Annotated in this window: 45 protein-coding genes, 1 tRNA gene and 3 pseudogenes (1 of these 49 running past the window's edge); 16 read left to right on the top strand and 33 right to left on the bottom strand. The window is 39.8% G+C overall.

The genetic code is table 11. The annotated features are described in order from the left end of the window. Positions 1-951, bottom strand: partial view of a phosphate acetyltransferase gene (gene pta / locus BMX22_RS12400; protein ID WP_074742745.1) — the 5' portion only. The gene continues 66 nt to the left of window position 1, outside the view; the window shows 951 of its 1,017 coding nt (coding positions 1-951); the start codon lies at positions 949-951; the stop codon falls past the left edge of the window. A gap of 296 nt (positions 952-1,247) precedes the next feature. Between pta and BMX22_RS12395 the strand changes: the two genes are divergently transcribed. Next, a complete protein-coding gene (locus BMX22_RS12395; protein WP_074742744.1) occupies positions 1,248-4,043 on the top strand; it encodes a leucine-rich repeat protein in 2,796 nt (931 codons plus the stop codon). Between the two features lie 373 nt (positions 4,044-4,416). Here BMX22_RS12395 and BMX22_RS12390 read toward each other — a convergent pair. Continuing rightward, positions 4,417-4,503 (bottom strand) — tRNA-Leu (locus BMX22_RS12390). A gap of 300 nt (positions 4,504-4,803) precedes the next feature. Next, positions 4,804-5,619, bottom strand: a complete 816-nt coding sequence (locus BMX22_RS12385; RefSeq protein WP_074742743.1) for an amidohydrolase family protein — start codon at positions 5,617-5,619, stop codon at positions 4,804-4,806. Between the two features lie 309 nt (positions 5,620-5,928). Between BMX22_RS12385 and BMX22_RS12380 the strand changes: the two genes are divergently transcribed. The 3 genes from BMX22_RS12380 (at position 5,929) to BMX22_RS12370 (ending at position 10,154) form a co-directional block, all read left to right on the top strand. Further along, positions 5,929-6,267, top strand: coding sequence for a cupin domain-containing protein (locus BMX22_RS12380; protein WP_024861928.1), 339 nt, complete (start codon positions 5,929-5,931; stop codon positions 6,265-6,267). A gap of 86 nt (positions 6,268-6,353) precedes the next feature. Next, on the top strand, positions 6,354-6,812 hold the full coding sequence (locus tag BMX22_RS12375; protein ID WP_074742742.1) for a low molecular weight protein-tyrosine-phosphatase: 459 nt from the start codon (positions 6,354-6,356) through the stop codon (positions 6,810-6,812). A gap of 273 nt (positions 6,813-7,085) precedes the next feature. Beyond that, the gene (locus BMX22_RS12370; RefSeq protein ID WP_074742741.1) at positions 7,086-10,154 is read left to right on the top strand and encodes a leucine-rich repeat protein; all 3,069 of its coding nucleotides are present in this window, start codon (positions 7,086-7,088) and stop codon (positions 10,152-10,154) included. A gap of 64 nt (positions 10,155-10,218) precedes the next feature. Here BMX22_RS12370 and BMX22_RS16915 read toward each other — a convergent pair. From BMX22_RS16915 to BMX22_RS12235, 27 genes and pseudogenes are all read right to left on the bottom strand, one after another. Further along, positions 10,219-10,413: pseudogene (locus BMX22_RS16915) on the bottom strand (TrpB-like pyridoxal-phosphate dependent enzyme); the annotation flags it as partial. Positions 10,414-10,566: 153 nt separating this feature from the next. Beyond that, complete coding sequence (locus BMX22_RS12360) at positions 10,567-11,376, bottom strand: ADP-ribosylglycohydrolase family protein (RefSeq protein WP_074742740.1); 810 nt, start codon at positions 11,374-11,376, stop codon at positions 10,567-10,569. 49 nt (positions 11,377-11,425) lie between these two features. Next, entirely contained in the window at positions 11,426-12,337 is a 912-nt protein-coding gene (locus tag BMX22_RS12355) for a hypothetical protein (RefSeq protein ID WP_074742739.1), read from the bottom strand. 33 nt (positions 12,338-12,370) lie between these two features. Further along, complete coding sequence (locus BMX22_RS12350; protein ID WP_074742738.1) at positions 12,371-12,796, bottom strand: hypothetical protein; 426 nt, start codon at positions 12,794-12,796, stop codon at positions 12,371-12,373. Beyond that, positions 12,793-13,251: a LytTR family DNA-binding domain-containing protein gene (locus tag BMX22_RS12345; RefSeq protein WP_074742737.1), complete on the bottom strand. Its 459-nt coding sequence runs from the start codon at positions 13,249-13,251 to the stop codon at positions 12,793-12,795. The genes BMX22_RS12350 and BMX22_RS12345 overlap by 4 nt, the downstream gene beginning before the upstream one ends. A 10-nt stretch (positions 13,252-13,261) precedes the next feature. Further along, positions 13,262-13,960, bottom strand: coding sequence for a hypothetical protein (locus tag BMX22_RS16715; RefSeq protein ID WP_207645884.1), 699 nt, complete (start codon positions 13,958-13,960; stop codon positions 13,262-13,264). Positions 13,961-14,076: 116 nt separating this feature from the next. Then, complete coding sequence (locus tag BMX22_RS12335; RefSeq protein WP_074742736.1) at positions 14,077-14,559, bottom strand: hypothetical protein; 483 nt, start codon at positions 14,557-14,559, stop codon at positions 14,077-14,079. A 7-nt stretch (positions 14,560-14,566) separates the two neighbouring features. Continuing rightward, positions 14,567-15,187: a hypothetical protein gene (locus tag BMX22_RS12330; protein WP_074742735.1), complete on the bottom strand. Its 621-nt coding sequence runs from the start codon at positions 15,185-15,187 to the stop codon at positions 14,567-14,569. Positions 15,188-15,199: 12 nt separating this feature from the next. Then, the gene (locus BMX22_RS12325; protein WP_074742734.1) at positions 15,200-15,754 is read right to left on the bottom strand and encodes an RNA 2'-phosphotransferase; all 555 of its coding nucleotides are present in this window, start codon (positions 15,752-15,754) and stop codon (positions 15,200-15,202) included. 122 nt (positions 15,755-15,876) lie between these two features. Then, positions 15,877-16,413: pseudogene (locus tag BMX22_RS16910) on the bottom strand (macro domain-containing protein). Between the two features lie 15 nt (positions 16,414-16,428). Beyond that, positions 16,429-17,112: a metallophosphoesterase gene (locus BMX22_RS12315; RefSeq protein WP_074742733.1), complete on the bottom strand. Its 684-nt coding sequence runs from the start codon at positions 17,110-17,112 to the stop codon at positions 16,429-16,431. A gap of 65 nt (positions 17,113-17,177) precedes the next feature. Further along, positions 17,178-17,516 (bottom strand): hypothetical protein, encoded by a 339-nt coding sequence (locus tag BMX22_RS12310; RefSeq protein ID WP_074742732.1) that lies wholly within the window; start codon positions 17,514-17,516, stop codon positions 17,178-17,180. Between the two features lie 170 nt (positions 17,517-17,686). Further along, positions 17,687-17,830, bottom strand: coding sequence for a phage antirepressor KilAC domain-containing protein (locus BMX22_RS12305; RefSeq protein ID WP_081349203.1), 144 nt, complete (start codon positions 17,828-17,830; stop codon positions 17,687-17,689). Positions 17,831-18,523: 693 nt separating this feature from the next. Then, the gene (locus BMX22_RS12300) at positions 18,524-19,087 is read right to left on the bottom strand and encodes a GxxExxY protein (RefSeq protein WP_318259742.1); all 564 of its coding nucleotides are present in this window, start codon (positions 19,085-19,087) and stop codon (positions 18,524-18,526) included. Positions 19,088-19,200: 113 nt separating this feature from the next. Further along, positions 19,201-21,144: a hypothetical protein gene (locus BMX22_RS12295; protein ID WP_074742731.1), complete on the bottom strand. Its 1,944-nt coding sequence runs from the start codon at positions 21,142-21,144 to the stop codon at positions 19,201-19,203. 13 nt (positions 21,145-21,157) lie between these two features. Next, positions 21,158-25,021, bottom strand: a complete 3,864-nt coding sequence (locus BMX22_RS12290) for a hypothetical protein (protein ID WP_074742730.1) — start codon at positions 25,019-25,021, stop codon at positions 21,158-21,160. Positions 25,022-25,026: 5 nt separating this feature from the next. Continuing rightward, a complete protein-coding gene (locus tag BMX22_RS12285) occupies positions 25,027-27,738 on the bottom strand; it encodes a hypothetical protein (protein ID WP_074742729.1) in 2,712 nt (903 codons plus the stop codon). Position 27,739: 1 nt separating this feature from the next. After that, positions 27,740-29,842 (bottom strand): hypothetical protein, encoded by a 2,103-nt coding sequence (locus BMX22_RS12280; RefSeq protein ID WP_074742728.1) that lies wholly within the window; start codon positions 29,840-29,842, stop codon positions 27,740-27,742. Beyond that, positions 29,826-33,026: an AAA domain-containing protein gene (locus BMX22_RS12275; protein ID WP_143055532.1), complete on the bottom strand. Its 3,201-nt coding sequence runs from the start codon at positions 33,024-33,026 to the stop codon at positions 29,826-29,828. The genes BMX22_RS12280 and BMX22_RS12275 overlap by 17 nt, the downstream gene beginning before the upstream one ends. Before the next feature lie 119 nt (positions 33,027-33,145). Continuing rightward, positions 33,146-34,606 (bottom strand): protein kinase domain-containing protein, encoded by a 1,461-nt coding sequence (locus BMX22_RS12270; protein WP_074742726.1) that lies wholly within the window; start codon positions 34,604-34,606, stop codon positions 33,146-33,148. Then, complete coding sequence (locus BMX22_RS12265; RefSeq protein ID WP_081349201.1) at positions 34,587-35,297, bottom strand: PP2C family serine/threonine-protein phosphatase; 711 nt, start codon at positions 35,295-35,297, stop codon at positions 34,587-34,589. Before BMX22_RS12265 ends, BMX22_RS12270 begins: the two co-directional genes overlap by 20 nt. Continuing rightward, a complete protein-coding gene (locus BMX22_RS12260) occupies positions 35,294-35,761 on the bottom strand; it encodes a hypothetical protein (protein WP_074742724.1) in 468 nt (155 codons plus the stop codon). Before BMX22_RS12260 ends, BMX22_RS12265 begins: the two co-directional genes overlap by 4 nt. 108 nt (positions 35,762-35,869) lie before the next feature. Continuing rightward, the gene (locus BMX22_RS12255; RefSeq protein ID WP_074742723.1) at positions 35,870-36,634 is read right to left on the bottom strand and encodes a vWA domain-containing protein; all 765 of its coding nucleotides are present in this window, start codon (positions 36,632-36,634) and stop codon (positions 35,870-35,872) included. A 63-nt stretch (positions 36,635-36,697) separates the two neighbouring features. Next, positions 36,698-37,102 (bottom strand): hypothetical protein, encoded by a 405-nt coding sequence (locus BMX22_RS12250; protein WP_074742722.1) that lies wholly within the window; start codon positions 37,100-37,102, stop codon positions 36,698-36,700. A gap of 2 nt (positions 37,103-37,104) precedes the next feature. Continuing rightward, positions 37,105-37,998 carry a hypothetical protein gene (locus tag BMX22_RS12245; RefSeq protein ID WP_074742721.1) on the bottom strand — a complete coding sequence of 298 codons (894 nt, stop codon included), beginning with the start codon at positions 37,996-37,998 and terminating at the stop codon, positions 37,105-37,107. A 10-nt stretch (positions 37,999-38,008) separates the two neighbouring features. Next, positions 38,009-41,080 carry an ATP-binding protein gene (locus tag BMX22_RS12240; RefSeq protein WP_074742720.1) on the bottom strand — a complete coding sequence of 1,024 codons (3,072 nt, stop codon included), beginning with the start codon at positions 41,078-41,080 and terminating at the stop codon, positions 38,009-38,011. A gap of 364 nt (positions 41,081-41,444) precedes the next feature. Beyond that, on the bottom strand, positions 41,445-41,813 hold the full coding sequence (locus tag BMX22_RS12235; protein WP_318259739.1) for a PD-(D/E)XK nuclease domain-containing protein: 369 nt from the start codon (positions 41,811-41,813) through the stop codon (positions 41,445-41,447). 175 nt (positions 41,814-41,988) lie between these two features. On the opposite strand from BMX22_RS12235, the gene BMX22_RS12230 reads away from it, so the two are divergent. From BMX22_RS12230 to BMX22_RS12205, 6 genes are all read left to right on the top strand, one after another. Then, the gene (locus tag BMX22_RS12230; protein WP_074742719.1) at positions 41,989-42,717 is read left to right on the top strand and encodes a histidine phosphatase family protein; all 729 of its coding nucleotides are present in this window, start codon (positions 41,989-41,991) and stop codon (positions 42,715-42,717) included. A 644-nt stretch (positions 42,718-43,361) separates the two neighbouring features. Beyond that, positions 43,362-43,604, top strand: a complete 243-nt coding sequence (locus BMX22_RS17065; RefSeq protein WP_074742718.1) for an SPASM domain-containing protein — start codon at positions 43,362-43,364, stop codon at positions 43,602-43,604. Positions 43,605-43,686: 82 nt separating this feature from the next. After that, a complete protein-coding gene (locus BMX22_RS12220) occupies positions 43,687-44,670 on the top strand; it encodes a restriction endonuclease (protein ID WP_074742717.1) in 984 nt (327 codons plus the stop codon). Positions 44,671-44,691: 21 nt separating this feature from the next. Then, on the top strand, positions 44,692-46,368 hold the full coding sequence (locus BMX22_RS12215; protein WP_074742716.1) for an ATP-dependent nuclease: 1,677 nt from the start codon (positions 44,692-44,694) through the stop codon (positions 46,366-46,368). Between the two features lie 153 nt (positions 46,369-46,521). After that, positions 46,522-47,124 carry a hypothetical protein gene (locus BMX22_RS12210; RefSeq protein ID WP_074742715.1) on the top strand — a complete coding sequence of 201 codons (603 nt, stop codon included), beginning with the start codon at positions 46,522-46,524 and terminating at the stop codon, positions 47,122-47,124. Beyond that, the gene (locus tag BMX22_RS12205) at positions 47,124-47,927 is read left to right on the top strand and encodes a hypothetical protein (RefSeq protein WP_074742714.1); all 804 of its coding nucleotides are present in this window, start codon (positions 47,124-47,126) and stop codon (positions 47,925-47,927) included. Before BMX22_RS12210 ends, BMX22_RS12205 begins: the two co-directional genes overlap by 1 nt. Before the next feature lie 847 nt (positions 47,928-48,774). Here BMX22_RS12205 and BMX22_RS12200 read toward each other — a convergent pair. Beyond that, positions 48,775-50,661 (bottom strand): hypothetical protein, encoded by a 1,887-nt coding sequence (locus BMX22_RS12200; RefSeq protein ID WP_074742713.1) that lies wholly within the window; start codon positions 50,659-50,661, stop codon positions 48,775-48,777. A 233-nt stretch (positions 50,662-50,894) separates the two neighbouring features. On the opposite strand from BMX22_RS12200, the gene BMX22_RS12195 reads away from it, so the two are divergent. The 6 genes from BMX22_RS12195 to BMX22_RS12170 all read left to right on the top strand — a co-directional run bounded on the left by BMX22_RS12195 (position 50,895) and on the right by BMX22_RS12170 (position 55,288). After that, positions 50,895-51,110, top strand: a complete 216-nt coding sequence (locus BMX22_RS12195) for a helix-turn-helix domain-containing protein (protein ID WP_074742712.1) — start codon at positions 50,895-50,897, stop codon at positions 51,108-51,110. Then, positions 51,103-52,326 (top strand): tyrosine-type recombinase/integrase, encoded by a 1,224-nt coding sequence (locus BMX22_RS12190; RefSeq protein WP_074742711.1) that lies wholly within the window; start codon positions 51,103-51,105, stop codon positions 52,324-52,326. Before BMX22_RS12195 ends, BMX22_RS12190 begins: the two co-directional genes overlap by 8 nt. Positions 52,327-52,349: 23 nt before the next feature. After that, positions 52,350-53,723 (top strand): DNA primase family protein, encoded by a 1,374-nt coding sequence (locus tag BMX22_RS12185; protein WP_074742775.1) that lies wholly within the window; start codon positions 52,350-52,352, stop codon positions 53,721-53,723. Between the two features lie 139 nt (positions 53,724-53,862). Next, a complete protein-coding gene (locus tag BMX22_RS12180; protein ID WP_074742710.1) occupies positions 53,863-54,201 on the top strand; it encodes a hypothetical protein in 339 nt (112 codons plus the stop codon). Further along, positions 54,201-54,935: a relaxase/mobilization nuclease domain-containing protein gene (locus BMX22_RS12175; protein ID WP_074742709.1), complete on the top strand. Its 735-nt coding sequence runs from the start codon at positions 54,201-54,203 to the stop codon at positions 54,933-54,935. Before BMX22_RS12180 ends, BMX22_RS12175 begins: the two co-directional genes overlap by 1 nt. Before the next feature lie 5 nt (positions 54,936-54,940). Continuing rightward, the gene (locus BMX22_RS12170) at positions 54,941-55,288 is read left to right on the top strand and encodes a hypothetical protein (protein WP_074742708.1); all 348 of its coding nucleotides are present in this window, start codon (positions 54,941-54,943) and stop codon (positions 55,286-55,288) included. Positions 55,289-55,334: 46 nt separating this feature from the next. Here the strand turns inward: BMX22_RS12170 and BMX22_RS12165 are convergent, their stop codons facing one another. Both BMX22_RS12165 and BMX22_RS16530 read right to left on the bottom strand, forming a co-directional pair. After that, positions 55,335-56,408 carry a Fic family protein gene (locus tag BMX22_RS12165; protein WP_074742707.1) on the bottom strand — a complete coding sequence of 358 codons (1,074 nt, stop codon included), beginning with the start codon at positions 56,406-56,408 and terminating at the stop codon, positions 55,335-55,337. Between the two features lie 614 nt (positions 56,409-57,022). Then, positions 57,023-57,671 (bottom strand): annotated as a pseudogene (locus BMX22_RS16530) (type I restriction endonuclease subunit R); the annotation flags it as partial.

The raw sequence follows: 57,671 nt of genomic DNA, 5'->3' as shown, positions 1-57,671 counted from the left end.
GTCGTTGATAGGAGCGTTGAGACCCTGAAGGATAGGTCCGTATGCCTCAAAACCGCCGAGACGCTGTGCTATCTTGTAGCCGATGTTGCCTGCCTCGATGAGCGGGAATATGAATGTATTAGCCTGTCCTGCGACCTTGGAGTCGGGGCACTTTGTCTTTGCAACTTCTGCGGAAACTGCTGCGTCAAACTGGAACTCGCCGTCGATAACGAGCTCGGGAGCAAGCTTGCGAGCCTCGATAACCGCGTCGTGGCTGAGCTGGACTGTGCCGCCCTTGCCCGAACCGTATGTCGAGAAGCTGAGGACTGCGACCTTGGGGTCAATGCCGAAGAAATCTGCTGTTCTTGCTGTCTCAACAGCTACCTCTGCGAGCTGCTGTGCTGCTGTGAGGACAACGTTGCCCTCCTTGTCGAGCTTGTCGGAGTAGCTGAGATTGATTGCGCAGTCGCCCATAGCGATACGCTCCTCCTTGCCGTCCTTCTCGCGGAAGAGAATGAATGACGAGCTTACGAGGTTTGCGCCCTTCTTTGTCTTGATTATCTGGAGAGCGGGACGGACTGTGTCAGCAGTTGAATATGTTGCGCCTCCGAGGAGAGCATCAGCCTTGCCTGCCTTAACGAGCATTGTGCCGAAGTAGTTGGACTTTGAGAGAGCCGCGCGGCACTCTTCTTCTGTCATCTTGCCCTTGCGGAGCTCGAACATCTGTGCAACGAGCGAATCGAACTCGGGATATGAAGCAGGGTCGATTATCTCGGCTGCGTCGATATTGAAGCCGCCCTCGGCAGCAGCAGCCTTGACCTTATCTGCCTCACCGCAAAGTATAACGCCCATGAGACCCTCCTTGAGGAGTCTGTCGGCTGCGGAGAGGATACGTGCATCTTCGCCCTCTGTGAATACGATAGTTTTCTTGCTTGCCTTGAGATTGGCAATAAGCTTGTCAAACATTCCCATTGTTTTGACCTCCATTAAATGAATTGAGCCGTTTCGGATTCTTTCCGTCGGAACGTGCAGTTATATTATAACACATTTTACTTCGGTTTTCAATAGTGAATTGACAGAAATCGGTAAATTATTGTTTTACTGCGGAATACCTTGAAAAGCAACAAAAGATATGTTATAAGCGGCGTGTCGCCGCCTCCAGTTTCGCGGCAAAGCGAAATGGGACGAAAGATTTTCGCCGCGTACCCTTGCTATCGTGAACATTATATGTTATAATGATAAAAATTCTTCTGAGGGGAGGAATAAATATGCGTTTTAAAAAGCTGCTATCTGTTATTGTTACTGCTGCGGTGTCTGTCGGGGGTGTGAGTGCTGTTATGCCTTCTTCCGCGGAGCTCGTTGGTGCGGTCGCCGCAGATGAGGATGTCTTCGTGAGCGGTCTGTGGGAATATGTACTCGTCGATGGCGGTGTGCGCGTCGTGAAGCACGATCTGGACGAGCAGGCAGAGTTTAAGTTCGACAACATCGTCACACTTCCTGAGAAGCTCGACGGAAAGAAGGTCGTGTCGTTTGCCGAGTGCGTATTTGGCGAGGACAAATTTACCAGAATGATAAGCGTCCCCGATAACACAGTTGAATTTGACGATGACTGGCTCAGCGGTTCGCAGATATCCTACATATACTACGAGGATTTCCAGTTTTATTTATCTATAGACTCAAGGTATCTCCATCTGACGAAATGGAGCAAGAAAAAGACAAAAGCTCAGAATGCGTTTGATGACGAGCCTGTGCCTGTAGTGGTAGAGGAGACAACAAGTGCTGTACCTTTGGCTGTGGGAGATGATGTGGTATACGACCTTGTGATTCCCGAAAAGGTCGCGGGTTATACCGTGCGCGGCTTAGAGTACAACGCTCTGTCGGGAGCTGTGAATATCGGCAAGCTTACTCTGCCCGATACGATAACCTCGCTCAGCAGCAGCGACCTGATGAATACTTCCATTACATCAGTCAATATCCCCAAAGGTGTAAAATATGTGTGTGATGACTGCTTCAAGGGCTGTACTCAGCTCAGTGAAGTGAAGTTCCACGATGATATCATTGTTGTTTCTTCCAAGGCTTTCCCCGACAGCCCTGATGTTAAGATCCCGCCCGAGTACGACGACCCGTATGCAACTGCATACTCATCTTCAATGCAGTCGCACGGCACAAAGCGGGTAGGAGACTGGGTGCTCTATTTCTATGATTTCAGCGGCAAGGAGACGACGATATGCCTCAGGGAATACCTCGGCAGTGATACTGTGCTGACTGTCCCGAGCGTGGTCGGCGGGTATACTATCAACGGCGCGGAAAGGCTTGAAAAGATCCTCGCAAACAATTCCACTGTCGAGGAAGTCATATTCGATGAGGGAGTGACCAAGCTTCCGTCGCTGGGAAGCAATACCATGAAAAAGGTCACTATTCCACAAAATGTGACAGAATTACGCTGGGAGTTCGCTGACTGTACATCACTGACCTCGGTAATTGTCCCGCCAAATGTGACGGGGATAATTTACAACGCGTTTGCGGGATGTTCGAATCTGAGCGAGGTCACTATCACGGGCGACAAGATGAGGATCGGCTCCGGCAAGTCACTTGAAGACCCGTTTGGAGGTACAGCCATAGAAAAGCTTGTGCTTCCCGGAAACTGTACCGTAAATCAGGTCAGAATGCCTGCTTCTCTCAAAGAGATATCCTTCACTGCGGGAGATCTCGTCACATACAGGGGCGGAGCTTATTCGTCCACCAATCTGAAATCAATGATATTTGACCCCGACATAAAAGAGGTGGTAATCGGTTCGAGCGCGTTCAGGAATTCCAATATTGAGAAAATAGCCTTCCCGAACGGAAAAGTCACCATCGAAGCTAATGCCTTCCGAGGATGTACGAATCTGAAAGAGGTCGTATTCAACGGAGAGGTCGAGATTGCCACCAACGCTTTCAGTGAGTGCCCTCAGCTCGAAAAGGTCGTGCTCGGCGATAAATGCAAGGTAGATGACCTCGCATTCAGCGACTGTCCAAGGCTTGCTGACGTTCATTTTGACACAACTCAGGACATCTCGGCAAGAGCCTTCAACGGCTGCAGAAACCTGTTATGCATAAACGGCACTGAGGTCGTTCCCGAGGGCAGCACCGAGCCTGCCGAGGAGTTCGTGGATTACTTCTACGGGAATTGCCATACAGCCTACGATGTCGGTTTCATCGACAGATTCACGATGAACAATGTCAAGGCTGTAGTCGCCGATACGATAGATGATTCGATGAACGATATGCAGAAGATACGCGCTCTGCACGATTGGGTATGCAATAATACCGTTTATGATTCCGAGAATGAAAACTATCTCGGAAATCACGTCGATTCGGCTGTTTTTATGGATGGAACAGCTGTATGCGAGGGCTACGCGAAAGCGTACGACCTCCTGCTCCATGAGGCGGGGATAGAGAGCTGCTGCGTCAAGAATTCGTACCACGCATGGAATATTGTGAAGCTTGGCGATAACTGGTTCCATTCCGATACCACGTGGGACGACGGAGATACCGTTACATACGGCTGGTTCCTTTGTACCGACAGCGATAAGAGCGCGTCAGAGTTCGGTTTTGACAGTGTCTCTTATCTTCACGGCTCACAGCTTGACGAGCTCCCGCAATGCAGTACGATAATTGGTGACCTCGACGACAACAAACAGCTCACTTTCGACGATGCTGCCGCTATATACCTCAAAGCTGCTGCGGGGGAGGGATATGATCTTATCGCCGATATCAGCTATGACGGCAAGCTTTCAGCTTCAGACGTCGCTGCCGCACTAAAGGCTCTGCCTGATAATAAGCACGATATGGGCGATGTCAACGGCGACGGCAAAGTCGATTCCTCCGATGCGTCGCTTATCCTCGCGGAGTACTCGCGGCTTTCCACCGACGGTGAGAATTTGCTCACTCGGGAGCAGGTCATTTCTGCCGACCTGAATTCCGATGGAAAGACCGATTCCTCGGACGCATCCAAGATACTCGGATATTACAGCCATATCTCTACAGGCGGTGCTGATGATATCGTAAGTTTCCTTTCATAAGGGCTATAACAGATGTTTTTTCTGAAAAAGAGCGATGCTCTCCGATATTTGGAGGACATCGCTCTTTTGCTATTATAATCAATTTCTGCTGCAAAACAGATGCGGCTATGGAACGCGGAAAAAAATTGGCGGCTCAGAAAAACTGAACCGCGAAACTGCGCGCGCCCGCTTGGCGCTGATTTTCGGCTGCAAAACAGATGCGGCTATGGAACGCGGAAAATAATTGGCGGCTCAGAAAAATTGAACCGCGAAACTGCGTGCGCCCGCTTGGCGCTGATTTTCTGCTGCAAAACAGATGCAGCTATGGAACGCGGAAAAAAAATTCGCGGCTCAGAAAAACTGAACCGCGAAACTGCGCGCGCCCGCTTGGCGCTGGTGCCGGTGGCGGGGGTCGAACCCGCACGGTGTTGCCACCAACGGATTTTGAGTCCGTCACGTCTGCCAATTCCATCACACCGGCAAATTATTATATTGGGGGGGTGCAAGCTCACATGACTATTGCAAACAAAATGAATGAGAAAGCAATCAGATTTGGTAGAAAAACTCAGAACCTGAAAAAGTATAAGACTTTTTCTACCAAACGTGAAGTGCAATAGTGTTGAAACGCCGAAATTACGCGGTTTTCAGTAAGTCAGGGCAGAAATCAAAAGTGCTCTGTCATAAACAGCTGAGCGGAGCTAAAGTATGCTGTGTCTGCCATTCTGCCGTTTCGGTTTGAAGTACGGTACATATTATACCATACTTCGTCTGTTTTGTCAACTTATTCTAAACCGTAAAAGCGCTTGAAATTCTCGGCGAGGATGAGTCTGTTCTCTTCCTCGGAGAAGCCGCAGGCAAGGAACCGCTCAAGCTCGTCGGTGTGGTCCCACATGGGATAATCCACGCCGAACAACGCATTTTCTACGCCGTACATTCGGATTATCTCCGCGGCGCGCTGAGGCGACATAAACGGCATTGAGCTGCTTATATCAATGCAGAGATTCTCATACTTGCGCGGCAGGAGCTCTACAGCCTGCTCCCAGCACCTGTAGCCGCCCATATGTGCCGCCTGCACCTTGAGCTTGGGGAAATTCTTACATATATTGGCGATACGGACCGGCGACGAGTAGTCGTACCTGTTGTCGCCGCAGTGTATCATCAGCGGGAGTTTGCCCTCCATGAGCTCATATATCTTGAAAGCCTCGGGCGAATCGGCATTGAACTTCTGAAAATCGGGGTGGAGCTTGACACCGTGCAGCCCGAGCTCCATTATCTGCGTGATATCGCCCTCAAGGTCGTCGGAGTCGGCGTGAGTAGTGCCGAGACCGTAATATTCGGGGTGGATCGTACACTCGGTCGAGATGAAGCTGTTGATATTGCGTATCTGGTGCGGAGTGGTAGCGGTAGAGCACACGAGGTACTTTGCCACACCGATCCTGCTGCCGCTATGGATGAGCTTGCTGCTCATACCGCAGCCGTTCATGGGGATACCGTAGAAGTGACCGATGTTGATAGTAGCGTTCTCGGCTATTTTTTCGGGAAATATATGCGCATGGGCGTCGATAATCTCATATTTTTCGTATACTTCGGGATTCATAGAAAAGCTCCTTGATATTTTTTTACACTATATTATATATCAAAAATCAGCACTTGTCAAATATGATATTTCTATAGTATCTTGGGCTGGAGGATGCTGCTGCGGAGCTTCACCGCATGGAGGAACTCCAGAACGCCCGACAGGAAGTGAACAGAACAAAGGATGAAGCAGTATGATCTGCTTCCAACTGCGGCTCACTTGAAGTGAGCCGTTATTCTTTTGCCTGTTTTGACTTGATGAATTGGAAGGATTATGGTATAATATAGTGATACGAAAATGAGCGAGATATGATTCTTCAGGAGGCGTTTTATGAAAGACTTTCCGCTGTTTATGAAAAACCAATTGAACCATATTGATAGTAGTCAGCAAAACACACCTGATATTGACGGATATTATTATGAAGGAAAAGATGGCAGTCAGATTTGCTTCTGGACTTATTATTCAGATAGAGAATCCAAAGAAAACATACATGAATTTGATGAATATGTGTTCTGTGTGTCAGGTGAATATGTAGAGATATTTAATGACGAAGAGCATATTCTTCATTCAGGCGATGAATTATTGATTCCGAAAGGTACTCCGCATCACGGTCGGGTTACTAAGGGAACGCGGACTATTCACGCCTTTGGAGGAAAGAGAATAATTTAAATTAACTGATTTTATGTATAGAAATCGGCTCGAAATCCTTAGTAGTAAAACAACCCGATTAGAGCAAATCAGAGAGGAAAAAACGTATGATAAGAATTATGTTTGTCTGCCACGGCAATATTTGCAGATCGCCTATGGCTGAGTTTATAATGAAGAAGCTGGTCTCGGACAATGGACTGTCTGATGAGTTCTATATAGCTTCAAGCGCTACAAGTACAGAGGAGCTCGGAAACAGCGTTTATCCGCCTGCAAAGTCAGAACTTGCAAAGCACGGTATAAGCTGTGCAGGTAAGATAGCAGTACAGCTAATGAGATCCGACTATGATAAGTACGACTGCTTTATCGGAATGGACACTGCAAATATCTGCAATATGAACCGTATCTTTGGCAGCGACAAGGACGGAAAAGTATACAAGCTGCTCACCTTTGCAGGGCGTGGTGACGATGTTTCCGACCCGTGGTACAGCAGGGATTTCAGCACGGCTTACGCTGATATTGAAGAAGGCTGCAAGGGGCTGCTGGAGCAGCTCATTGATAATATTTAAATGTCGGGGGCTTCATTATCAATAAAGCATTACTTGCAGCAGGATTAATAGCTGTCTTATCAAAAATAATATGAGGTTTGGCTCTGCGAGATCTGTTAGAAACGGGGCAAGTGTGGGCTTATCTTCAACTTCGACCTGCTCGGCTATGAGAGCTGCACCAGCTCTGAGCGGGCAGATAGTCACTTAAAACAATTAAATATAACTGTCGGTATTGCAAATCTATATATAGAGTGATATAATGTTGATATCCAATATTTTCAGGGAGGTTATTATATGAATTGGAGAAAAATTCTTGCTGTCGGGACTGCCATGACAGCAGTCGGCGTGTTCGTTCCGACGCCGATAGTGCAGAAATGCGCTTCTTTGGTGGCTTATGCTATCGAGTACAACGACGCGCTTGAATACGGAGACTTTCTTTATCTGAAAGGTTCACGCCTTGAGGAGGTAGAGGAGGACGACGGCACTTCCGCATATGAAGAGGTAGAGTATATCGAGATTGTTGATATCAAGAGCAACGCAAAGGGCGACATCGTCATCCCCGACGAGATAGACGGCTTGCCAGTCACCGACGTTTTATCAGGTCAGTGGTGGGGGGATAAGCTCTCATCTGAGATAACATCGGTAACTCTGCCAAAATATGCCAAGAATGTCAGCTTGTGGCGGAAACCTGAGAACTGCGAGGTCAAGGTAGCAGAGGGCAATGAGAACCTTTACATAGAAAATGGTTTTCTTATCCAAAAAAATGCAACCTATTACGACTACAATACCTATGAATCCAAGAAAGGTAATATTCTTCTTGAAGCTGTTGAGCCGCTAAAGGGCGAGGTAACTGTTCCCGAGGGTGTTGTTACAGGGACGTTCAACTTTACAGGCAACTCCGATATAACAGTAATCAATCTGCCCTCGACTATCAAGGCACTGGGCTGGTACTTCTGCTCGAATATGCCGTCGCTCAAAGCCATAAATGTTGCTGAGGGCAACGACACCTTTTTCTCGTATCACGGTGCACTCGGCAAGTATTACTATTCCAGCTATGACGTGAACGGCGAATGGCATGAAAGGGTAAAGGCAATACTCGCAGTCCCCGAGGGCTATGAGGGCGTATTCAGCGTTCCCGACGGTGTCGAGCTGACCTTCACAGGTCTCAGCTTCGAGAACGTATCAAAGATGACGGGCGTGGAACTCGGTAAGGACACCGCATTCGCCTGCGGGGGCTTCCAAGGCTGTAAGTCGCTCGAGACCATAGAGCTCAACGGCAGGGTCACCTCCATAAGCGGCATCGAGAAGTACCGCGGCGGTCACTGGGACTCCGAAAAGCAGGATTGGGTCGAGGACGATTATATCACAAGCGTAGAAGTGGCAGCTCATATGTTTGCTGATACCAAGTGGTATCAGGATCATCCCGACGGTATGCTTTGCTGCGGAGATACGGTGATAGGCTATAAGGGCACTCCCAAGGGCGACAAGCTCGACATCAGGGAAGGCACACGCACCATCGTTGACAAGGCGTTCAACGGACTTGATATCGGCGAGGTCAATATTCCCGCTTCTGTTGAGTATATCGGCGCGTATTCGTTTGACTGCCCGAATCTCACGGCTGTCAACATCGACAAGGACAACCCGAATTACACATCAATAGACGGCGTTGTATACGACAAGGATATGAAGTGGCTAAAGCTCTATCCGCAGGGCAAGACCGACGAGTCATATACCGTGCCCGATGGTGTGGAGGTCATCGCGGCTAATGCCTGCGACGGCAATAAGTTCATCAAGCACGTGAATGTCCCCGATTCCGTAAGCACTATTTTCGGCTGGGGAGATTCGGGAGGCGCGTTCAAGAACTGTATGTCTCTCGAGGATATCAACGTTCCGAGCGGTAGTTTCAATACCGGAGCTTTATATAATGACAGTCTGAAGGTGATAGACCTCTCAGAATCAGTCAGCTCTTATTCCGGCGATGTCGATGACTGCGACTGCGATTATCTCATATTCAGGAATCCCAAGTGCGAGATAATGGGCATGAACAAAGTGAAGTGCATCGTTGGTCTTGCGAACTCCAATGCCAAGGCGTTTGCAGAGGAGCACTTTATCCCGTTCATGCTCCTTGAAGATTACGAGAAGGAGCAGGCTACCGCGACTACCACTACGGCGACCACCACAACTCAGACAACGACAACCACTACCGCGACTACTACCACTGCAACTTCAACACCATCTTCTGCATCGACAACTCAGACTACAACTACTACCACTACAGCAACAACACAGCCTACAACTACGACAACTACATCTTCCTCTGCCTTAGACAGTCGCTTTGTAGGAAAATGGGAATTATACAAGTATGAAGTAGACGGAGCATACACTTCATTAAAACCTGATGGTTTTGAATTATTTGCAAACGGTGAAGGCAAATGGAGTAGTGGAGGTAGAATTTTGTGGACAGTAGTCGATGAATTCTTATATATTGAAGCTAATGATGGTAACTTGCCAATTAATATCAATAGATATAAGTATATAAATGGAGAATTGTTGTGGAGCGGCTGGACACAAGTGGTTGACGATAACATAGCTCCCGAAACAGAAAAGTATGCTATGAATTTTTATGGTAAGAGCGAAAATATTTATTTCCGTCGTGTTGAGGACTCAGAACAGACAACTACAGCGACTACAACAACATCTCAGCACACAACTACAACGACTGCTTCCACTACGCAGTCCACTACCACAACTCAGACTACAACAGCTCAGACGACTACCGAGCCCGTGACTACCACGGCTACGGGCACAAATCCCGACAAGCCCGATATGTCCGCTTTCATCGGAAGCTGGATATCCTACAAGGCTTCCGTTAATGGTATCGCAAGCGATATATCCGAGGACGAAGCGATCCAGCTTGTCATCGCTGGCGATAAGTCCGGCAGGATAAGTAAACTCGGAAAAGCGGGTGACATTACATGGGATGTCAAGGATAACGGCAAGCTTGTTCTGATGGCAGACGGCGAAGGCACGGATATCGCATATGACGGCTCCGACATACTTTACTACGAATCCGAGGGCAGGGCTATTTACTTCAAGCGCGGCGAGAAGCCCGTTGAATTCGGCGATCCCAACTCTGACGGAAAGGTAGACGCCAACGACGCTTCGTTCGTGCTCGTGCAGTATTCCAAACTCTCGACAGGCGGAGAGGCTGCTCTCACCGATGCCGAGAAGTCGGCTGCCGATATCAACAAGGACGGCAAGCTTGATTCAAAGGATGCATCGTTCATCCTTGCTTACTACTCTTACCTCTCGACAGGCGGCACCGATAAGTTCGACAAATACCTTGAAGACAAAAAAGCATGACAGATAAAAAAGTCCCCGATACACCGCGTATCGGGGACTTTCTATTCTATTGCGTATCGGATGCTTACTGTATCTTCGGCAGGTTTGCGAGCAATGCTGCTATCTCCTCGTCAGTGGGGATATAGTCGCTCATTTTGCCGTCGTTGTATGCGCCCTATGCGTACATATCAAAATAGCCTGTACCTGTAAGACCGAAGAGGATAGTTTTCTCCTCGCCCGTCTCCTTGCACTTCAGAGCCTCATCGATAGCCGCTCTGATATAGAGCAGAACTAACTGCTTTGATGGATTTATCTCGTTTTGGCATAAAAATAGGCACTCTCGATTGCTCGAAAGTGCTTATTCTACGTTGTAAATTCAGCTCCATGTGTGAATGGCACATGGAGTTATTTATTTTAGAAGCTAAAAGTCATATCAGGTGTTTTTATATTTGAGATTAAATTCACGTGCAGTTTCCTTGAGAGAGATGTCAATACGACTGTCGCAGAAACGTCTTATTTCTTCGGGAATATCCTTATAATAAGCTTCGGCGATTCCTCCTGCGATACAAGCCATAGTATCAGCGTCGCCTCCGAGGGATACGGCATTTCTCACAGCGCTTTCATAGTCAGTGGAATCGAGGAAACAAACAATTGATGGCGGCACTGAGTACTCGCAGCTGCTGTCAAAGCTATACTCAGGACGTATTTGTTCAGCCGTATAATTAAGATCGTATCGGAATTTTTCAGTGATGAATTTGCGGATAAGCTTCTTGGATTCGCCGTGATGGGCGAGAAATACGGCACAGGCAACAGCCTGAGCGCCTCTGATACCCTCGCGGTGAGCGTGAGTATAATAGCAGCTTGCTTTAGCTTGCAGCATTACCTGTTCTATATCATCATATGCGTAACCAATAGGAACTGCTCTCATTGCGCCTCCGTTAGCATAGCTGTACTGCCTTCTGTAGCTTTTCTCCTTTGCCCAACGTGCAAACATGCTCCCATATCCGGCATGTGGATAACGGGAATAATACTGTTTGTACTGAGCCGCATACTCAAAAGCTCTTTTACGTATCCCAAACCTGCCGATCTTTTCGCCGTTATTGAGTATAGCCCTGCACACAGCTGCGGTCATTACGCTGTCGTCAGTAAAATGGCTTTCACGTTTAAAAGGAAAGTCATAATCCTTCGTGCACGCATTTTCGTATTCCGAGCCGATAACATCACCATAAAATGCACCAAACATAATTCACCCACTTTCATTATTTTCGCATTTTATACTATAATCACATTATTCAGAAAAGATCCAGCATGCTGTCGAGATAAATCTCTTCACGGACAGTAAGCTGGTATTCAGGCCTTGTGAGATAATAAAGCAAAAATTCGAGATTGACAGCACTTCCGAGTCCTCTTCCTTCTATTTTGAAATTAGAAAAACCAAGAGGCAGATATATGTTGATGATGTCATTTATACTGATAAATCCGGGATTTTTCATTGCCTTTGAAAAAAGGTATCCGTCCCCAGCATCAGGTGCGGTGCAGATGTGATCTGGACAGTTTTCTCCGAGATTTTTTCGGCTTACAGTTTCGTAGCATGCTTTTCTGTCTTTGCAGTAAAACGAGCAGCATTCATTGCACAAAAATTCGACTTTATCTTTCTGAACTTTCGAGAGTGTATCAAGTTTATTGTATAGCTTATTCAGTCTGAAATCAGGAACAACATATTTAAAATCACTCCGCTCTATTTCCTTTATGAACTGATTAAAATCAGTTTGAACCTTTGTAGTCGAGGAAACGAAATAAAGGCCGGGATAATAATTCTTAATATGTTCAAGCAGAAGATCCGAGTGGATTATCACGCCGTTCTGTACGCCTTTGCTTCCTGCAAAAAGCTCACACAGGGCATTGCATTTCCTGTCGGTGAGATGTTCAGGTTTTAAAAGCGAATTGCTGAAAGTGAGCCTTGAAGAAATACCGTATTCATTCATAAGTGCGAGTACATCTTCAGCTTCATATTCGCCGAACCCGACACGTCCGCCGCCCCAGATACAGTCTGCCGGAGCACCATAGACAGATGCTATTTCGCACCAGTCGTAGAAGTATTCACGGTGCTTGCGGTACAGCGGCAGAAACGCACTGTACAGGTCATAGAACTCAAACAGACCCGGAAGATGAAAATATGCTTTATTTTTTGAAGTATTATCCATATGTGATCATATCTTCCTATAAATTATAATTCTTCAAAGCTGACTTTGGTTTAGTTCAGCGATGATATTATTTGCTTTTTTGATCTGTTTGAAAAAAATGATATAGTAGACAAAAGCACTTGCAAAAAACGGTATCGTGACCGATAAAAGCATTTGCCACATAGCGTTAGTGGCAGTTCCTGCGATGATATCGGTTACTTTTACAAAAGCTACAGTTGCTCCGATAACGCCTGCATACTGTCCTATCAGAACGGGTATAAACGGAAAACGCTGAAGATAGAAATGCAGTGCAAGTACCGCGGTTATTATAACTGAAAACGCCAGACAGGTGAAAATGTTACCGGTATAATGAACGTCAGTAAATCCTGCAATTTTCTCGATGAGTAGCTTTCCGCAGACTATCAGCGTGAAGCTGATGCAAACTATAGATATGAAATTTTTCTTGTTTATCAGCTTCATTTTTGGTTTCTCTCCTTTATCTTTTCAAGTTCCGAGAGGAACTCTTTTTTGTATCCGCGGTTCATTATGAGTTTTTCACCATTTTTGAGAAATATGACAGTCCTCATGTTCAAGTCACCTTGAAGGTGGTCTATCTTGTAGACGTTCACGACTGCGGAACGGCTTATTCGTATAAGTCCTGCATCTGAATACATTTCGAGGACGTTATTCAGCGTCAGACGCATTTCAATGCACATTTTGTCGGTGTATGCGAAAGTCTTTCTGTCAACTGTCTCGAAATACAGTACTTCCGTAACAGGAACAGAAACGTGTTTTTCTTCACAGCTTCCCTCAACATTTGAAAGTGTGGTATCAAGTCGGGAAATGAGCTCTTTTGTTTCATCGTCTATCTTATCATAGTGGAGTTCAAGATAGTTTTCTTTCAGTTCGTGTTCTTTTGTCTTAATGAATCTCATTCTTTTTCCTTTATAAAATGAATATTATGCAAAGCAGAGCGTATGTGAGCTTTGCCTTTCTGTTGGTGAGCAGGTAAACGCTGCCGAGAACAAGTCCGCAGAATGCTGTGAACAATCCTGCTGTTAATGAACCCTTGCTCCACCAGTGTCCCAAGCCCCATGTGAGAGCTGCGATAATGCCGCCGTAAGGAATACTCTCCTTGCCAAACCATACCTCGCAGGCTTTCTGTCCGCAGACGATTATCAGCATTACGAGGAATACCTCAACAAAGTAGTAGATATACTGAAAGATGAACAGCAGAAGTCCCTTATGTTCGAGCTCAGTCAGGACCTTGCTTCCGTTCCAGTCTATCCATGTGGATATCAGGCAGACTGTAACTCCCACAGCAATACATATCCACTGCCACGGACGTATCTTCTTGTCAGTTTTCGGGAAAAGCTCATAGCCTTTCTTCTTAGTGCTCCGGCATATGTAAAATGCGAATGCTCCCCATATGATGTATGTCAGCACCCAGTGAAGAATGCTCTGCCATGTGTTAAATTCCTTTATGTTGCAACGATAAAGATTCTGCTCTATAACGAATGCGAGTACACCCTCCAACCCCAATGCAAGAAATGCTGTAAGTGCGTATGTGAGGATATCAAGTCCTTTGAGGAATCTTCCTTTTTCTTTCTTGACAGGTGCTGTGACAGCTAATGTGTTTTTCATGGTTAATGCTTCCTTTCGTTTTGGTATGTCTGAATTATATCCGAAAAGAAGCCTTTGGTCAATACATTTGTGCGTGAACTGCATTCAGAAGTGCGCCAACTGCAATTACATTTTTATTATCTTCCAAACAGCTTTGAAAAAAAGCCTTTGTTCTTTCTTGTGTCAGGGCTATTTAGTTCATCACGGCTTATCTGTGGTATTTTTATCACCGTTTCTCTGTCAAGATGAACATTGAACATATCATAGTATCCGAGCCCATGCTTATAGGCTAATTCTTCGATCCTATCAAAGGCCTCGTCCGACACTGAATATGCAATCCCCATATATATCAGGTCGTCATCTATAGTGTAGTCTATCAGCTTGTTTTCAAGCTCGGGATCGTTTTCAAGTTCATCATCAGTAGGAGCATACTCTCCGTTCATTGAGGGATGCTCCTTAACAAGCTCCATAAAGAAATCTACAAGAGGCTGTGAGGTCCCTTTGATGTCGTTATAGTCTCTGTCCGAATTCCATTCGCTCTTTTTGTAGAACCATTTCAGGAACTCCATAGGCTCTGTCGGAGCTTTGCTTTTATCAAATACAAGTATATCTACGCTCATTTTTCACCTATCCTAACGTTTTATCTTCGTCCCATGTAGAATAACAATTGCCATAATACTGTAGCTCAGGGTTCAGAATAAACTTCCCATTTGCTCTTGATAATAGAGGATAAGTTCCTTCAGGAGCATAATTGATATAATCATAGTCAACTGTATTGTCATTGCTATACTGGTAGCGTTCATACACTATCTGAAGCCGATCTGCATAGTATTCCTCATCAACAATCTCATTTTTGAAATGCGTAACATAAGAATATGTAGGATAAAAGCCACCGATAGAAGAAAAAGGAAAAAGAAATCGTTTATCCTCTTTATAATAAGCAATAAAGACAACGTCTACTTTGCCTTTTACATAGCTTTCGACTCGTACAAGTTTGTCTTCTTTTTTATACAGTTTACAATAATTCAAAGTCCCTTTCCTAATACTATTCTTCTCTCTTAACTTCCGTCTATTGCACTCAAGTACTTGCCTAAGTCCTTGCTGTACACCGATCCTTGTGTCATTTTTATTAGCAATATATGTAATCTCGTCATAATCACTTACACTTATTTCAGAATATTTGAAGTTTTCCCTAAGTTCGTTGACTTCTTTGAGCAAATGTTGAAGATATTTAAAATCTATATCCATTTTTTACCTCTATCACTTGGTATATACGCTGTCACAGATATACTTCACAGGCACTTCTTCGGTACACCAAACCTCATTTTCGGTAACGCCGAACCTATATCCGTCTTTGTTCATCTCAGATGCTGCTATTTTCAACACAACAGGTATCTTGTGACAGCGCTCTGCAGACTGCCAAGCTTTGCTTATATCAGCCTGCATATGTACAGCGTGTCTCGCCATCTTCTTTATAGCTCCGCTTTCTTCAATGGCTTCGAGAGCCTTTGTAGTCGTTCCGTGGTACAAGAACTCAGGCGGTTCGCAGTATTCAAGCTCTGGCTCAACCCAGGAAACCGAGTGTACCTGACAGCACTTTATCTTTTCGTGTTTTTCATCATATCTGTAGCGTCCCTTATTGTCTTCAGCTACTATCTGTTCTAACAACTCACGATTCAGCTTATAGCTGCTGTGGCGGTTAACGCCGTCTATCAGCTGTTTTACTGATACCCAGTCATGTGAATCCATGTCCAGCTCCGCTTTCTCAGGTTGATGTCTGAGGAGCAAACACAGATATTTCGATAATTCATTCATTTTCTCACCTCATTACTTGTTATTTCATTTATTCTAAATTTAGTATAACATAATAGTGCCTTAAAAGCAATAGAAATCTCGTATTATTAATCACTCCCTGTGCGGAAACACAGGGAGTTTCGTCATTTTATATACTTACTGAAGATATTCTGAGCTGAAGCCATTTCTCTGGACGTAAAGGCGCAAAGCTTTACCTCTATCTCATAGTCAGGATAGTCGGCAGTAAACTTGTTATACGCTCTGCAGCACTGCTTAGTCGATTCGCCAGCAGGATCTGGCAGGTCACCGCCAAAGATACCAGAGCTTATAAGCGGAAATGATATGCTGTGAAGCCCATTTTCCTTTAATACGCACAGAGAATTATAGTACGCATCGAATAACTACTTAAAAGCTGTAGGAGTATATGAGAAGTCAGGACCTACAGCGTGAATTATATTCTTAGCATTTGTCATGTTGAATGCAGGAGTTATGACAGCGTCTCCGTCATTTAACGGAGCCTTATACGCAGAGCAAGCCTGTGTCAGCTCCTTGAGACCTGCCTTCTGGAATATAACGCCACAGATTCCACCGCCAGCCCATAACCCGCTGTTTGCAGCATTAACTACTGCATCTACCGTCTGATCTGCACATGAGGCATTTATTAACTCTATTTTACTCATAATAATTGACCTTTCTTACAGCACTTCAACGCCGTGGAACAGGAAGTGCATCTTATCTATTCGCTTGTCTGTATGCCAGTGTCCAAGATACCATGCTTCATATTCGAGTTTCTCTTCGATAGTGTCCAGCCATTGTTCTGTGCTGTTATCTACTCTGGACTGATCTATCCCTGAAAGAAAGCATTCTGTTGGTATATACTTGGCAGGACAGGTATGCGAGAAAACAACGTCTATTTTGTTTCCGGAGAGCTGCTTTTCCACATATTCCTTTATTGTCAGCGACGGCTGTTCATCTGGCCACCACTTATAGCCATTTCTCAGCCGATAATACTTATCAACGCTGTAAGCTCCGCCGATCACTATACATTTCTTTCCTTCAATATCAAAAATCTCACCATCTATAGGGAATAATAGGTTGGGAAAGTCTTCTTCGTACATGACACGACCGCCATTCCACTCCTTTTCTTCGTAAGAAGCTATATTTTGAGGACGGTTCTCATGGTTACCATGAATGCAGAAGAAAGTAGATTCGAGTTTGCTCATTGCAGTCTTGAGTCCTCTATCGTGCAGTGTGCCTGTGTAGTTTACTCCGACATCCCCGAGAATAACGATTATGTCATCTTTAGATGGCCTATGCCTTATGAACAATTCATATATTGGATCAAGTTCACCGTGTATATCTCCTGTTATATATACCATTCTTTTCACCTGCTTTCAGTATTCTTTCTTATTTTAGACTATGATAGCACAAGCTTTACTGCTTGTCAAGGCATTTTATATTCATCATAAGGCTCAAATAAGCCAGTCATGTATATTTCTTCAACATAATTCTCAACATTGTCGAGAGTCCATTCCTTATGGAAAGTCAAATTCAACGGCAAATGCGTACCTTTTTGATATAACTGGACTTCATATTCAAATCCGTTATAGACTTGTTTTCCCGTGTTGTCACACATTTCCCATTTTTTAGCTGTTATGAAGTATTTTTGAGCAGCTGTACCATCGTATCTTTTCTGATAAAAGTACTTTACCGCATCACAATCTATATCACTTGGAGGGTATCTTTTGTATCCTCTCTCTTCAAAATCCTTATCTTCCGCCATATTTAGCTCCTTTATATAAAACAGCTTGAAACCGAACCTCGGCTGCCTTGAAGCCGCAATAGAATATAGACCACTTGGTCGGCTTGTAACTTAGCCCTTGAACTAAAACTAAAAAGTCATGAATAACACATTACTACTACAATAACCATGAACAATGACGTTTTCGAGCTTTAGGGATTTATAACACCTCCATACTCTCTCATCAGCCTTGAAAGGATGTACTGCTGACCCTTGCCTGTAACAAAGGTCTGCTGATACGTTCTTTTCTGACCATTGGTCTCGTATACAGACTCCTTTACACGGAAGTATTCCATAGACAGCAGGCGTGATCTGCTTTCTATGTATCTGCCACAGGAGGCTCAAAAATCGTTCACAGTGGCTGCAGTTGCTCTCGATGGTGCAGTTTCCCTACCTGCAACCGATGCCGTCAGAAACGGCTCACAAATCGCTGATAGGTTTACTATCAATTGGTTTTCGTAGAAACAAAAAAGGACTCGATCCCAGTGTTTTCACATTTCGTGAAAACCACTAAAACCGAGTCCGAAACTTTGTGTACTATTTTTTGTCGAGAAAATCGATATTTGCCTGTATTTCGACCTATATTCACTCCGAAATTTTTCCTTGTGAGGGTTCAAATCCAGCCAGAGGCATAAAATACCCCAATGTCATCCCTCATTTTTTCAAGGATTTTTCCGGAATTTGGGTAGCAAAAAAGCCCGATATTTCGGGCTTTTTCCTGCATGTCATACTTTTAGTCATGCTAATATGGTTGCGGCGGCTGGATTTGAACCAACGACCTTCGGGTTATGAGTTCACCAGAACGTTTTTCACCCAGTATCATCAAGTGTCATACAGTCCCAAATATAGCCATTTCTGGAAATGCCGCAACGATTCTAAGCCTTAAATTTCAGACCTATTTTACTAATATTTGGTGCACAAATTGGTGCACTAACTGAACCTATCTAAGCCTCCTTTACGGAGGCTTTTTTCATTTCAACAAATATGCTTTATACAACTGCCTCGATCAAAGTTTTATCCTCATATTGAACAGTTTTGATACCGGATTCCTTATTCTTATTAAAGCTGAAAGTCAACATATATCCAGTTTTTAATTTATACGAATCAAGGTAATCCGAGAGCTGCTTTTCACCGTCTTCATTATATTTCTTTCCATGCCATATTTTGAGTTCGATGACATATCGCTTTCCGAGATAGTCGATAACTACATCCATACGACGATTGTTACGTGTACGAGCTTCGATGTAATAGTTACCAACTCCATTGATTATAGGGCGGAGATATACAAGAAAACATTTCCTTCCGTCTTCCTCAATAAACTTATCGGTACTATCACTGTATATCTCATGGAAATGCTCTATAAATCTACCGAGAATCAGCTTGACATCAAGGATTCCATCCTTGACGAACTCAGGCATGTCAAATAAGCCTGCCTTTGAAATAGGAGTTGCTTTCATTTCTTCTGAGGTAAGCAAATCATTATAGAGTCTTGTCTCAAATATTCTGTTTGCTACTACAACAGTACCATCTTCGACCTTTACAAAGCCGAACATCACAAAGAATAACACTAATATTATTCTCTATTGAAAATATCATAAAGTGATATTTTACCAAACATTTAATCTAAGCCCAAATGAAAGTATGCAGACTTCTTATTTTCAATTATTCACGTTTTTTGAGAGATTGTAGGTAAATGCTTTGGAAGACTGCCTACAACGATTTTTTTGTTTATCTCATCATAGTGAAAATATATCCTTATAAGGTGTGAAGGATCGACTCCCGATTTCAAATGCAGGTCTAATGGATATTCCTTCATTCCATTTCCGTCATTTTTATCGAATTTTATCTTGTAATCTGCCGGAAGAGCCTTTATGCTTCCATCTCCACAAGGAGTAACATTGAATTTCTGAGCATACTTCAATCCGGCATATTGTAATGCCTCTTCTTCACTCAGCTCCTTTGAATAGAAGAACATATAATATTCAACTGCAAGATACTCCAAAGAATCGCAAAGTTTTTTCATATTAACGCTTTGTGGCGGCAGCTTATTTAGCATATCGACTGCCTTTTTATGAAGTATCATAGAATCAGAAAAATTATTCTTTATCCAAGCAGCTATCTCATCAGGTTTTTGTGGACGTGAACTTAGTGAATGGAAATAATCTACCTGCAATTGAAGAATACGATTTTTGGATTCAAAACCATCTATTATCTTCAAAATCTCCTGTTCCTTCTTGACCATGTTAGCCTTGAGTTTTTCTATTGTTTTATCTGCATTAGCTAACTTATCTTCAAGCATTAATGCTCTGTCCTTATACTTGTTAAGCTCCTTATTTGCACTTTTCATTGTGTCAAGCTCTTTAGTAAGCTCAGAACGAACAGAAGCGAGAACTTCAATATCGTTGCTTCTATACAGCATCTTTTTTTGTTCAGCAATTCTTGCATCATGTACAAAATAGATGGAATCAAACTCCGTGGTCTTTTTTACTTGATAAGTCCTGATAAAGCTTATCAGCTCGTTCAAGGTCTCATCTTTGTTTTCGACACAATTATAGCGTACACTGTCGCCAAACATCTTCGGCTCAAAAATAACAGCATCACCAGGCGATATTGTCATATTCATAGACTTTTCAAATTCACGAATCTTATTATATGGCAAACTGTATACAATAGCATAGCCCATTAGCTCTTTGGCTATGTCATCAATATCATAAATGTAATATGGTTTATTATCAGTATCGGTATTTCTTTTGAGAAGTGTTTCCCGGCTCATTTTGTCGGGCTTGGATTCCTTTTTTAAAGTATTTCTACTATTATCCGCACTGTCACCAATTTTCACATTTACATCTGTATATTTTTGTGTTACTCCGAAATTCATCGAGAACGATTTTATATCAAGCGTTTTATCCAATACCGTGCCGTTCAATTCAGGTATTTCTTTAACATTAGATTTAACTTCTTTTTTATCGTTCTTGTATTCAGCAAATACGAGCATCAGAAGATATCTATCACTATTTTCTTCATTCTGAGAAAAAAAGTTTAGTCGCTCACCAGAATTCAACAGCATTGTTTTTTCATCAAGCGGAATAGAAATATGTGAAAGCTTTAGCAATGGATTTCTAACGATCCTTTTTATAACTCCTGTTCTAAGCGACAGAACCTCTTCATTGCAATTTTCCGGCTCTGATACAAGTGTTCTGAATCCACCGTAGATTACATTGTCTGTTATCTTAAATGCAATATCAGTAGTAAAAACTCGGCCCGGAATAGGCGATGAGCTAACAGAAGCAAGGTCTGGCTCGACGAGCTGAAAACTCCAGCTTTTTTCATCATCAATATATACGACCTCTACTATGTATCCCCTTTCTATCCTAAATGAACCAAGAGATTTTAAATCTAATTCCTTGTACATTGCAGGCGATACAGTATTCAATTCATCGGGTATATCAAGATTTTCAAACTTCTGCCTTATCCATACCATTGTTTCAAGAATACAAATCTTAAAAGCTTCTTCTTTAGTTATCTTTTTTTCTTCAATAACCGCATTTAGCTGATATATAGGAAAAACCTTATTTCTTATCAGCTTTAACGGCGAATACTCTTTTGACATTCTAACACTTCCTTTATTCAGTATCATTCAAACCAGATATTATAATATCATCTTCGCCCATATCGCCGGTTATATAACAAACAAGCGCATATATAAGCTTATCATGCTTGTCATCTTCCTGCTTGAGTCGAAAATCAAGTATAGTTCTCAGTTTTATACCAGTTGCATCCAAGAGCTCAAGTGCCCTGTATAATCTCTGTATCTGCGGATTGTTAAGTGAAAGCTTATTGTTTATTACAGGATTATTCAATTCACGCAGTCTGAATATAGCCAAAATATATTCAAGAAAAGAATGAAAATCTTTAACCTTAACGCCGGGATTGACACCGCCTGTTTCTTTCTCGCAGAATTTAATACAACTCTCAACAGCATAATCAAAGAAATAAAAAGCATTTTCCATGTCAAAAGCATATAAGAAGCCTTGATTTTTCCACAATACATTCGCAAGAATGCATATAACCTTGCTTTTTTTCAACGTGATAATATTATTAAGCAGTTCTATTTCACGCGAGTATTTAAGGTCTCCCAAAGCATATCCTATGAAATCTGGCAATTTGTTTTTCTTTGTCTTATAACCGTCTACAAGTTCATTTAAAAGCTCATAGCAGCTATCCGGCATATCCTTTGCCATTATGCACATGAACTTATAAAGCATCTGCTTCGGATCAAACTTTGGATCTGTTCGGATATTTCTATACCATACTGGTAATTGTTCAGCTACATTCTTAACAATACATCTAAGCTCATCAGAACACGCCTCATCTCTGACTGTTCTACAATCACAATACAGCTTATGGAATGCATACATTGACTTCGTAATGAAATTCTTTCCATTTTTGTCTGTTCGCATAAAAAACGAATCATCGTAGAGAGAATTAATCTGAATATTATTGGCATAATAATCAATTTGAGGCTTATTATCAAGCACACATATGTTTTTAGCGATCCAATAACCTTTTTGATTTTGTTTTATAACGAATGTTACTTTTTCAATATATTCATTGAACTGCTCCTGATCTTTGAAATTATCCTTAAAAAAGCTTATTTTATCGTAGTATCTATCATCAAACCAGATATCATTGATAAAAAACGCATCTTTTTTCCAGAAAACATCGAAATCAGACAATTCAACTTCATATACATCATCTCTTACAAAAGGCTCGCTAAGTAAAAATGAGATACTTCCTATGCCCTCATATAAATCCGACTGATGACAGCAGTTTCTTTTACGAATCGAAACATTCTGCAATTCACCGTTGATTTCTAATTGCTGAATAATGTCCTCCTCGTTAAGCAGTCTTCCAATATCAAATTCTCTGATAAGATATCTTTCCTGATTCATGCTTTTTTGAAGGTTATTCAGAATTCGTAATACACAATCAATTATGCTTGTTGTTCCATATGAACCAATCTCGTAAAGCTCTTCCCATGTTTTTACAGGAGGGAAAGGCGGCGAAGGCAAATTCAGACTGCTCAAAGCGCTTGTTTTGGCAAATTCAACCTTAGCAGTAATAAATTCAGCCGTATTCATATTTATCGGAACAAATTCAAGTGTGTACATATCATCGGCATCATACTGATAATACATATTCAATCGGCAATTTGTATCATGCTTAAGAGGAAATGCATCATTTTTTATAACAGCTTCATATCTCATATCCGTACCATTGTCATTCTGAATCAGCTTGAAATGGTATTCATCTTTTCCAGCCGGAAGCGTGAAGATACTATCAATTTTTATCCTCTGCTTTTTACCAAGTATAGGATCGGTTCTTGCATTTTTAACAAGCGGAAATTCTCCGAACAGTCGTTTAATTGAAAGGTCTGGCAAATGGTCACGCCATAGAGTCTGCCGCTTACTTTTTTGAAGCATGTTGTTTATCTCATCGTAGACCTTATCATGATACTGAGCACCAGCTATAACATCACTCATATCTGCATTGATAACAGTATATTTTCCTGAATATTTCACAAAATCAGAGAGAACAATAACATGAACCGTACACGATTCTGTTTCCTTTTTACGAAACATTTCAGCAATAATTGTATCAACATTTTCCGTAATATCAATACATATGCTGTCAGTAAGCCAACTCACAGCTTCATCAAAGCTGTAAACCTCCCTATCCTGAAATTCAAACATCAGTTTTTTGAATGCGATGTCAAGTGATCTCAAACCGAAATCATTCAACATATCCTCCGCTTTATCATGCGGACAGCCAATATTTTCAAGCTTTGCTTTTATTTTTTCAAGATCAGGTATTGCATGTAAAGCTGTAGGATATCTTTCCCATATGCAGCGTTTTGTATCTTCTTCATAAACAGAGCATACAGGAGTAAGCGAATAGCTGTTTTCAATGATATTTGCAACTATAACTATCTCGCTGGAATTTGTATTCTGAAACTGTCCTGAACAATTCTGATACCAAAAAACGGTTCCAATGCTTTCAGGGAAAAGCTCGACATTATTAAAAAATGAACGTGCAGTTTTTTTATAGTTTTTCAATTGAAACGCATCATATCCGTCATTAATCATCATAGAAAGTGAGCTGCAATTGAAATATTTTTTAGAGCTTGAAAAAATCTTTTGAAGGATATCAGCTCTTTCATGCTCAGCAGCCGATTTAATTGTAAAAATCCGCGTTAAATTATCAGAAATAAGAATATCAGAGCCGAAGCATGGCAGAATAACATCTTTTTTCTTGTCATTTTCTGTGAATTCCTGATATATCATTTTTAATTCATTATCAAAGCTGCCATATTCGGCACATGAAACCTCAGGGATAACAGAAATAATATCAATGTATTTCTTCTCGCTAAACGGGAGCTCACTGACTTTACTTGACTGAACAGTTCCGGATGAAAACAATTTCAAATCGCTGAATACTTTCCTAAACGCTTCAAGCATATCAGGAGCCAAAACGCATAAATCATATATATCCGTTTTATTGAAGCTTCTTTTTTCACCTTTATATTCAATCTCAACGCAATCATCTCTAATTGAAATAATGACAGCTATTCCATTTTTATCGCAGCCATGAATTGTATTCTGAAAAAAACACACCTTTTGCTCATCGTAATTTATCATTACCGGAAGCTGCGGAAGGAAAATATGTTTTTTTATTTCTGCAATAAGCTCAACAGTAAAAACCGTAAAAACATTCTCAATCAAATTTTCAGAATCGTGGAGTATAACATCATCAAGTTCCTTTAATCTTGTCCAAGCAATCCATATCTTCTTATAATTTTTATCCGATAGCAACGCATTATTTGGAGGAGTGTTATTCCATTTAGAGATGTTTGATACTATACTTGATTTCAAGAATGTGTTTGTTTTATTCAGAAAGAGAATCTCTTCATGTCTGCAATGCTCTTCTCCGATAATAATCATTTTCTCTTTTATACAAGCGCACAGCGTTTTGGCGCACGCTACAAGCAAACGATTTTCAAGAGTATCATTGCTCATAAAGCGATTTACAGCTTTAATCCTGTTATTAGAATTGCCAATTTTTTCTCGTGCTGTTCTTCCAGGCTGCTTGCAAAGCCATATTATCGTAGAGTTATTTATTTCCTTAGCCTTTTGAATAGGCATAATTATATTCTCGCGCGCGGATTTTTCACGCATATGGTCATATAATCTGAAAAAATTGTCTATACTTTCATGAACTATAAATGAAAGTGCATCGCTCTTCATTTCGATATATTCAATACTTTCAAGATCATCAAGTCCGATAATACTGTTTCCATTTGAGATGTTACGAAAGGATTTTAATTCCTCAATAGTCCAATTTCTGACAGCAAACATATCTTTAGCAAGCTGAGACTCAGCTTTAAATGCTAAGCAATAATCGCTATAGCTTTTAATAGTATCATTCATTATTATCATTCCTCAAAATCATCGTTCTCAGTTACAGTGTCATCATTTTCGTTTTCATTTTCTTCATCATATGACTCGTAATTATTAAGATTCTCTGATTTTTCAATATACTTCGCACTGCTCCACATAAACTGACCATATCCAAGTTCTTTGGCATTATTAAAGTCATCTTCAAGAGTTTCACAGCCGCTTTCACTAAGTATAGTCATGATATTAGAAAGTACAGCTTCACCAATACCTGACGTTTCGATTCCACGGAGCTTAGGCATGATTTTCTGTACTACCTGATCCTCAAAAGCAGTTTTAACAGCTTTTTTAAATTCATTGCTTATCTCACCAGGTTCAAGATCAGGATTATCCTTGATTTTGAAAAGCTCCTCACGGACTGTAGGATAATTTGCAATATAATATTCTATCGACTGCCATACGCGATGTCCAAGTGCTCTTCCGACCTTTTCAAGCTCAATATTTATTCTATTGACACTGTTTTTAAGGTTTTGAATAGTATCAGCCTGTTTGCCTTCAAATACAATCTCATCAGCAATCCATTTTTTCCATGTAACATATGCAAGAAGGGGTTCTTCGTCCATTTCATCGAGATTAACGATTTTCTTACGGCTGTAGAATTCAGTTGGACGAGGAAAATTAATAACGATACCTCTATCAAGAACCTTATCAGACAGCGAATTTGTAGTTTCGTCCTGATTCATCGTACCGGTCCAAAGAATATTTCTTGACATATTTATGCAGTACGGAGGCATACCTGAACCCAACTGTACCTCTATCTGAGGTATCTTTTTCTTATTACCTCGACGCTCCTCCAGCTTGCTGAGAAATTCAGCGAAATAGAGTTCAACGTGAGCGAGATTCATTTCATCAAGCAAAACGATAGACATGAAATTGCCATATCTTTCTTTATCAGTACACTGAGCAAGAAAACGCAGTACATTCTGAGCTTCAAAACGATTATCAATCGAATTAAAATAGCCAAGCATTGATTCCTTGCTATCCCAGTTAGGCTGAACAGGAACGTTGATAAACTGTATGCCTCCGAAATGTGAATAAAGCCGCGGAAGCTCTGATTTTCCTGTTCCGCTCACTCCTGCAAGAACGGTTAAAGTTGACCAATCTGATATTTTTAAAGCAGTATGGAAAGCATAAAGTATTCTTTGAGGAAAAACAACGCCGTATTTCCGACAGCAGTTTTCGATATGGTCGAGCCATTGCATCTCGTTATCCGGTTGATGCTTTTTAGTTCTCTCAACCATTTCCATAGTTATTTCCGGAAGAATGCCCTTCTTTATTTCGCTGATTCTCTGCTCCTCATCGGCGGGATCTACTACAGAATTAAGGCGACTAATAGTTTCGCGGCATTTATTGACCTCTAACCTCAGTGATTCTATTTCCTGATTGAGATTCTCTTTTTCGTTTTCAAGAGCGAGATTCTTAAACCTAAGATTATCATTTTCGATAACTCGTGCATTGACCTCTGACATTTCCTCCTGATATTTTGCCACAACCTTTTCAAGATTACATTTCTCAGCCAAAAGACTATCATAGCCTTCCGCTTTAGAAGTATCAAAGTTTAATATATGCTGATTCAGCTCATTAATTTTCTGCTGTTTTGAATCAATAATATCAAGTATACTCTTTGGATCATCGCCGAATCTTTCAACGATTCTATCGAATTTTCTTATTTTTTCGTCAGATTCATTTATACGATTGCAAAGCTCCTCAATCTGAATAGTCCAGTTTTCTTTTTCAGCATTAAGCTTTTTTCTTTCCGCTTCGAGATTTTTCTCTATGATTGTCTCAATTATCAGTCTTTGTTTGTTTATATTGACTTTTTCAGTAGAAAGCTGATCTTTTTCAAAATCAAATTCCTTTTTATCAGCATCAAGATCGCTGATTTTTTTCTTCAGTTCAATCTCACGGTCAGAAAGATTTTTCACATATTCTTCATGCTCTTTCTCCATTTCCTCAAAGCATTGCTTTCTCTTTTCAGCTAATTCGTTATCCAATTCCTTGAGTTTATTAATACGTTCATCACTAAGTGATTTCTCGAATTCAAGCCTCTGAGCATTTAGCTTATTATCATGTAAAATCTCTTTTTCTCTGAGAGATGCTTCTTTTTCTGAAACAGAATTTTCTCTCTTCATTAGCTCAGCATTTTTATTATTGAGTTTATTTTCAAAATCTGCAACAGCCTTTTCTTTTGCATCGAGCTCAGCTCTTTTTTCGGAAAAATCGGAGTTTTCCTGCTTAAACTTTATTTCCTGTTCAATCAGTCTATTCTCACGTTCTTTGAGTTCCACTTCAAATTCAGTACAGTATTTTTCCTTTGCATCAAGCTGAGAATTACGCTCATTAACATTTTGCTCATAATTTTTGAGCATTTTTTCCTTTTCAGCAAATTCAGCCGTCTGTTCAACGGTATAATTCCGGAATTCCTTCTCCCGGATATCAAGCTTGCCTATCTTGTCATTAAGCTCATCTTCACGATTTTTCAAATCGGTCTCTTTTTTTGCAATTTCATCTTTCAATAATGAGAGCACGCGTGCATAATTATCAAGTTCTTGTTTTTGTGTTTTAAGCTCAGACAGAGTTTTTTCAACCTCTGCATCTTCGCCTTGATTATCATTAATTATATTCTCAGCGTTCATAGTGTTATCTGCGTTATTTTCAACATTTTCAGCATCAAAAAAAGTATTATCCATATTATCCTCCTATGATTTTAACGAATTCAAAGAGTTTATTTCTAAATTCACGGCGTTTGTCACTGTCAATTATAAAATTAACTGTATTTCCATGTCCTCGCATTTCTGATATTTCGGCGATAAATCGTGGGAAGCTCTTTTCTTTGAGCTGATTTATCTTTTCCTCAGAAGCATAGCATAAATAAACGAGTACCATTGGATTAAGTGTTGTTTTCATATTTTTTAAAGCATTCTGAAGAAATACAGGATTAACATAGCTAAAGCTCTCAGGGAGTTTTTCATCGAGCCGCTCTGATACCCTATCAACTATCACCTGCAAATTTGAATTAGTGTCAGTATTGAGCATCTTTATCTCGTCAAACATCAATAGCTCAAGTATCTGAGAAATACGGAGCACGAAATCAGTTGAAGAAAGCCTATATAGCTCATGGCTATCATTTACTTCTGAAACATCAAGCAAAAGCATCTTCATAGTTTCGCTCTGCATACTCCATGTATCCCAACCTATAATGCTTGCAACACTTATTATGCAATTGTTTAAATACTTTGAAGTATCTTCAGAGACTCTGTTATCGTTAACCGCATTATCAAGTATTACGTCAGGCAGAAGAAATGATATAACTCTCTTCACGAAATTGAGCATCATTTCGATTTTATCTATCATAACATCTTGTATGCCTTCATGTCTTGACGATGCAGCATACGAATGAAGCTCCTCTATTACGTTCAGAAAATCAGGCATCTCAGCAGCCATACGCTTGAATCTTTGTTCATTATTGATATGTGCATAGATAAGTGATAATGGCAAAATCAACTTCATATCCGGAATCGGAGCTCCATTTTTTATGCCATTTCGCCACTTATAGATGTTTATTTTATCAGCACATGACAAAGTTCTCGTTTTAATTGGTTCATTCAAACCCATTTCATTTGCATACTCCAAAGCGCTTTTCGTATTAGCACTTGATGATTTTTGCTCGACTATGCTTATCGTTGTTTCAATGTTACTGCTTTTGCTGAGATAATAATGAAATGTCCATTCAAGTGCAGCATAGCAATTTTCGAGCAGCTTAGTATTAATGCTTTGTGCTATAATATCAGTATCAAGATTATTGCCATGCATTACATTGGTTTTTTTCATAAATACATAGATTTCTTTGTATTCATCTTTAATTATCTTTTCTTCATAGCATTCTTCATTCTTTCGTTTATTATCCTTTTCATAGAGCTTGGATATTATTTGTGAATTACTGATAGCAGCAAGATACGTGTATAAATCATCAATATTTATTGAAAATCCATCTGTAATTATAGGCTCCATCACATTTCCTCTTTGAAGCACAGCCTTCATATGGATTATTACACTCGATGGTACAGGTGATATGCTTATAGAGCTTCCTCTTGCAATATTAATCCGTTCATCATCTAATTGAACCTTTTTATTATAATTTGATATAAGTTTTCTTACGTCATCTGATTTAGGAGCTTTGCTTGGAATATAGTCAGATTTCCTTTTATTGTGGATAAGATAAAGATACTCTCCACTGCACGTTTTCTCTTTACCTGTAGTTCCGTACTTTATAGTCAGCTTTTTACCATTTATCTCAAATCTATTATTATTAGATTCTTCTTTATCAATGAACAAAAGCAACTTATTATTAATCTGACGTATTGCAAAAATACGTATTGACATAGTATCTGCTTCTTCATTATTTTCACTCTTTAAGCCGTTTATCATTTCGTAGCCATATGATGTTAAAGCTCCATTACGTTCAATAACACCTCTATCAATTAATCTTGCTCTAATGACTTTTACAAATGATGTATCAATTCCTTTTTCATCAGCTGAAACACCGAGACACAGTTTTTCAGATATTTCCTCATCTGAATAATCACTATTTATCGCAAGAAGCCTCAGAACACACATCTCGATAATTGAAAGCTCTGAATTCTTGTTGCTGCTATTGTTGATAGATATAATAACATCATATGCATCACATTCAATAAAAAAATCATTATAGCTGCTAACTGATATCATTGGGAAAATAGATGATAATTTTCTATCATTGCCAACATCGGTAATAAAATTACTGATCAGATGCATACTTTTCTTCCCATCCTTTCCTACGGCACATTTCAAGCAGATGCTTCAATGACGGTATTTCTTTCTCAGCTTTTGGTGAGCTGAACATTTCGCTATCTCCAACAATTATCAGCAGTTTTTTCTGTCTGCTCATAGCAACACACAATCGGTTAACAGAAGTCAAAAATCCAAAGGTTTTAACGCCTGTTCTTACAACAGAAAGGAATATTACATCAAATTCCATACCCTGAAATGCATCTACACTTCCGATTCTTACACCATCGTGTTCATAATCAGGGTATTTTTCCTGCATCTTTCTTTTAAGCAGATTCGTCTGCCCGCGGTAAAACGTTATTACGCCAAATGAAAGGCCCTTTCCTTTTTCAGAGAACTTATATTCAATCAGCTTATTAACGATATAATCCGCTTCACATTCTCTGGAATATGTTGTACCACCTTTCATTTCACCGGCCGATAATGGCATATCTATCCACCTGACAGGCGAATCATATATCTCCTGTTTAAAGAGTTCATCTGACAGCGGAGAACTATATTCCTCGCCATATGGTTTATAAAAATTATCGCTTACGAAATTTCCGAGCAATGCATGAGTTCTGAACTGCTGGTTTAGAACTATTCTGCGTTTGATATTGTCCTTTTCTTCAAGCTTTGCAACCTTTTCCCAGAGATATGAAAACATACTTTTTTTGATATTTTCAGTCTCAAGTCGGCTGCATTCATCATCTTCACCGATGGCATTAAGGATATCTTCATTGTAAATATGAGTAAGCTGATGCGGATCGCCAACAAGTATTATCCTTTTTGAAGCTTGAGAAAGAGGAATAAGCAAATCTCCCGGAGTTGCTCTTGCAGCCTCATCAATGATAACCGTGTCATAAGATATACGGTTATTTGAAGCACCATACGTTTTATTATCTTTTCCAAGCTTTGCGTATCTAACCTTTTTGCTTACGCTCTGCTGTAGGGTTGAACTGAAAGCATAGCTATACGCCGACATCTGCTCCTGAACCAAAGCTATATTATTATCCAATTCATTATACAGTGAAAGAATAATATCCTGTTCTTCATTTTCAACTGACACATTCCAAGCCTTCAAGTTATGATACAGCTCAATTATGCGTTCATCAATCTGTTCTCTTTTGACAACGGGTTTCGGGAGATACAGTAAAAGCAGCTCGTCCTTTATCTTTTTGAGCTTTTCACTAAGCTCAGGAGTCATTCCATCAGCTGCTGTCATAGCTGCTTCACGCAGAACCTTCAACATCTCAGGGTGAACATTTTTAAACCCATGAATATCATTAAGCTTATAGTATAGCTCTCTTGCTCTCAAAGCACCGTCATCAAAAAAGCTTGATTTTTTGGTTCTTATTCCTCTTATACTTCTGAGCAGGTCATCATCTTTTTGCACCGTATCATAGCCTTCAGACATTTCCTGTAAAATAGTATTTATTTCCTGAAGCTGGAGTGGATCTGAACTAATTGTTTTTGCATACTTCAGGAAAACCTCCTTCGTCGCATCTGAAACTGTTTTTATATACATATTGAAATACTGTTCAAGTTGATTTCTTTGCTCAATGCCCTGAATAAACGAATATTTTTCAGCAAGTGATTTCTTTATATTTTCACACCATTTAGAAATATTATCATAGTATTCCTCATCACCGCTCTTTTTTCCAAATTTTGGAGTAGGCAAACCATTTATACTCATACGCTCGATTATATTTGTAACTGCATCATGCTGTGTACTGCTTATCAGTACCTTTCCCCTGTTATTAACCGACTTATTATCTATCTCATTCAGCCTTTCAACTATCGCATTAATAACAGTAGTTTTTCCCGTACCAGGGGGTCCAAGTATCATTGCTATATCTGGAGTATTAATAGCAATCTCTATCGCTTTTTTCTGATTTTCTGTAGGCAAATGCTTTGGAAACAGCTTATTTTTTACCATTTCAGTGAGTGCCGGATGCTTCGTTACATTTGAATTTGAAAAAGAGAGTACACGTTCATCTGCAACTCCTTCTATCAGCATACCGAGTTTTGGATTTGCACTTTCGCCTTTTTTAATAATATTTCTTGAATTTTCTCGTCTTATTATCTGTATAAGGTCGGAGCCAATGGATAAAAAAGCTGTTCTAACAAGCTCATTTTTAGTTCCGTCGATTTTGATAAGTCCACTTCTTGTGTTCAATCCCACTATCTCAAACGAATCATTCTTTTTCTCTTTAAATTCACCTGATTTGGTGCTAAGAAGCTCTCTATACGTTTTCCAATCCATAGTTTTATCGGTAATATAGGCTGGAAAATCGTCATTAAAATTTATTATATCACCCTTTTTAAGCTCATTAATACTATCTCGGCATTCCTCACTTAACGTAAGAACTGTATGATTCTCCTTTATTGTTACATCTGAAAATGTAAGCACGCCAATCTTTTTAGCCCGCTTTATGAGCAGCTCACCTTCAAGTGCAGAATAAGCCTCCCAAATCGCGATATATCCGTCATTTGATTCTTTAAAAAGCTGTTTGGTTTTTTCTGATATATATCCAGCTTCATCAGTGAAATCAATTTCACTCTTAGCCAGCTTCATGCACGGTATATTAGCCGAGCCAAAAACTAATTTATCTGCGACCATTAACATACCGTTTTCTTTTTCGATTATTTTTACATACAGCGTCAAATTGCCTGCTCGTGAATTTGAACCATAAAGCTTTATTCTTTGAGAGGACGACTTTTCTTTAAGAAGCTGGTTTATTTCTAAATCTTCAAATTTATCAATATCCTGCAAATCTTCATTATCAGGCTTATCCATATTGAGCATCTCAAGATTGTAATCTCCATTTGTATATGCAAGCAGAGTATCGCAAGTACCATCGGATAATCTAAACGAATCAGAAAAATCTTCGATTTTGATTTTCTTATTATTTAGTTGCTCATTAACCTTTTCAGAAAGAACAATTTGCATCTTCGGATAATAATCCTTGTTGTAAAAAGCTACTGTATGAAAATACGCACTTGTTATTTCATCATTATTTTTCAAGATGCTTTTTATCATTGCAATGCACCAATAGCCTCTAAAAAGAAAATCTCGGATAATACTGCCTTCATATCTATCAGCCATCTCAAAATAAATAATTATGTCATCTTTCATATTTACAAATGAGAATGTATCATCGTTTTCCATTCTTATGAACCCATGCTGCTTCTCGCACACATCATTCGATTTTTTAGTTATTCTATTCACATGGCATTTCAGGTTTATAACAGTACACTCACTATTTGTTGAGAGCAAATCCAAATTGATCACAGTATCTCAACCTCCAAACAATATTCTTTATCGCATTTTGTATCATGTGCCAGTAAACTAACTTTTCTTTTATCAAGCTCATAAGAGCCGTATATTCTTTGCTTGTTTTCGCTGATATACAGTAAAATATCATTATTCAGAGCCACTATATCCATACCGGTATCACTGAGCTTAACAGACATGAGCATATTATCAGTATTGAAAACATCATTTCCTCTGATTATTCGGCTTGGTATATTTATAGTATTATTTTCTGCAATTTCGCGATTAAAGCTTCCGCAGTTTCTTTCTTCAGCGGAATAAGCATTTATGCTCAGCACATTATTAATACTTCCACACCAAAAGCATTGGCACTTTTCCTCGTCATTGCGATATGGCATACCACAAGCAGAACACATGAGAGAATTATCTAACGAATCAGCAATAGCATCTGATATTTCCATCATTGAAGGTCTTTTTCTTATGTCAAATTTTCCTGTAGTAAACATTCTCATAAATACATTTTTTAGTCCATCGCTGAGAACATTTTCACAAATAGGCTGATATATTCCCATTATTATATTTTCGCCGTTTTCATCAAGAACGAAGTCAAAATCGCCATTTTCAAGCATTTCATCTGCTTCATTAAGCGTTCCATCATAATTCTCATATGCCGTTCCCTTAAACGGGTGATTCATCACCAAACTCCAGAATAACGATACTGCAAAAGCATAACAATCAGAATTAAAAGATGCACCTTTACCGCTACAAACCTCCGGAGCGCCATAACCGGGAGTATAATAGCTTGTTTTCAAGGCTTCAGACTGATAGTTCAGATTATCAGCATCTATCAGCCATACATGGTCCTTTTCAAAATCATGCTCATTCTCTGTAATGAAAACATTATTATCCGAAATATCGCAATAAACAAGTCCCTGCGAATGTATTTTTGCAATAACACACGAGTAAAGATAGTATGCATGAAGGCGACCTCTTGCGCCTCCGGAATAGATATAATCCGCAAACTGTGACTTTATATCCTTACTATCAGAAAATGTTTCTTCAAGCCAGTCATTCGTGTAATTACTTTTTGATGTATCACTTCGCTCCGCCATAAAGCGTTTTTCAAACGATGTCATGTCCTCCATAAGACGCATAGTATATCCAACCGCATCTTTGAATACAGAAACAGGCAAAGTAATATTAGTATTCGGAGGCAGAGGAAGAAGAATTAATCGTAAAAACTCCTTGTTTTTTTCTGCTATTTCTTTTTCAGATAATGTATTTTTATCAAGAAATCTCTTATTTTCGCCAAAAGCAAGCTTTAATGCGATTCCTTTCTCAGAAGCAAGAAATACGGCACCCTGTCCGCCCTCTTGAATTTTTTCTTTCGTCTTGTATTCATATCCATATATATCATTAAAGCATAATGATATTTCCTGCTCAGAATTCTCGTTATTAGTCTGCGAAGTCTTCAATTTCGTTCTCCCCTTCCATAGAAAAGAAAAAAGCAATAGTTTTGTCATCTTGGCAAAGGATATCATTCAGCCATTTTTTCATGTCATTTTGTATCTCATTAACGTCCATAGCTGCATAGCTTTCATAGATATCCATTACAAATTCCTTATATGTTTCAGAGGCGGGCGGAAAAATCTCCACACCATCAGTACATAAAACAATTCCAAAGCTTTCTCCAACATTGCAGGTGCAAGTTTTCCAGTTATCTAAGTCGATATGATTGGAAAGGCAATATGTCTCATTCAAAAAATTGCACATCTTGTCATCAAAAAGAATCACAGTATCATCATGAGATGCTACACCGACGATACCATCTCCTAATTGAGCCAAATAAGCAGTTTTTTCCTTGACAATACAGAATAATGCAGTGCAGCAATAATCATTTATATTGTCTGTATTCAGCTCATTTTGCCACTTTTTCTGTATTCTCTCAAGAAAAGCTACACTTTGAACCTCAGCCATACTGCATTTTTTTGCCTCACTGATAAGAATATCGCAGAAGAGCTCTGAACCTCTTTCAGAATTCGGCTTACTTCCTACTCCGTCAGATACAACAACGGCAATAAAACCATTTTCGTAATGCACCTTATAACTATCTTGATTGATATCGTGATTTTTTCCTTTCAAAGACACTCCGCCATAAACCATCATACATTCTCCAAGATTATTTTTTTAATAACACTTATAAGATTAGCAGTGCTGTAAACTGTCATATCATCTGTCAAAACTCTCAAAGAGATTTCGTCTGCATCTGCACCAACTGCAAATGGTATAAAAATGATATTCTTCATTTTGAGCAAGGTTTGCAGCATCATAGTATCCCCATCATAATTGCCATCTGAAAGCAGTATCACTAAAGAGCCATCGTTTATATCTGATATAAAGCTCTCAAGCGTACTCAACTCAGCCCTACCTGAAAATTTAAACATCGAACCAGGAGTATACTCTGACATCTCAGTATTCCACAACACATACCTGAATTCTGTATTGCATTTTATAGTTTGACTTTCCAGAGCATTAACTATCGCGTCTAAAAGATAAATCTGCAAATAATTCTTTCCGCACTCATTAAAGCTTCCTGAAGAATCTGCAACAACATAAATATCACGTTCCATACATATCTCCAATTACTAATACACCTCTCCAATATAATATCAGAGAGGTGAGCAAATCATAAAATATATAGCTTGGGCTTTTCGCTTAACATATAAAGTAACTTCAAATCAATCAAGATCATCAAAATCAGTTCCCCACGGATTTCCGTTGCTAAGACCTCCCTGACTCTTTTCAGATTCTTTCTTATCAGCTTCCTTTGAAGACTTTTCTTTTGCTGCATCGTTTTTATTCGGTGCAATGCGAGATTTTCTTTCATTATCAATAGCCTGTGTGGATATTTTTTTGAATCTATCTGAAAGCGAACCTGCATCAGCCGCAAGTACAAAGGCATCTTCATCATGAGCAAACATTTTTAATACATTCTCGTCCGCATCACTTCCGATAGCTACAGAATATCTCTGACAGCTGGCTGTTCTTCCGGTATTTATAAAAGCTTCCATAGGCTCACGCCAGTCATCAGTCGGTTGTCCGTCTGAAACCAATACAACGATTGGACGATACGACCTGGGAGGAGTAGTTTCCTTTTTCTCTATCAAATCCTTAGTTAGTTTTAGAGTAACACCTATCGGAGTACCTCCACTTGCTGTAAATTCACTTATGCCGTCCTTTTGAACTTGCTTTATCGGCACATAGGGTTTCTTCTCGTCACCAACATGAAGACTAATACTTCTTCCGAATGTTATGATTGAAACAATAATCTCAGTTTCCTTCAATTCCTGCTGAACGAACGAATCTATCATATCTAATGTTGCAGTATGAAGCGCCTTGATTTTTTCTCCTGACATACTTCCGCTTACATCGAGAAGAAGAATAACCGGAAGCTTCTTTAATTCGGGAATAGAATCCTTATACTTACCTAAATCAAAAGCCATTTTTTAAAACCCTCCATTATACTTTATAATATACACTTTGCCGCATACACCCTACAGATATTTTTAGTTATCTGGAAGTGTATTTGACGAATAACGCAGTATTCTGTATTCCTTTCCTTTGATAAAAAGCTTGTTATCAATAGTGCCGGAAATATTCTCATTCTTGACCTTCTGACGAAGAAGCTCTTCAATTGCCGACTTGCTCCATGTACTTTCAAAATGCACACTATGCTTGATATTCAAGCTTGAATCAACAGGAACAACAAATACAAAATCAACCTTATCAATACTTGAACAGAACGATGTTTCATTCTTCCAAAGCTTCCAAATCTCATTATCCTTCACGTTGAGGTAATTCTTCTCATAGAAAAGCACATCATCAAAGTAAGGCTTTCCTTCAAAGTTTCTTCTCAGAAAACTGTAAAGGCGCTCACCATTCTGGATAAAGGCATACGAAAAAACAGGCATAATCAATCACCAGCTTCATTATTGGCAGCTTCTTCTTCAATTCCATTATCAAAAACGCCTTCATCACTGGCAGAATCGGAAGTTTTTTCTTCTGCCCAATCGCTTATATCAGTCTTTTCTGTTTCTTCAATTTTCTCATCTGGTGTGAGATAGTTCTCCTTCAAATCGTAAATTCTTTCATCAATTTCATCTTCACTCATTTCGGGAGATGTAGCTGATATTGCATCGTGAAGGCTCTCACGCATCTGTGACTGCTTTTCTGAATCGAGCTTTTCACCTTCAAAATAATCACCAAGACGTGGCATTTCTTCTAATTTTTCAGAATTAATACCTATCATTTCAGCAAGCTCCTCGGCAGTCATATTAGCTTTGTAAGCATCAACATAGGTCTCAGGCTGAATTTCCATATTAGAATTCTGATTAATCTGTTTTTCTCTAATTGCAAGTCCGACAAGCGAATATCCCATTTTTTCCTGGCCTGAAAGGTTTTCCAGCTTGAGTTTATCAGACTTTATATCATTTGCAAGGTGCTTGATATAGTCATTATAGCTATCAAAATCCTCCGGTTTTTTATCAGAAAGCTCTGCTCTAACAGCGAGGTCAACGGGGTCAATATTTACAGGCTCGTCCATAGTCATATCAGCTATCTTAGATACCATATCACTAATCGTTGCGACGATTCCAATTATTGCAGGAATATCTAGCTCTGGGAAAAGAATCATAATAGCGACAGTTGTTGCAATGCATATCAGATTTATTGCTGGTTCAAACTCTTCAATAACATTTGCAATTACATCTGAAACATCGTTAATGAATCCTCTCACAGAATCAGTAACAGATGATACAAACGAAGTTACTGCACTGAAAAAATTGCTAACTCCATCAAATAATGACATATAAATACACTCACTTTCTTATTATATCGTTGTATTTTTCACGTTTAGCTTTAAAGCTTTTCTGTTCAAATTCAGAGGGGTCAGTAATACACATAAGCTGTAAAAAGCTCTCAACCTTAGAAGAGATTTTTAGCCCACGAATACCGCCATATCTGAACGCAAAATAATCTGCACTGTTTTTCAAGCCATAATGATTAACAAAATTTTTCAGGCATGAAACGCTTTTTCGGTCTATCACCTTGCTCCTGATACAGCTTTCAAAGTCGCGAATAATTGACCTATGAAGCTTCAGGAAATAATCCATTTCATCTTCTTTCAAGTTGATATACTGCAAACCCGGTATCACGCCATTTTTTCTGTGCTCATACAGATATTTGCATGAATCCTTATGTATCACATCTTGAGATACAAAAACCTCTGACGAAGTATCTGTTGCCTGAGTCATCTGAACCTGTATCGCTTTTTCATATCCCTGCGAGAACACAACTGCTCTTCCTACGTCAAGGTATGAAAGGAAATTTTTCTGTTCATCTGTAAGAGCCATTGTATTGCCTATAGCATTTTTATCATCTTGGGCAAACAGTCTATGAACTATCTTAGTATTCGTATTCTTCAAGACCTCAGGTATCATTTTATCCGGTATTTGGTCAGAAATGACCAATGATTCACCATATTTTCTGACCTCTGCCAGCATATCCGCAAACATTTCAGTACCATGCTTTTTGTTAGGGTCATCTCCGGCAACAGGCTTAGATAAAAGTCGATGCGCCTCCTCAATAAGAGTTATATGCTTAAATGAGGGGTCTTTATAAAACTCTGCCTTGATAGCTTCATTTAGGTGCGCCATGACGATTCCCATTATAAAGGCTTTTTCATTGCCGCTTTTTATCTCCTCAATCTCAAGAACGACCTTTTTATGCAGCAATTCTTTAAGGTCAACTGACCTGTAGGTGTTCAACATTTGACCCTTTGCGCCAAGAGTAAGACTTTGAAGTCTCGCCTTAATAGAACCAATATAATCACTTTTCAGTCTATCTGCAAATCCCTGTTCATCAACAACACCATCGACCTGTGCTATAACATCTGACAATGTCGGAAAAGCTGTTGAGCCTTCAGCAAATGGGTCTATATCCAGACTGTCATAGATATCATTTTGGTTTGTCTCAATATTCCAGCCGCATTTTTCGTATGCACGGTAAATTGCAAGCTCAATTATCTGCGGGATAGCAGCTTCCATATCAAATGCAGCTTCAATACTTGCTTTTACCATGTCAACGTGAGAAGTTATACTCTCATGTGCAAAAAATTCAAACGGATTCAGTCTAAATGGAGCTATAACATCGTTTCCAAGAGTAAAAATGATAATATCATCAAGCTTAGAACGAAGTATTCTGTACTCTGTTTTGGCAGGTTCAATAACGAGAAACGGCAGATTACTTTTCAGCAGCAAATTCTGACAAGTTGTAGTTTTTCCGCTTCCGGTAACTCCTGTAACAAAAACGTGCTTATTAAGTATTTTTCTATCAAAAGATACTTTAGTATTTTCTAATACAACTCCAGCCTCGACAAGGTCTCCAATAACGAAGCCATCTTTCTTCATTGAAGTATCCTTCGAGTAATTCAGACCGAATTCTATCTCTTCTCTCAGAGACATACCGTGAACTTCCTTTTGCGGAAGACCGATAACAAGACTAAGCTCATCAGTTGAATACCAGTTTCCAAACACATATTCCTTTTGCGAAATATTCTGTGAAAGCGCAGAACGAGCATACTCCTCGCGCTTACTATGTGCTGATATATTTGATACAACAGGCAATTGAAAAAACGTCAACGCATTAAAAATTTCATCGCCAATGTAAATGTCTCTGCAACGGAGCGGAACACGATTTCCCTCGCTTCCTGAATAAAGAGAGATATACGTATTTGAAAGCTTTCGCAGCGGACCTTTTCCAGACGCCATCAAGAGAGAGCAGCATGAAAACATGCCTTTTCCCTTTCCGTAATCAAGCCGCGGAAAGATAACCTTATCGAGATATTCAATCCAATCTTTTGCAGATTTGTTATACTTTTCATAGGAACATGATTTATTCTTGCCCTGAGATGTACCTTTCTGTTTTGAATCTGATTCAGATGTTCCCTTTGAAGTATTCTCAGACTTCTGAACACTTTTTGATTGGCTCTCACCTTTTTGAGTTGAAGTACCGGAGCTTGAGCCCTCTGATGAACCAGAGTTTGTTCCGTTCGTTTCGCCGTCTTCACCGGAGCTTGACGAAATTCCCTTTGAAATAGATTTTGATGTTGAGTGGTTTTCACCTTTAGTAACACTTGAACCAGTTTGTTCAGAGGTTGAAGAACCAACACTGACGTTATTGCTTTGTCCTTTTGTTACAGAAGATGATGAAGATTCCTGTGTGCTGCTTCCCTCTTGAATTGATTGTTTTACAAGCAGAGAGAGCTCAGTGTAAAGCTTTTCGAGGTTTCTCTGAACTTCAAAAATCTCCTCAGCAGAGTATGTACTTGCAATTACAAGAACTCCGAACGTATCACCGCACATAACATCAACGAGACGATCAACCGTCTGAAAATTCTCCTTATTCTGGTCGATACCAGGAACACCTTCAATAACAGCACAATTTTCCATGTGAGTTATCCTTGATATTATGCGTCTTGTTTCGATTGGCTCGACCTTTTCAACAATACTTCCGCGGAAATTTCCGGTAATACTTGAACATAGAACCTTTTCACCTATAGAACTGATTGACATTTCAAGCTTATCAGAAAGTCTATATAGGTCACGGGCAACACCAAAATAAAAATTAACCTCTGAACCATTACTTAGAATAAGATAAAAGAGATTAGCTCCTTCTATTCGCATTGCGCTGATTACGTTTTCGAGTGCTTCTTTTCTTGGAGCTTTATCCTCAAAGGTAATACGGTTGACCCTATATAGAACAATATCAGAAATATGAAACGAAGGGAACGCCTTAACCTTCATATTCGCAGTATCAGTAAGATAATAATTATTGAAATCCTGTAAGAAATCAATACACGAGCCTTTCTTTTCAACTCCATTCTCTGACAATGCCTACTCACTTCCTCCAATAACAATAAAAATAACAAATACACTTATAAATAAATTATATCATTCGCACACATATTTGTCAACAAACAACATAAACAATTATAAATGCTCAAAATTGTGTATTTTATCAACAAATAGCTCGACTAAAACGCCTTTGCTTTTTAACATTTGCTATAAATTATAACAGAAATATCTGACTTTATTATATTACTAATGATTTCAGATTTACTCAACAATTTGCAAATCTTGCACTTTCAGCTATAAAAGTTGAGCAAAGGCTCTTATTAGTCGGATAAACTTATATATTTCAAGCTAAAATAAAAAATCTCCAGACCGCAAGTCAACGCAGTCCGGAGATAATTCTTTATACATTCACTTTTTCAATTATGCAGGTATGAGACTTGCCCTTAGTGTAATTGATACCAACAAGCAGCACCTCACCGGTATACTCTTTTATCTTATGGAGGTAGTCCTTATCCTTTATCTGCTGGATAGCTTCCTCAGCGGACTGACCATTTTTGAGTTCAATTATCATAGCAGGGAGCTTCCGTCCTACTCTTGGTATAAATACAAGGTCAGCAAAACCGTCACCTGTAGGCATTTCACGATGTACGATGTAGTCCTTCCGAGCAGAATAATAAGCAATTGAAAGCACACAGGCAAGCGAGTTTTCATCGTTATACTGCAATATCGAGGTATTCTCCTTATGGCTGTCTGAAATAAGTTTTGCCACCTTTTCAGCATTGCCTTCAAGAGTTGCCCTATGGATAAGACTACTGCCTATCGTAATCTTTCCGATACTGTCGAACAGGTATTCAGAACGATAAAGCTATTCAAAAAATGAAATCAATATGCGTATATCACAAAGCTACATTGTATGCCTGGTAAAACAAGAAAGGAAGAATACTATGAAATTGCTGATTATCAGACACGGTGATCCTGACTATACTATCGACTCGCTTACAGAAAAAGGTCATAGAGAGGCTGAAATGCTTGCCGAGCGTATTGCCCCTATGGATATCGCAGCTTATTATGTGTCTCCGCTTGGGAGGGCTAAGGCTACTGCGGAATATACTCTGAGAAAATGCGGACGTTCAGCAGAGACTCTGGACTGGCTCCATGAGTTTGACCGCAGCCTTATTATCGGACCGGACGGTCAGCGCCGCATTGCCTGGGATATGCTGCCTCAGAACTGGACGTCTGTTCCCGAATACTACGACAAAGAGAAATGGACAGACGTTCCTGTTATGGCTGAAGCAGATATGCGTAACGGTATCACCTATGTACAAAACGGACTTGATTCTTTACTTGCTAAACACGGATATGAAAGAAACGGCAATTACTATAATGCCATTTGTCCGAATGAAGACACTATTGCACTGTTCTGCCATTTCGGAGTCCAGTGCGTAATGCTCGGACATCTTCTCGGTATCTCACCAATGTTGCTCTGGCACGGCTTTATTGCAGCTCCAACCTTAGTGACAACAGTATGCACCGAAGAACGCCGCGAGGGTATAGCGTATTTCCGTGTCACCGCTTTCGGTGACGTTTCTCACCTGAATAATAACGGCGAACCTCCTGCCTTTGCAGGTCGCTTCTGCGAAACATTCAGCAATACTGAACAAAGACATGATTGACCAAAGAGCTGGCGTTTCGATGTGTTTTACGTACAGTCTGTCGCTTCAAAGTGCCATTTTTGCACTTTGAAAGAATATCGGTTGCATTTTGGGTTGTCTCCGCATAGATGAGATGGAAAACGCCCGTCACGAACTGGACAGAACAAAAGAAGAAGCAATCTGATGCACTTGCGGCTCACTTCGGTGAGCCGCTATTTTTTTGCCCGTATTGACTTGATGAAATGGAAGGATTATGGTATAATGGATATAACGCAATCATTCACAGTACATGGTTTTTCCAGACGACAGGAGGTCAGAATATGAAACACTACACAAGTAAAGGCGTATAATGGTATATCGATATCAATATGCTTTAAATTGTTTTCGTAAGCATCTTTAATTATGATTTTTTCCATACCACTTTTCTCTCCTTAAACTAAGTATATCAAAGTTGGTGCCATTTTTCTTTTAGATATGAATTGACCTTCTTATGTAGCAACGCTGCCACATCACAGTGATATTCGTTTATTTTAAAGGCATCAGCATCGCTGTTTTCATTTGAATTTGACATCATACATACATTACAATATCCTCTATCTTCACATGAAACACATTTGGGGAATTCTTTCCTTGTAATTTGACGTAGTTTTTTGATACCATGCAATATGCATTTTGAGAACAAAATGGGACGTTTAGGAACAGACTTTTCATCGTATGAAGAATTTGAAGAAGCAGCTCAGAATACTGTTTATCGAACTACAATCGACAGGCTTAAACAGTATCCATCTGACAACTGCAAGTCCTGTGAATACCTTAATTCCTGCTATGGTGGCTGCCCTATAATTTGGAAGAATCATTCATATGATGCACTGATGAGAGGTAAAGATGAATATTATAACCATTTCTAGTAACCTAAATATTATTTGAGTAATGGAATTGGTTTTTAATATACGATAAAACATGACACAATATAATGTGAGGTGTTAAACCATGTCAGAAGAAACACGAATATGGGGAATTCATACCCTTGACGATAATCTATTCTTGAAAGGTAATGTTATAGCTATCGGCTGGAATGAGGTAGGTGATCTCAGTAAGATTAATCCTAATCGTGATGCGTTCAAGGAAAAATATATCGTGACATATCCCAATTCTAAGAAAATGGGGATTGCTACAAGCGCAGGTATGCTATACAGATTTGCACATGAAGTTCAGATTGGTGACTATATTGTATTCCCTTCAAAGAGCAATCGAGAGATCAATATCGGAACTGTTGAGAGCGACTACATATACAATCCCAATACTGAAAATTACGTTCAGCAGCGTAAGGTGAAATGGTTGAAGCATCTTCCGAGAACTGCTTTTTCACAGGGAGCGCTATATGAACTCGGGGCGGCTATGTCTCTCTTTTTAGTTAAGAACTATGCTGATGAGTTCCTTGCGACTTTAGATAAGAACTTCAAAGTTACTATTTCGCCTGATACCATCGATGATGAAACTGTTGCAGCAACGGCAGATGAAATCATTGAAAACACAAGAGACTACATTCTTAAAGAACTGAGTCGAAAACTTAAAGGCTACGACCTTGAAGAATTTGTAGCAGATTTGTTGAGCGCTATGGGATATCGGACTACCATTTCTCCCCATGGTGGTGACAGTGGTATAGATATTACCGCCTATAAAGACGAATTGCCGCCGAGGATACTTGTTCAGGTCAAGAGCCAGGACAGTGATATTAAGGAGACCACTATACAGTCGCTGAAAGGTGCTATGCGTGAGGGTGATTATGGCCTGTTTGTGACACTCTCTAATTACACTAAAAAGGCTCAGAAATACCTCGACAACACACCTATTATTCGTGGCATCAATGGCAAAGAGCTGGTCGATCTGATACTGAAGTATTATGACAGTCTTAGCGAGAAGTACAGAAAAATGATACCGCTGAAGATGGTGTATATACCCGTTAAAATTTAACAAAACAAGCATGGAGGAAATATGTTTCCGGAATTTGAAGAACTAAAATTCAAGAATTATAAATCATTCGAAGACTACTCATATATATCTAATCTTAAAAACGTAAATGTATTCATTGGAAAAAATAATTGTGGTAAATCTAGTTGCATCGACGTGTTACAATCCATATTTGATAACAAAATCAGTATTGGTAATGCTAAGGTTCAAATAGATTATAAAATTAAAGACAAAGATTTTGATTTGATGATGAGAAAATCCAATTATAGTGCTCGCTCAATTATAATTCCAGATAAAAATCAGTTTATAGATAAGATCATTAGTTTTAAAATGAAATCAGTATTCGTAGAGAAATCTATAAAAAGGGAGTTTAATTATAATGGAGATGAAACTATTTTCAATCAGAATCAATTAAGCGTTGAAACGATTGTTGATGATTTCAATAGAAAAATTTGTGGTATTAAGCATTATAGATTGAATGCAGAAAGAAATATCTTACCAGAACAAGAAGACAAAAAATTATTTCTATTTGAAAATGGTTCAGGTGCCACAAATGTAATTCTTCATATTTTAAACTATGCAAATTGTGATGAAAAGCTTGTCCGAGTAAACGTGTTGGATGCACTTAATAAGATAATGTATCCTGATTCAAAATACGATAATATCACTATTCAAAAAGAAAATAATGAAGAATGGGAAGTTTTTCTTCATGAGAATGAAAACAGATTTCCATTATCAAAGATGGGTAGCGGTTTAAAAACTATTATACTTGTTTTATTGAATATTTTAGTTATGCCTTGCATAATAGGCTGCACGGCTAAATCTCAGAACATCAACTATAAAAACATCGTTTTTTCTTTTGAGGAACTTGAAAATAATCTTCATCCTGCTTTGCAACGAAAGTTATTTGAATATCTATATCATTTCAGCATTGATAATGATACTACCATACTATTAACGACTCATTCTCATGTTGCAATTAATATGTTTTCTGATAAGGAAAAAGCTCAGTTATATCATATTATTAAAGAAAATGGTAAGTCTTCAATTACCAAAGTAGAAGATTATCTTACAAAATGCGAAATACTTCAAGACCTTGATGTGAGAGCAAGTGATCTATTCCAGTCTAACGGTATAATTTGGGTTGAAGGACCTTCTGATAAAGTATACATAAAACATTGGCTTGAGTTATGGGGGGATAGCAATCTTGTTGAGGGCGTAGATTATCAATTTCTATACTATGGCGGTCGAATCTTATCACATTTCACCGCAAATCCGAATAGCCAAGATGATAATCTTATCAATATTCTTTCTACGAACAGGAATTCTGCCATTGTGATCGACAGTGATATATGCGTTAAAAGAAAAGGTATCAATGTAACTAAGCAAAGAATTAAAGATGAATTCAAGTCAGTTGGTATGTTTTGTTGGATAACACAAGGAAAAGAAATTGAGAATTATATTCCTTTTCAAGCAATAAATACCGCTTTTGATAGTAACCTCTCAAAACAATGTGGCAGAAATGAGTTATTCCCGAGCTACATAAAAGAAGTAATTGGTAAATCAAAGTTCGATAAAGTTAGTTTTGCTCACAAAGTCATAGCTTCAATAACTGATGAAGACACAAGTAATATTCTTGATTTGAAAGATAAGGTTATCGAATTAAGTAATATAATCAAACAGTGGAATTCAAAAGAATAATTGTTTAAAAAACAAATCAAAGGCTGTACCCGAAGGCATCGTCGTAAAACGCTCAAATATAAACACCACTTCTCTCACCATTTAGTCGATGCAGTTCTCCAAAACGAGTTCTTTTCTTGATAATATTCTACTTGACTGGGGGAAGTTGATCTAATGACCTACCTTTACATATATAGACTAACCTCAGACACCGGACTTGCTCCCTGCGTGGAAGATGGTCTGTTGTCGCTTGCCTGTTGCAAAGGCGGGCAAATAAGAAACGGTAAGCCTATTCATACAGGTCTGCGGTATCGGGTCGGTGCTATGCGTGATGGAGCGGATCACAAGACCGATGATATATATCTACTTGGCACGTACAAAAACAAGTTCCTCTATCTCGCAAGGATAACCAATATTGTTACCATGTACGAATATTTCAGCAGAATGTCTAAGAACAGAACGGACAGTATTTATAGTCTTGACGACGGTAAACTTGTTCGCAATCATCATCTTTGGAACGAGGGGGTTCACGTTGATGAAAAGCAGAATATCCGTGATATTGCAGGGGAATATGTTCTGCTATCGGATGACTTCACTTATCTCGGAAAAGACGCAGTGTTCGATGAACTGGTCGATAAATACAATGCAAAGTTTCGTGAAACAAAACTCTATAAAGGCGAGGTCGCAGAACTGATCGTTGCTGAATGTCAAAAATATCGTGACGGCAAAAAACACCTTCCGACTAATCCGTTAAAAAAGAAATGTGGTGGCTGCTAGTGAAGATAATACTGTCAAGAAAAGGGTTTGATGCGTCAAACGGTGGCTGTGCAAGCCCTATAATGCCAGATGGTACGCTGCTTTCTATGCCTATCCCTTCAAATGATAAGGACAGATATTCAGACCTGTGCTGGAATGGTATTACATATTCGGAACTTCTTTCAAACCTGCGCCCCAAAAAGACTTATGCAGGCTGTCATGTCGATCCCGATATTCGCAATAACAGAATCTCGATAATTGATGATTGGTCGCCAGCCTTTGGACAAATCGGCGCGGCGCAAGGTCTGCTTTCAAATGCAGGTGTCAGTGTGGGCGATATTTTTCTGTTTTTCGGTTGGTTCCGCCATGTTGAGAAAACTGACAGAGGCTACCGATACGTCAGAAGAAATGCCGCTGATTTTTACACCTGTGCTGATATGAATATCATTTACGGCTATATGCAGGTGGGAGAAATACTCACCATGCCTGAAAAGATCTCCGAATACTATTGGCACCCTCACGCATCGGAAGAAAGATTGGGAAAAAACAACAATACGCTGTATCTTCCTGCAAAAACGCTGTCCTTCGCACCGTCGCTTAAAGGCTGCGGAACGCTTGATTTCCGCAATGACCGTGTACTGACTATGGAAGGTAAAGGCAGAGCAACATGGAAAGAGTATGATTTTCTCATGCCCGAACATATATACGGCAACAAGAAAAACTCTGCCAAAAGCGGAGGGCTGTATTACAGTGGCATCTGGCAGGAGCTTGTGGTGTATGAGTCAGAAGAATTGTTGGAATGGGTGAAAAAAATACTGATATAAAAAAGGCTGCACCAGAAGGCATAGTCATCTGCTATCAAATATAAACCATACACTTAAACATTACTTCTCTCGATATATAGACGAAGCAGCACTCCAGACCGAGCTTTTTCTAAGCATCTCCACTGAAGACGGCCTTCACATTTTACATGTCTGCTCTTCAAGGATTATCTAATGAGATTATAAATAGGCAAGTCAATATATTCAGAACTGAATAGACAACTAGCTTTCAAAATAGCAATACCGATCAACGAAACAATTGATATATAATACGGCAGCCATGCGGCTGCCATTTACGATCCCTTATTATATGAATTGTCTCATTGTTATAATGTTAACCAGAGTTAACGAGCTCATGTTGCTTGTTCTCCACTCTTTTAGTTCAATATTTCAATTAGTGTAAAATTGGTGTACTAAATCAAAAATCAGCATATAATCAAAAAACATAACTGCTCGCAAGATAATGTAAAATCCATCCTGCGAGCAGTTCTTTGTTAGCAATATAAGCCTATATTCAGGCAAAATTAAAAGGCACTATATTTTGCAATATAGTGCCAAAATTCTGTAAGTTCATGACTAAAAAGATGACATACGAAAAATGGCTATTTTTCGGACTTTGTCAAAACAATCATAACATTATAATTTATGTAACTGGTTTTCACTTTGTAGATTCAGCTCCATGTGTTAATGGCACATGGAGCTTTTTGTTTTATTCAGATCCGATATTCCCTGCACAGTTAATCTGACAGGTTTCTCTCAAGTTATGTGATCAAACGATTTTCTTAAATCTTACAGTATTGATTTGCGTTTTATTTCGATTACGTCAACGTCTTTTTCCTCTAATAAATCCTCAAATTGCTCGCTTCCATAACGCTTCAAATGCGATAATGTAATTGTGAGCTTTTTTTAATACAACTTCAGTATTATTAAGATCTATTTCATCGGACTGCTCTTGAACATACTCAGCTTTCAATATGTATTTTATTTCAACAATATTCTCATTAAGGCCTAAAGTAATAGAATCTGAGCCTTCTACTGAGTATTTCTCATCTTGTATAAGATTTACAGTCTTTTTGTCTCCTACATGACCATATCCCTGTAATTTATCAGCAAATATATGCTCAGTTTTTCCATCGACTACGATTATCCTCAAATAATAAGGTACATTCCAATCAAGTCTATTTTGAAAACCTTTTACAGATTCTTTCAGCATTTTAAAAGGAGAATACACTTTTCGCTGGTCTACAGCTATTATCTTTTCGAAGGACTCGTAAACATCGTATACTATTTTAGTATTAAAATCATCAATCAAAGCACGATTTTTAGCACAAAAAGAATTATAATGCCCATCAGCTGTATTCAAAGTCTCTAAGGATTTAAAGCGATTTACCGTTATTCTGTTCTTATCTATAATGCTCGCATAATATTTGTCTTCATCTTTGGCGGAGTATAAACTAAACATTTCTTCAAAGTTGAATAATTCTAACTGACTACGAAGCGTATCTAACCACACAGTTAGCAGATATCTATAAATGATACTGACTTCCTTCTTAGAATAGCTTATTTTATTATCTTCAAAAAAATAAGTCAACTGCTCAAATCCAGTACTAAACACTGTATTCGAGAAATTATAATCATCAGAATATAATTCTCTATAATTAGTACGCAATAATATGCTTATAATCTCAACTATATTTGAAAAACTCTTCATGTATTGCTGCTTTCGGTCAGAACAATACTTTTGCCTCAAATACATAAGTGCCTGATTTAATTCTGCACTAACGCATTTTGATTCATGGTTCACATACTCTTTGCCTAAAGAAACCAGTTCCTTATCTACGTCAGCATTAACATATTCATTTGTTTTATCTTTTTCGACTTCGCCTGATTCATGTTCATTTCCATTTGTTCTGCTTTTTATAGTAGTACAGTAACAAAATCGGTTAGGTACAAAGAACTCATCATCTAAATGTAAAAAATCTAAATAAAGATTTTTTTCCTCTCTAAAAAAAACTGGTTTGTCTTGCAAATCATAAATCTTATTACATTCAAAATGTATACTACTATTATTATGAATATCCGTTTCATTATAAGGCTTGATCAATAATTTTAATCTTGTATCGATATAAGATATATTATAGAAACTCCGCCATTCTGATCCATTGTCTATCAATAGACAATCGTTGCAATCTTTGTTCACAAAATAAAAATCAACATCACTCCAGTGTGCATTGGTATATATCAATTGGATTAGACCTTTACTAATAATTTCTCTGTGATAATGTTTCTTTATTTTATCCAGATCATTTATATATTTTTTCTCATTGTAATCTTCGCCAAAGGAGAACATTACATACAGTATCTCTTCAAGTATTTGATAAACTAATCGTGCTAACAACTTTTTTTCACTTTCACAGTATAAAGTACATTTGATTACGATTCCCAAAGATTCAAGATAAGCTATAGCGTTCCCAACTGCAGTTTTTCTATTAAAGTCCCTGTATTTATTAAGTTTCTTGTCTACAAACGTCGTTCCTTCTATTATAAATGTATACTTAAAAAGTTTGGTATAGTATTCCTTATCGGTTTCACGGAAAGAACACTTATTTGCATACTTTCCATTGCCTATGATTACCTGCTTCTTTACCACATCTACCATATTGCACTTTTTCGGGAAAATAGCATCTATGATTTTTTCTAAATGTATTTTTCTTATATCTTTTCTTATATCTGGCATGATTCATTCTCCTCGATTAAATATATAGAAGTCTTGTAATCAAAATGTAATCTCTTTGTAATTAACTGTAACAAATATACCTCGACGCAGAAATTCGTTTTTGGCACGTTTTTTTACCTATGAATAGATATATTCTCTCCTTTTTGGAAGAATTTTCCAAAATAATTTGATATGTTATCATATAATTACCGATATCGGAAACTTGAAAATCGAATAGGAGATGATTATATAGCATGAACAAAACTGCGCTTTGTCTCAATGCTGCAGAGGTTTCCGAGAGGACAGGCTTATCCTTGTCCTCCGTTCGGAAGCTGACCCGCAGCGGTGAGATACCACACATACGAGTAGGCCGCCGGATTTTATATCCGGCTGAAGCTCTTGCCGAGTGGTTGACTCAGAAAACTGTTGGCGGTCTTGATCCTGAAAAGGACGGTGCGCTTAGTGAGTAAGAAAAAAGCCAACGGCGAGGGCTCTATCATGAAACTAGCAAATGGTAAGTGGCGGGCAACAATTCACGTCCCTCTCCCCGACGGAACTAAAAAGCGGATATATCGCCAGTTCCGCAAACGTAGGGAAGCAGACGAGTGGCTCTCCAAGATCAAGTCAGAAATCAGCGCCGGAAAACCGGTGCTCTGCTCCGACCAACCATTTGGTGAGTACCTCGGGCAGTGGCTCGAGAAATTCGGCTCAGTTTCTATCCGCGAGAGCACCCGTATGAACTATCTTGGCTATCTACGCCACATTAAGCGTCACAAAATCAAGGACGTCAAGCTCCAGAACCTGACTACCGATGATCTTCAAGAATTTGTCTTATACCTGCAAAACACTGGACACTTGGACACACCAGAGCAGCCTCTAAGTGCCAAGACAATACGCAATGTGTTAAATATGATACACAAAGCGTTACAGCATGCCGTAGGACGTCAGCTCATCTATCATAACGCTGCCGATTTCGTTGAACTTCCCCGTGTCATTACGCCCGAGATAAAGGTACTGACAGAGGAGGAAATAGGCAGATTCGTAGCAGCAATGAATGGTGACAGTCTCCAGATAGCGCTGATCATGATGCTGTTCTGTGGTCTGAGGCTCGGAGAATGCTGTGCCCTTACGCACGGTGACGTACGCTGCGATGATGGTATATACTATTTAAATGTATCAAAGTCGCTCAATCGTATTACAAATTTTGAAGCTAAATTCGGCGAACCGAAGACACTTCTCAGGATTCAGGAGACCAAGACATCAAAGGGTAAGAGGCAGATTCCACTGCTTCCTGAAGTCGCTAAGAATGTGCTTGCACATATTCAGTGGCAGCAGGAGCAGGCTGCAAAGTCGTATGGTACTTACGAGGATAATCCGTGGCTCGTCGCAAACGAGCTCGGTCATTACCTCGATCCAGGAACGGTTCGTAAAAAGCTAAAGGGTGTTGCCGAGAGCATCGGCATTGTGGACTTTCACCCTCACTGTCTGCGTCATACGTATGCGTCGCAGGCAGTAAAGGCTGGTGTTCCTCTCCCATATCTCAGCGATATATTGGGACACGAGAGCACTTCGTTCACAGCAAAGGTATATGTATCGCTCGACCTCGAAGGTCGGGCAAAGGCTCAGGCAGCTATGTCGGAGCTGGTACATAATACTCTAAATAATAATCTAAAGTCGGGGGCGTAATGCCCCCGCAGAAAGGAAAACTTATGGCTGCAATAGCGTTATTAATTACGGCAGTCCTTACAGGTATTACGCTTATTCGCATTACCGAAAAGGACGTGTCAACTCAGCTCACAAGAGATATCAGTAAACTCGGAATCCTCAAATTTGACGGAGAGACGGCATATATCAACGTAAAGACGCACTGGCAGAAGATAAGTCGCGTGGATCTGCTGAAAGTAATACGCAACTTAATCAATCCAAATGACAGATATGAGGTCGGCAGCAGAATTATCGCTGAGGTCGCCAAGCGCCTCGCAGAAGATTTTGCCCTTCAGTTCAGTATCGAAGCGGTATATAAAGCGCAGGAATACCTCATAAACTTCAAGAACGGCGTACTCAATATTCTCACCGGTGAATTCACCACAGATCGCAGTAAATGGATATTCGACTACGTTCTCAACGTCAACTATGTCGAACACTGTACCGAAAAAGACTGCCCGAACTTTATGAAGTTTATCAAGACCTCAGCCGGGCTTGAAAATTTACAGTGTATACTGATATCGTTAGGCTTTGGCATTTCCTCATTAAACGGCGTAAAGAAGGCGATATTCCTTTTTGGCGATACAGACGGCGGAAAATCCACTCTCCTGAACTTTCTCAGCAATGCCGTGGCTCCCGAGCTCGTTTCCAACATCAACTTCCAGCAGCTGTCCAATGGATATTTCGTGGTACAGCTTCTCGGCAAGAAGTTAAATATCTCATACGATAACAGCTCGAAAGCGATGGATAACGAGCAAATGTTTAAATCTATTGTTGCTTGCGAGCGCATCAGTGCAAGAGCGCTCCGCGAGAATCCCGTGCAGTTCGTCCCTACAGCGAAGTTGTTCTTTGCGTCGAACAAACCTTACAACTATAAGAACCCTGATTTGGCATTATATCGCCGTATGGTGTTCATTCCGTTTGAATATAGTATTCCTCCCGAAGAGCAGGACAAGGAGCTTTCTATGAAGCTTGAACAGGAACGCGACATTGTATTCTCATTGGCCGCAAGAACTCTGAAGGAGTTTGTGGAGTCAGGATACGACTTCCGTATGAGTGAAAAAGCTAAGGCATATCTCGAAAGCAGAATCGCTGCTCTTCACTCCGTTGATGACTTCCTGGATGACCGTACAGTTGTTGATGAGGCTGGCTCAGTTTCAACAGCTGCGCTCTACGAAGCATATAAGTTGTCGTGCGTTGAAAACGCACTCGATCCTGTTGAAAAGGCAGAATTCAAGGAGAGCGTGCTCGCCTATGATCCAAGTATTGACTATAAAAAGGTCGGTCCACGCAACAAAAGAGCCTGGGGCTTCAAGGGGCTGAGGCTTAAGACAGCAGAGGAGCTCAATGCTCCTGATGATGAAAAAGAGGTAAAGTAAAATGAATTACAGAAATGTTGGCTATAGGCCGAGAGACGACTGGATTCGAGCGTAAGTATGTAATGATATAAAGGGCAAGATTCCGCTTGGTACTGACAGTACAGAAGCAAATCAAATTAAATATAAAGGAGTAATCTATATGGCAGACTACAAGACTTTTCAGATGAAAATGTACGGTGATGAGGACGAGAAGCTTACTCGTCTCGCAGAAACAGCAAACACCGACAAGACCACCTTTGCAAAACGTCGTATTTTCTCAGAAGAGGACATAATAATCCTCGACAATTCCAAATACATATCCCGCTCACTTATCGAGATCGGTGACCACCTTCGTGCTGCTGAAAGAGACGGAAAGGTCTCCGAAATGCTTTTCGAGAAAACATATGCTAAGCTGTGCGAAGTTTCAACAAAATTTACGGCTATAGCTAAGGAGCTCATCGACTTCAAATCAGGCGATTCCGGGGAAGGTGAGGATTGATGTCAATAGCAAAAGATATTAACGTAAACGGAAAAACTCTGAAGGATACTAAAAGTCTTCTTGAGTATCTTAACGACAAGCTTAAGACTGGCGGTGGTAAATACATCGCCGGCCTTGGCTTCGTTACAAATGATTATCTCAACGAATTCCAGGCAGTCAAGGTAGCAAATCAGAAGACTGCCGGGAGGCAGTTCAGACAGATTACAATCTCAATCACTCCTGTCGGTAATGACCTTAGCAATGACGACTATCTTGAGATCGGTCGCAAAATAGCCAAATATTACTATGATAAAGGTTATCAGGTCATAATCAGCCTTCACCTTGATACGGATACCAGACATCTGCATTTGTTGGTAAACAGCGTCAATTATCGCAATGGAAAAAAGTTCAGCCAGAGCAAAAGCGATTTAAATCGCCTGAAGCTTCATTGTAACCACATCTTGGCGGATTACGGTCTTGATCAGATACGTCAGTCCGACGATTCAATGTTAGAATCTGTAGCTCATAATCTGAGCGAAGGCTTTGACTGCCTCGAACTCTTCGATGAAATTATGGCTGATAAGGCAAGCGCTTTGGCGGATTTATGCGATGATCCCTCGGAGTCAATGCCAATAGCAAAGAGCACTACAAGAGGACAGAATAGCGGATACACACCCTATTCTTACTATTTCAGTGCGAATGATCCTGCAAGAAATTCGTATCTAAAAAAAGTTATAAAAACAATCAGGAGGTAAAGTATATGAATAATACTAAGAATAATCAGGAACTCCCAGCGGTCAATGCTGAGCAGCTTCCTTCGGTTAACTCAACAACACCAGGTCTTTATATTGACTTCGGAAAAGAAGTCAATATGACAGTGCCGAGTGGTTGGAGCCCTCAGCAGGTCTCTGAGTTCGTCAACAGCATTGACACACTTCCACCGAGTGAAAAAGCTTATAATGCAAAAATCGGAGATGCATTGTTCACGGACTTGAAAAGTCGTGGAATAGAAGCTCCAGTAGGTATCAGTTCAATAGTTAAACTGAACTTATCATTTGATGATGTTATGGAGTCGAATATTATTGATATTCCATACAGCGAAGAATAATTTCGATAGAGCGCCCACTCGTGGGCGCTTTTTCTATATAATCTTATTATAACTCTACAAGCACTTCCCACAGGCCGTTTCTCTTACCGTTCTTGCGGCGCAGGAAGCCGTTATTCTGAAGCTCAACCGTTCTGGTCTTAACAGTTCGCTCGGATTTACCGATTGCCTCTGCTAGCTCCTTCTGGGTTATAGAAGGATTCTTTGAGATTTCCCTAAGTATAGCAAGTTCTTCCAAAGTGCAATTTTTGCACTTTGAAACATTATCATTTGCACTTTGGGCTGACTCCGTATATTCGATATGCATATATCGGTTCTTCAGTTCATGAGAGGATCCTGTCAGCAGATTTTCGATGAACATCTCTAAGAACTCAGTTGTTGCATGAACATCGTTCTGGAGATCGTTATAGTTCGCTCTGACAAGAGCATTACGGAAGTACCATGAATTATCGGCAAATACCTGATTGCTTACGTTGAATCCGAAGGTTTGCAGGTACTTTATCATGAATACGGCTGTGGTACGGGTATTTCCTTCACAGAACGGATGAATCTGCCAGATACCGGATATGAACTTTGCAATATGCTTTATCGACTGAGCTACATCAAGTTCCGCATAGGAGAAGGCTTTCTCCTGACCGAAGTCGTAGTCGAGGGTATCACGGATGCTGTCGAACGAGGCATAGAACACCGTCTTACCGTTAAGCACCCATTCCTTCTTAGAGATGTTATATGTTCTGTACTGACCAGCTGTCTTGAACACGCCTGTGAAAAGTCTGCGGTGTATGGTTTGAAGCTCTGCCGGTGAGAACTGGAAGGTCTTCTCAGCAAGAAGTTCGGCTATGTGAGCTGCTACAATGTCCGCCTCCATCGTATCCTGTTCAACAGTCATACGAACATCTCGCTGTTCATAGTAACTGTAGATCCGCTTTTGTGCAGTGGATATGTCGATCTTTCCCTCAATATGCTCCTTGGCTGTTTCCAGCAGGTATTCCGAGGTCTGGAGGCCGTCAACGTCCTGCAGGCCTATCGCAGTCTGCCACGCAGCACTTTTCTTTGAACGGTCAGGCTCGCCCTGACGTATGTATTCATCTAAGTCATATTGCCAGTCGTGTTCCTGTTCCATACCGATCCTCCTATACAACTGAATTCACTATTAGTATTATACCACAATTCCTATATATAATCAAGAAAACAGAACTATTCAATTTATCTGGTATTCTTTTCGATGTTGATAGCAACATTTGTGATCTATAGAAAATTTGTTAACCACGGTTAACAAATTCCGCAATATCGTTCAAAAACTCCAAAAAACACTCAGTGATTCTCAGCGATATATAGAGCAAAACTAAACCGCGTTGATGTACGGTTGATGTATTTTACTCATTTTGGCATAAAAAATAGGCACTCTCGATTGCTCGAAAGTGCCTATATTACGTTGGTTGCGGCGGCTGGATTTGAACCAACGACCTTCGGGTTATGAGGATTGCAGAGTATATATCACGCTGTATCACAGAGTGTTACAAAGTTCTATATTTCGGGTAATCCAAGGTTTGAATGGCTAAGAATCGTTGAACAATTTTGTCAAAATTTGGTGTACAAATTGGTGTACATTATAATCAGCATAGAACCAGGTACACACAGCAGACACCTCCAAATGTATTTGCCATTATTATAGCACAGCTACTATGAAAAGTAAAGACAGATACAAGGAACCGCCCTTGAAGGGCGGCTCTGCATTTACTGGTTGTTTGGATTCTGCATACGCATCTCTCGGTATATTACGCCTGCAAGAGCGCTCATGATAGCGTTGTATTTGTTTTTATCCGTGAAGAGCGATTCATAGCTTTCCTGTGACTCTGTATAGCTCTCCATAGCCGTGTCTCCGAAGATCTGTGGGAAGATACTCTCTGTGAAGATAACGGGATCGGTTGTCTTGGCAGAGTTGAAAAGCTTCGGGTTCTTCTTAAGCTTCTGGTGCAGGGCATCGATCATGACCTTGTCTGAATCCGTGAATTCTCCCTTGTACTTCTCGTTTATCTTATCGAGTATCTCGTCAAGAGGCGTTTTCTTCTGCTTGCCTTCGCCGCCTTTTTGCTTGGCGGGAATGTACATACCATCGAGGTCTTGAAGCTCTATAGCACCTTCAAAAGTCTTTTGCAGCTTATAGTATTCAAGCTTCAGCTTACCTTCAAGGTCACAAGGAGTGTCTGGTTCCTTCGGAAGAAGTCGAAGCAAATAACTCAGGAACAGGTATTCCTTGTGCATATCGGTATCAAACATCCTGACAACCTGCGTAATATAGCCATACCACTTGATGAAGCTGCGGACAAGTCTGCGGAACTGGTAACGCTCCTCAGAATTCTTGAGGTTGTATCTGTCTGTAACA

It is taken from the genome of Ruminococcus sp. YRD2003 (assembly GCA_900109435.1).
In the GTDB taxonomy this organism is placed as follows: Bacteria; Bacillota; Clostridia; order Oscillospirales; family Ruminococcaceae; genus Ruminococcus; species Ruminococcus flavefaciens_G.
The sequence above is the reverse complement of the archived record's forward strand: the minus strand, read 5'-3'. Positions and strand labels throughout refer to the sequence as shown.

Excerpts from the sequence above, each read along its gene's own strand:
- BMX22_RS12395 (WP_074742744.1), top strand. The coding sequence starts at position 1,248 with ATGCGTTTTAAAAAGCTGCTATCTGTTATTGTTACTGCTGCGGTGTCT.
- BMX22_RS12385 (WP_074742743.1), bottom strand. The coding sequence starts at position 5,619 with ATGAATCCCGAAGTATACGAAAAATATGAGATTATCGACGCCCATGCG.
- BMX22_RS12380 (WP_024861928.1), top strand. The coding sequence starts at position 5,929 with ATGAAAGACTTTCCGCTGTTTATGAAAAACCAATTGAACCATATTGAT.
- BMX22_RS12375 (WP_074742742.1), top strand. The coding sequence starts at position 6,354 with ATGATAAGAATTATGTTTGTCTGCCACGGCAATATTTGCAGATCGCCT.
- BMX22_RS12370 (WP_074742741.1), top strand. The coding sequence starts at position 7,086 with ATGAATTGGAGAAAAATTCTTGCTGTCGGGACTGCCATGACAGCAGTC.
- BMX22_RS12360 (WP_074742740.1), bottom strand. The coding sequence starts at position 11,376 with ATGTTTGGTGCATTTTATGGTGATGTTATCGGCTCGGAATACGAAAAT.
- BMX22_RS12355 (WP_074742739.1), bottom strand. The coding sequence starts at position 12,337 with ATGGATAATACTTCAAAAAATAAAGCATATTTTCATCTTCCGGGTCTG.
- BMX22_RS12350 (WP_074742738.1), bottom strand. The coding sequence starts at position 12,796 with ATGAAGCTGATAAACAAGAAAAATTTCATATCTATAGTTTGCATCAGC.
- BMX22_RS12345 (WP_074742737.1), bottom strand. The coding sequence starts at position 13,251 with ATGAGATTCATTAAGACAAAAGAACACGAACTGAAAGAAAACTATCTT.
- BMX22_RS16715 (WP_207645884.1), bottom strand. The coding sequence starts at position 13,960 with ATGAAAAACACATTAGCTGTCACAGCACCTGTCAAGAAAGAAAAAGGA.
- BMX22_RS12335 (WP_074742736.1), bottom strand. The coding sequence starts at position 14,559 with ATGAGCGTAGATATACTTGTATTTGATAAAAGCAAAGCTCCGACAGAG.
- BMX22_RS12330 (WP_074742735.1), bottom strand. The coding sequence starts at position 15,187 with ATGGATATAGATTTTAAATATCTTCAACATTTGCTCAAAGAAGTCAAC.
- BMX22_RS12325 (WP_074742734.1), bottom strand. The coding sequence starts at position 15,754 with ATGAATGAATTATCGAAATATCTGTGTTTGCTCCTCAGACATCAACCT.
- BMX22_RS12315 (WP_074742733.1), bottom strand. The coding sequence starts at position 17,112 with ATGGTATATATAACAGGAGATATACACGGTGAACTTGATCCAATATAT.
- BMX22_RS12310 (WP_074742732.1), bottom strand. The coding sequence starts at position 17,516 with ATGGCGGAAGATAAGGATTTTGAAGAGAGAGGATACAAAAGATACCCT.
- BMX22_RS12305 (WP_081349203.1), bottom strand. The coding sequence starts at position 17,830 with ATGGAATACTTCCGTGTAAAGGAGTCTGTATACGAGACCAATGGTCAG.
- BMX22_RS12300 (WP_318259742.1), bottom strand. The coding sequence starts at position 19,087 with ATGTTCGGCTTTGTAAAGGTCGAAGATGGTACTGTTGTAGTAGCAAAC.
- BMX22_RS12295 (WP_074742731.1), bottom strand. The coding sequence starts at position 21,144 with ATGTCAAAAGAGTATTCGCCGTTAAAGCTGATAAGAAATAAGGTTTTT.
- BMX22_RS12290 (WP_074742730.1), bottom strand. The coding sequence starts at position 25,021 with ATGAATGATACTATTAAAAGCTATAGCGATTATTGCTTAGCATTTAAA.
- BMX22_RS12285 (WP_074742729.1), bottom strand. The coding sequence starts at position 27,738 with ATGGATAATACTTTTTTTGATGCTGAAAATGTTGAAAATAACGCAGAT.
- BMX22_RS12280 (WP_074742728.1), bottom strand. The coding sequence starts at position 29,842 with ATGCATCTGATCAGTAATTTTATTACCGATGTTGGCAATGATAGAAAA.
- BMX22_RS12275 (WP_143055532.1), bottom strand. The coding sequence starts at position 33,026 with ATGGAAAACGATGATACATTCTCATTTGTAAATATGAAAGATGACATA.
- BMX22_RS12265 (WP_081349201.1), bottom strand. The coding sequence starts at position 35,297 with ATGATGGTTTATGGCGGAGTGTCTTTGAAAGGAAAAAATCACGATATC.
- BMX22_RS12260 (WP_074742724.1), bottom strand. The coding sequence starts at position 35,761 with ATGGAACGTGATATTTATGTTGTTGCAGATTCTTCAGGAAGCTTTAAT.
- BMX22_RS12255 (WP_074742723.1), bottom strand. The coding sequence starts at position 36,634 with ATGGCTTTTGATTTAGGTAAGTATAAGGATTCTATTCCCGAATTAAAG.
- BMX22_RS12250 (WP_074742722.1), bottom strand. The coding sequence starts at position 37,102 with ATGCCTGTTTTTTCGTATGCCTTTATCCAGAATGGTGAGCGCCTTTAC.
- BMX22_RS12245 (WP_074742721.1), bottom strand. The coding sequence starts at position 37,998 with ATGTCATTATTTGATGGAGTTAGCAATTTTTTCAGTGCAGTAACTTCG.
- BMX22_RS12230 (WP_074742719.1), top strand. The coding sequence starts at position 41,989 with ATGAAATTGCTGATTATCAGACACGGTGATCCTGACTATACTATCGAC.
- BMX22_RS17065 (WP_074742718.1), top strand. The coding sequence starts at position 43,362 with ATGCATTTTGAGAACAAAATGGGACGTTTAGGAACAGACTTTTCATCG.
- BMX22_RS12220 (WP_074742717.1), top strand. The coding sequence starts at position 43,687 with ATGTCAGAAGAAACACGAATATGGGGAATTCATACCCTTGACGATAAT.
- BMX22_RS12215 (WP_074742716.1), top strand. The coding sequence starts at position 44,692 with ATGTTTCCGGAATTTGAAGAACTAAAATTCAAGAATTATAAATCATTC.
- BMX22_RS12210 (WP_074742715.1), top strand. The coding sequence starts at position 46,522 with ATGACCTACCTTTACATATATAGACTAACCTCAGACACCGGACTTGCT.
- BMX22_RS12200 (WP_074742713.1), bottom strand. The coding sequence starts at position 50,661 with ATGCCAGATATAAGAAAAGATATAAGAAAAATACATTTAGAAAAAATC.
- BMX22_RS12195 (WP_074742712.1), top strand. The coding sequence starts at position 50,895 with ATGAACAAAACTGCGCTTTGTCTCAATGCTGCAGAGGTTTCCGAGAGG.
- BMX22_RS12185 (WP_074742775.1), top strand. The coding sequence starts at position 52,350 with ATGGCTGCAATAGCGTTATTAATTACGGCAGTCCTTACAGGTATTACG.
- BMX22_RS12180 (WP_074742710.1), top strand. The coding sequence starts at position 53,863 with ATGGCAGACTACAAGACTTTTCAGATGAAAATGTACGGTGATGAGGAC.
- BMX22_RS12175 (WP_074742709.1), top strand. The coding sequence starts at position 54,201 with ATGTCAATAGCAAAAGATATTAACGTAAACGGAAAAACTCTGAAGGAT.
- BMX22_RS12170 (WP_074742708.1), top strand. The coding sequence starts at position 54,941 with ATGAATAATACTAAGAATAATCAGGAACTCCCAGCGGTCAATGCTGAG.
- BMX22_RS12165 (WP_074742707.1), bottom strand. The coding sequence starts at position 56,408 with ATGGAACAGGAACACGACTGGCAATATGACTTAGATGAATACATACGT.